The organism is Marinifilum sp. RC60d5, assembly GCF_052400665.1.
GTDB lineage: Bacteria > Bacteroidota > Bacteroidia > Bacteroidales > Marinifilaceae > JBQTGK01.
The window spans coordinates 35,391-93,061 of record NZ_JBQTGK010000004.1 but is presented as its reverse complement, the minus strand read 5'-3'; the positions used below and the strand labels follow the sequence as shown (position 1 = coordinate 93,061).

Sequence of the window (57,671 nt, the reverse complement as noted above, 5' to 3'; positions counted from 1 at the left end):
CGAAATTAATATTAGCCTAATGTGCTTTTTTCTTTTTCGAACCTTATCGGCTATTTGCGATATTTTTTTCTCGTGCAAAGCTTCCGAAATCTTAATTAACTCAGAAATATTATTTTGGGCTACATAATTATTTAAATCGCCAATATTAGAAATGTTAAGAACTTTACCCCAACGCTTAAATTCACTAAACACTTTCAGCATTTTTTCTTGCGTTACCAATTCTTCCACTTCCGAAGGCTCATTCCTTTTTGGACTCATTAATAACATTCCACGATAAAAATGCACCAAATCAAAAACCTCCAACACTCCTGTTGAAGGCACTAAGAATCCATAAAAATAATCGGCATTACCATCTAAATGATAGACTGATGTATATAAATTTCCACGAGTTCTGAACAAACTTGTTTTCTCACGAAGACCCTGACTTTCAAAAATCTTAATAGCCTCTTCTGTTTCAATTTCTTCCCGAACAAATGGCATGTCTGCAGCAATAATTTCCTGCATTCGAATTTTAATTCTGGCAACATCATCTTTGCTAAGAATAATATTTTTATCTGTTAACCGACAATACAAACCATTAGAAACAGAATGTTCCAAACGAAATCCTGCTCCTGGGTATAAATCACTTACCGCTTTATATAAAACAAAAGAAAGCGATCGAATATACATTCGTCGGCCCGCAGAATTAGTAAGATCAATAAAACGAATATTTTTGGGTTTATATATTTCGTAGGTAAGTTCTTTAAGCTTGTTATTTACCATTGCTCCCAAAACTTTACCTTTTAAGTTTGGCTTAACATCCTTTAAAATATCCTGAAGGTCCGTACCAACGGCATAAGATCTTTTTTCTTTAAGATCTTCAAAATAAATATCAACTAATTTTCCCATTAATCGCAAATTTAAGCGCTTCCCGTTAATTCGGGAGATCTTTCTAAAGATAATAATTATGCTTTATCCTTCTCCGCTTAACGGGTTAAATTTTGTTAATCAAAAATGAGCAAAAATAAAATCCCCTTACGGGAATTTTATTTTTTATTTGAGCTCTTCTTTCAAAAATTTTGCGGTAAAAGAATCTTTGCATTCAACAAGTTCTTCAGGAGTTCCCGAGAAAATAATTTCTCCACCATTCCGGCCTCCTTCTTTTCCTATATCTATAACATAATCAGCTACCTTTATCACATCCAGATTATGCTCAATTACAATAACAGTATTTCCTTTATCTACCAACCTGTTTAAAACCTCCAGGAGCACTCTTATATCTTCAAAATGCAAACCTGTTGTAGGTTCATCGAGAATATACATGGTTTTCCCTGTATCTCTTTTTGCCAATTCGGTAGCCAGTTTCACCCTCTGCGATTCTCCACCCGACAAAGTTGTAGAAGGCTGACCTAAGGTAATGTAACCCAAGCCAACATCTTGCAGAACTTTCAATTTCGTAAGGATAGAAGGTATATTTTCAAAAAAATCAACAGCTTGATTTATGGTCATTCCCAAAACATCGCCAATTGATTTTCCTTTGTAACGAACCTCAAGAGTTTCCCGGTTGTAACGCTTTCCATTGCATACATCACAAGGCACATAAACATCGGGCAAAAAATTCATTTCGATAGAACGAATTCCTGCCCCCTGACAAGTTTCACACCTACCTCCTTTTACATTAAAAGAAAATCGCCCCGCTTTATAACCTCTTATTTGCGACTCCGGTAATTTTTCGTATAATTTTCTTATGTCACCAAAAACATTGGTATAAGTAGCAGGATTCGATCTTGGTGTTTTTCCTAAAGGTGCTTGATTTACTTCAACTACCTTATCGATATTTTTTATTCCTTTTAATTTTTTATAGGGCAAAGGCTCTTTAACCGAACGATAAAAATGCTGCGACAAAATTGGCTGAAGCGTTCCATTAATAAGGCTCGACTTACCGCTTCCTGAAACTCCACTTACACAAATAAATTTCCCTAATGGAAAAGTAACATTAACATTTTTAAGATTATTACCTGTACAACCTATTAATTCTACATTTGTTCCTTTTCCTTTTCGTCTTTCTTTCGGAACTTCAATTTTTCGCTCGCCATTCAGGTATTGTGCCGTTAAGCTTTTTCCTTTTTCAATTTCTTCAGGATTTCCGGCCACAACAACTTCACCACCATGTTTTCCAGCAAAAGGCCCCATATCAACCACAAAATCGGCCGATTTAATCATATCTTTATCATGTTCAACCACAATAACCGAGTTACCTGAATCGCGAAGTTGCTGCAGTGAGTAAATTAATCGTTCATTATCACGCTGATGCAAGCCTATGCTGGGTTCATCAAGAATATAGAGAACATTAACCAACTGCGAACCAATTTGCGTTGCCAAACGAATTCGTTGAGATTCTCCTCCCGATAAAGTGACCGAACTTCTGTTTAAAGATAAATATTCTAATCCTACATCAAGCAAAAAACCAAGACGCGAACGTATCTCTTTTAAAATTTCGCTTGCAATTTTTTTCTGTTTATCATTTAAGTGCTGTTCTAAATCCTGAAACCATTCTGCCAACAAGCTTAAATCCATTGCAGCTAATTCGGCAATATTTTTATCGTGAATACGAAAAAACAGAGCTTCCTTTTTTAAACGCTGACCACCACAAATTTCACAATCCATTGTTTTAACGAATTGTTCGGCCCATTTTTTTGCTTTTTTAGAAGTCGTATTACTCTCCTGATTTGAAATGTATTTTATAACTCCATCGAAACTCAAAAAATAATTTGATGATGCTCCCAATGGAGTATTCTCTAATTTAAATGTCTCGCTTGATCCATGCAAAATAATACTTAAGGCCTCCTCTGGAATTTCATCTATTGGAGTCGTCATATCGAAATCATACTTTCTTCCGATTGCCTCTAATTGCCAAAAAATCAAACTATTTTTATGCTTTCCAAGAGGTACAATGCCACCTTCTTTAATGCTCAATTTTTGATCTGGAATAATTTTATCCATATCAATAGCACTAATTCTTCCAAGACCTTTACACTTAGGACAAGCTCCGTGCGGAGAATTAAATGAAAAACTGTGCGGTGCTGGTGTATTGTATGAAATTCCGGTACTTGGACACATCAGCAAACGACTGTAATATTTCACCTCATCAGTATCCTTATCCATAATCATGGTTATTCCCTTACCATGTTTCATTGCAGTTTGCACCGACTCTTTCAGTCGTTTATCTCCAACTTCCTCTACAACAAGTTTATCAATTAATATTTCTATATCATGATTTTTATACCTGTCTACCTTAAAGCCATGGAGAAGTTCAACAATTTCCCCATCAACACGAGCATATAAGAAACCTTTTCTTCGAATCTGTTCAAATAAATCTTTATAATGACCTTTTCGACCTTTTACAACTGGTGCAAGAATCAAAATTCTTTTTTCACTAAACTTCTCATGAATCAGACTAATGATTTGCTCATCGGTGTATTTCACCATTTTCTCACCCGTTTCGTAAGAATATGCAATACCAGCCCGAGCATATAAAAGTCGAAGAAAATCATACAATTCGGTAATGGTACCAACTGTTGAACGGGGGTTTTTGTTCGTAGTTTTTTGCTCAATAGAAATCACAGGACTTAAGCCTGTAATCTTGTCCACATCAGGACGCTCCATTCCTCCCAAAAACTGTCTTGCATAAGCAGAAAATGTTTCGATATACCTGCGTTGCCCTTCTGCATAAATTGTATCAAAAGCAAGTGATGATTTTCCACTACCACTTAATCCGGTTATAACCGATAATTGGTTTCTGGGAATACTTATATCAATATTCTTTAGGTTGTGAACACGTGCACCAAAAACTTCAATGCTTCCGTTTTCAAGCAGTTCAACTTCCTCTCTATTTTTTTTATCTATGGAACTCAAATTCTAATCTCCTTTTTGCAATTCCGACAATTTACTTCACAGAAAGAGAATCGTCAGACTTTTTATAATCAGAAAGTGCAAAATTAATATATCCTTTGGCAGGAAGTGTAATTTCATACTCTTTTTTATACTTATTCGTAAGATAAGCCTTTCTCAACCAAGGATTAAAATACTTTAAAATCTTATAATTCACGCCATTTTCTTTTGCAAACACGGCAAAATCTTTAACTGGAGTTTTTATTTTTATTTTTCGGGTAGGAATTCGCTCATACAAATCTGACTCTCTGTACTTAAATCCATATTGACTTGCATTTTCAATTATCATTTTAATTGCCACAATACGATAAACATACCTGCCCGTTTCTTCTCCTAATAATAAATCGTAATAATTTCCTGCATCCTGAAGTTTTAGCTGTTTATCTATAAATCTTCGTCCTGCATTATAGGAAGCGGCAACCAAAGTCCAACTACCATATTTTTCGTACGATTGTTTTAAATATTTACACGCCGCAACAGTCGATTTCTCTATATTGTATCTTTCATCTACCTCCGATGAAACTTCCAACTTATAATCTTTCGCCGTACCGCTCATAAATTGCCAGATACCAACAGCACCTGCCGGAGATTTAATGGTAGGAACCAATCCACTTTCGATTAATGCCAGATATTTAAAATCATCGGGAATACCATTTTCTTTTAAAATTGGTTCTATAATTGGAAAATACCGATTCGATCGCTTTAAAAACAATAATGTTTGCGACTGCCAATAGGTATTCACCAATAGCTCTCTATCGAGAGATTCCTTAACATCCCACCGTTGTAGAGGAATACTTTCTCCTCCAAACTCTATACTCTCGGGAGTTTTTAGTGCATAAACATTATAGCGACTCATGTATTCACTATTCGCAGGATCTTTTTTATGATCGGTAACTGTTGAATAATTAAACAACTGAGCCGTAAAATAAACTCCACCCAAAACAACAATTAAAACAATTAACTTTTTTAAAATATTATATATCGTCACGCTTGTATTTTTTTATGATTCTCAAAAGTATATGATTCTACTGTATTTTGGGAATAAAAGTTTTCTTTTTACATCTCTTTACGAGATAAAAATTCATCATTTTATAAATATTATCTCTGTACACTCAAAAACAATTCTAAAAACCTTATAAAAATTAGCAGTAATTCGTTATAAAATAAAGCAACAAAACCAAATGTTCTTCGTTAAATGATTATATTAAGCCTGACCAGTCTTTAACTTTAACCTATGAAAAACCGCATCCTGCTTATTCTTATAGTTGGTACATGCTTTTTTTATGCATGCGACAGTGAAACAACTGCGGATTTTCCTACACAAATAATTCAGGATTCACACATTTCGGATTCCATTTTTAACATTTTACTAGATGATGCCAAACTTATTTGTATGGATTACTATACCAATGAGGAAATGGTGGAAATACAGAATATTGAATTTAAAGAATCTCACATCGCTCCAATTTTAGCCGCCTTACAAATTGTTTATATTGATTCTGTGTCGTTTCCTGCATTGGCAATTAAAGAATATGATATTCACGCACTTTGTCATCAACAATTGTATCATTCTTCTATAGAGATAGACACCTCAAGTTTATATCTAAAAAACTGGAATCGGTATGGTTTCTCTGATCATCTGGAATTAGACCAAATAATCGATCGATTTGATTTAACATTAGATTCCATTTACAAAGAATACTATTCGGTTAATTCTCTTGATGGAATCAACCACTTAGCCCTGGCAAATCAGCTTAAAAAATTCTCATTTATTAAAAATGCAGAATCATCGAACTGTATCGGCGACGGATCGCATATTGAAATATTATTTTTCGAAGCTGATTATATTCATCTTATTTACAGCTACGGCTGGGGCGATTGCTTATCGGGATGTATAAACCGGCATTATTGGGAGCTAGGTATACATGGTACTGGTTTGGTTGAAATTATTGATGAATCGGGAAAAGATCTTCCAAAAAAAGCATCACTTTAAAATGATGCTTTATACTCTTACAATTGATTAAAATAATCGACTAAAACCTGATGTGGAACCGATACGCATATCCTCGAATATTTTGAGGCATATTCCTTTTTATCACGTGTAAAATAACTCAACGAAACACTACCTATATGTGCATTAAATAACTGTTCTTCCGATTTATTTACAATTACAAAAATACCAATCGGTGTAGATTTTTTATAAAATTCATCAGCCAAAAAACCTCTATTTTTAAGGTATTCGATATTCTTACAGATACCTTCAGCTGTTTTACTTTTAAAATCATTCATCACTTTTTGTCCTTTCTCAGAACTTAAAAGTTGAGCAACCAATAATTGTGAAAATGCATTTATTCCATTCGTTGCATACATCAAACGAATGCCTAATTCATCCATAAATTCCTGATCGCAACTGTGAATAAACCCTAATCTTTGCCCACTTAAGCCAAGCGACTTACTAAAACTTTCAACAATAATTACATTTCTAAAATCGCATATTTTATGAAAAAACTCATCTTCGGATCCGCAAAAAATTCTTCGGTAAGGACAATCAATAATAACAATTGCTCCAATATTATTAAGAACTGTAATTGTCTTTAATAATTCCTCGTCAGTTTGTTTATCGCCAATTGGATTGTTAGGATCACAAATTACAACTGCCGAATTTTTATACTTCGTACTATTTTTCTGCAGTTCACTTAAACTTGTATAGTTCTGTGATTCAACATTACGAATTTTCATAACTTGCAAATAAGATCCCCAATAAAAATCAGGCAAACAAATTTTCTCTACATTAATGGTCTGAAAAACCAAATCGAGAGCAGACATTCCACCTCCACAAATTGCAATATTCTCTTGCAAAGATTTATCTGCAAAATAATGTTTGTTAATTGCTTCTCGAAGTTCTGGTCTACCCATTGCCGGAGGATAAACCTGCATTTCGTTGGTATTAAAATCCATTTCTGAAACCACCGAATTTAAATCAATATTACAAACAGAATTAACGCCTCGGTTTAGCAATAAAAAATCCTGATTTGTTTCCTTACTTATTTTTCTAATTCGCTCGCCAATTCCAACTATAGCTGAATATTTAGCACCACTTTTATTAATTTTCATGTTTATTTTTAAGTTTTTGCTAATTAAGTTAGCTTAATTCATAATCGCAAATTTATTCCTCTGCTATAAAGACTCTACAAATTTTTTATAAATTCACTCTTTCTCAAAATATAAACAAATGAAACACAATTTCGACGAAATAATTGAACGTAAAAATACCAATTCGATAAAATACGATAAACTAACACAGTACTTTGGAAAAGAGAATCTACTTCCTTTATGGGTTGCGGATACTGATTTCAAAGTTCCAACATGTATTTCCGAGGCTATAATAAAGCGTGCAAAACACGAAATTTACGGCTATTCATACCGAAGTGAAGAATGCATAAGAAGTGTCCAAAAATGGCTAAGTAAAAGACACCATTGGGAAGTAAAAGAAGAGTGGATTACTTCTAGTCCGGGAGTGGTAACCGCTCTCACTCTAATTCTTATGAGCCTAACCGAAAAAGGAGATAAAATTGCGGTTCAAGCTCCTGTTTATCATCCATTTTTTCATGTTGTTAATGATACAGAAAGAACTCTGGTTCACAATCCATTAATTAAAACAAAAAATAGCTATGAAATGGATTTTGAGCAATTGGAACAACTTGCTAAAGAAGGATTAAAAGCTATCATAATTAGTAATCCACATAATCCCATAGGAAAAGTTTGGAAAGAAAAAGAACTACTTCGTCTTGGCGAAATTGCAAAAAAATATAATTTTCTGGTGATCTCTGATGAAATTCATCAGGATTTAATTTACAAAGCCTATAAGCACATTCCTTTAGCATCTTTATCGGAAGATTTAGCACAGCGAACAATTACCTGTATTGCACCATCTAAGACCTTTAATGTTGCAGGTCTGGCAAGTTCGGTAATTATTATTCCTAATGTAGAACTGAAAAAAAACTATGACAAACTTTTATCAGCAATGCACCTGGGTTCTGGAAATATTTTTGGACATATTGCCATGCAGGCAGGTTATGAACATGGAGAAGAATGGCTCGAACAATTAATAGATTATCTACAGAATAATGTAAATTTTGTGCGAGAATATCTAAGCAAAAATATTCCAAACATTAAATTGATTGAACCCGAAGCTACCTATCTGCTATGGTTAGATTGCAGAGAATTAGGATTATCATCGGATAAATTAAATCAGTTATTTATTGATACCGCTGAAGTTGCCTTAAACAACGGAAAAACTTTTGGTAAAGAAGGCGAGGGTTTCATGAGGTTAAACATTGGATGTCCGATATCTGTTTTAGAAAAAGGATTGAACAAAATTAAAACAGCTGTTAACTCGCTAAAAAAATAGTCTTAAAAACAACACAACAACAATTTAAACAAAACCATTTGATTTGTTCTCAAAGCTCACCATTTGAAATGGTGGGCTTTGAACCTTTTAAGTTCAAAAAGCCGGTTACTAATTCTGCTTTGTTCCCAAGTTTATTTCCTGTATTTTCACGACCTTAATAAATCACACTATGCACTGGAAAAAACCCTGGTTTCAATTCTCAATTTTACTACTTCTTGCCCTTGTATGGGGCAGTTCTTTTATTCTAATGAAAATTGGCTTAAAGAGTTTTACAAGTGAACAAGCTGCTGGCATTCGAATGCTAACGGCCTCTGCAGTTCTGTTGCCCTATTCTTTAAAAAATTTAAAATTTCTACAACGAAAAGATCTCGTAAGTCTGTTAATTGCAGGTTTTATCGGAAGCTTTATTCCTGCATTTTTATTTACCAAAGCACAAACTCAAATCGACAGTGCTTTAGCAGGAATGCTAAACTCCATGACACCTATATTTACCTTGGTAATTGGAATGATTTTCTACAAAACAAAAATGAAATGGCTACAAGTAACTGGTTTATTATTAGGGTTTTTTGGCACTATTGGCTTAATTACTTCTGGCCAAGATCTATCCTTCGGAAAAATCAATAGCTACGCCTTACTTATTGTACTGGCAACTGTTTTTTATGGAATAAATATTAATGTGGTAAAAGCTCGTTTATCGCACTTAAGTGGAGTTCAAATTACTTCGCTGGCTTTCTTTTTTACAGGACCAGCAGCATTAATTTATCTGGCTACAACCAATTTCGAACCTGTTTTACTATCAGTAAACTGGCCCATTCATTTTCTGGCACTTTCTACCTTAGGAATAATAGGAACTGCACTGGCAATGCTGCTTATGAATAGTTTAATTCGTCATTCTTCGGCGGTTTATGCCTCATCTGTGACCTATATTATTCCAGTATTTGCAATTTTTTGGGGTGTACTCGATGGGGAAAAAATAAATATTCTGCACATTACCTGTATGGTATTAATTCTTTTGGGTGTTTATCTGATTAATCGAAAAAAGAAAACTAAAAAGGCTTAATCTAAATTTAATTTCAGACTAATTCTCACTTTTGAAGATACCGCTTTGCCTCCCGATTCAGCTGGATACCAATTGCCCGACTCTAAAAGCAAACGTTCAATTTCCTTCTTTAAAATAGTATCTGGATTACCTTTAAATTTAATGTTATTTAAGACTCCATAAGCTTCCACAACAAAAGTAAATTTTATTTTATACACACCCTTTAAATGCTCAAATTTAGTAGCTTCTAGTTCTTTAACAAGATAATCTTCGAATCTGGAAATAGAAGCAAACTGATTTGGCTTTGCCTTTTCCCATGAAGTAGTACGATGCTCATTTTTACTTTCACCAATGCCATTCCCAACAACCACAAGCTCATCCATGCTTTGCTGACTGGTTTCAAGAATAACCAACAAAGAAGAATCAGCTTGTGCGTTAACTTCTTTCGACTCGAAACCAATAAAAGAAGCCACCAATTTATAATCTCGATTCGTATCTAATGCACTTAATTTAAATTGCCCATCTAAATCGGTAACACCCCCCTTCGCTGTTCCTTTCACCACTATGCTTACCCCAGGAATTGGAATCTCGTTCTCATCAACCACTTTCCCATATATTACATTTCTATCTTGTACTACACTTTTGGGAATAGCTTTTTCTGCAGATTTAAATTTTCCAGCCTCCTGAACTAGCACACCTGCAACTTGTCCCTCCAATGCTCTCTTTGCATTTTCTGCAGACAGATCATCATTTTTATCAGAAACTTTACTTGCAACAACTACCTGTTCAACAGGGGCAATAAGCTCAAGTTGTTTACTTTTGACTAAAGGACTAATTTCATCTTCCACCTCTTCATTCTCACTCACCACCATCAATTCTTCTTCCTTATTCTCATCGGCATCCGAAATTTCAATTTCCAAATCTTCAACAAGCCGATCCATTATATCAATAGATTCCGAATCTTGCTTTGTTATTTCTGGTTCAGGAATTGTTTTTTCAACTTTCGGCGCCAATTCTTCCATTTGAGCACCAATTAATTCATCTTGCATGGAATATTGGTTCAAATAATAAAGCATAGAGCCCAATCCAAGCACTATTATAAGACTAGCTGCATAAGGAAGCCAAACTAGCATTCTTGGCTTCTTTTCTTTGGTTCGCTTTTGAAGAAGCTTATCCAATTCAGCCATATCGTTTTCAAAGTCCGCAACATCCAATTTCGATAAGCCATCATAAGCTTCACTCTCAAAAGAATCTTGCATGATTTTTTTTTCAAAGGCATGCTTTTCCTTATTCCCCAACTTATTGCCAAAGTAGTCTAAAAAGTTACGATATGTCAATCGGTCTTTAAACTTCATATTCTTTTTGTAATTGCTCCAAACAAATTTTCAGGTTACGCTTTCCATTTTGAATGTAGCTTTTTACTTTTTTCTCTGCTATTTCTAATTCTTCAGCTATTTCTTTATATCCTTTTTCCTGATAATAGAATAGCTGAACGCAATCCTTTTGCTCCTGTTTTAATCGCTGAATACAATGTTTTAAATTTTCTTGTAATAAATAATCCTGATCCTCATCTATAGGATGCAACAAATCGGCAGATTCCATATTTTGCTCTACAGAAAATTTTTCAAATCTATTTTTATTTGCCTTTTCTTTTCGAATTTCCATTAAACAGAAATTCTTAGTTACCACAAACAACCATGACTTAAAGTTCAGTATCTCAAATTTAGGGATTTCAATTATCAAACGTTCAAAAATCTGCGTAACAGCATCTTTTGCTTCTTCTCTATTTTTTAAATATTTCAATGCTACACCATATACCAAATGCATATAACGTCCAAAAAGTTCTCCCAGAACATCCAGATCAGCATCTGCCAAATAATTCAACAGCAACTGTTGATCATCCTTATTTTTTAGATTTTTTTTTGATCGGAACATTTAGAAGATTCGCTTGATAAACAAAGACTTTACATCTGCTAGTTAACAAAAAAGAAAAAAAGATGAAAATTTTTTATGGAATTTGTTTTGTCCTTGCATCCTACAGGTAAATACAAACAAATTAATAAGAACTAAAACAGATATATCATGAAAACAAAAGCATTACTTTTAAGCATTGCAGGCATACTTATTGGGTATAATTTATTCGCAAACATCATCTCCGGAACTGTTTATGATGAAAGTAAAATGCCAATACCCGGTGTAAGTATTGTTGTTAAAGGAACAACGAACGGAGTTGTTACAGATTACAATGGGCAATACAGTATAGCAACCAATAAAGGAGACGAATTGGTTTACTCTTACATTGGTATGCTTCCACAAAAAATAAAAGTCAAAAATCAATCCACTATTAATGTAATTCTAAAATCAGATCAAATTGGCATGGATGAAGTTGTAGTCGTTGGATACGGAAGAAAGCATAAAAGAGTAAAAAAGAATAAATCTGTAGCCTCTCATCTTCAAGGACAAGCAGCTGGCGTTTATGCAATACAAGATTGCGACATGGAAATGGAATTTAATGAATGTATCTCTTATCCAATAAATGAAAGTTTTAACACAGAAGGATATTCCACTATCCGTGAAAATGGTTATAAAAGTGCTGTTAAAAGTCCATTGTCAACTTTCTCTATTGATGTAGATGCTGCATCCTACAGTAATGTTCGTCGTTTTTTAAGCGATGGAAAAAAACCTCCAATTGATGCTGTTCGAATTGAAGAAATGATCAACTACTTTAATTACGATTACAAACAGCCGGATGGTGATCATCCATTTTCTATCAATCATGAGGTGGCCGAATGTCCCTGGAATTCGGAAAACCTATTGCTCCACATTGGGCTTCAAGGGAAAAAGGTTTTAAATGAAAATTTACCTGCTTCGAACCTGGTTTTTCTTTTGGATGTATCCGGATCGATGGACGCCTCGAACAAATTGCCTTTACTAAAAAAAGCTTTTAAATTATTGGTAAATCAATTGCGTGCAGATGATAAAGTCGCCATAGTAGTTTATGCAGGCAACTCTGGATTGGTACTTCCATCTACATCAGGAACTAAAAAAAAGGACATTTTAGAAGCTTTAAACAGATTAAATGCCGGCGGATCTACAGCTGGGACGTCAGGATTAAAACTGGCCTATAAAGTAGCAAGAGAAAATTTTATTGATGGCGGAAACAATCGAATTATCATGGCCACCGATGGCGACTTTAATGTAGGACAATCGAGCAATGCCGAATTAGAAAGGATTATTGAAAAGGAACGCGAGCACGGTACTTTTATATCGGTACTTGGATTTGGAATGGGAAATTACAAAGACGATAAAATGGAAATTATTGCTGACAAAGGAAATGGAAACTATGCTTACATTGACAACATTCTGGAAGCGAAAAAAGTTCTTGTTAATGAATTTGGCGGTACTTTGTTTACCATAGCCAAAGATGTGAAAATTCAAATCGAATTCAATCCAGCAATAGTTGCCGAGTACCGTTTAATTGGATATGAAAACAGGATGTTGGCAAACGAAGATTTTACCGATGATAAAAAAGATGCCGGAGAATTGGGATCGGGCCATAGTGTAACGGCAATTTATGAAGTAAAACTGAACAAAGACAGTAGTAAACAAAATCAGGAATTAAAATATCAGAATACCCATTTAAATACGAAAGCCAATACTAAGGATGAAATTGCTAGTGTAAAATTTCGTTACAAGAAACCTGATGGCAACAAAAGTACACTTTTAGAAGAAGTAATTTGGAATCAATTAATAACTAAAAATGAATTGTCGAACAACTACAAGTTTTCTGCAGCAGTTGCAGGTTTTGGTCTATTACTTAGAGAATCTAAATTTAAAGGAAACTGCTCTTACGATATGCTGATTAACCTGGCACAAGAATCGAAAGGAAAAGATAAAGAAGGATACCGGAGTGAATTTATACGACTAATGAAACTAGCTAAACACTTATAATACAAACAGAACGAACACTTTTACGAGTGTTCGTTTTCTATTTAATTCATGTTTAGTTTATTGCCACAATTATTTTTAAATTTGCCACATTCAAAGTTTAAACAAATAAGACCGATGTTTTTAAAAAAATTAGATCAGCACTTACTTGAAGCCCTGGAAGAAGCCGGCTTCGAAACTCCAACAACAGTTCAAAAATCGAGCATCTCTAAAATTAAAAGTGGTGTAGATTTAATTGTTAGAGCCGATGAAAACAGTGGCCGTTCTAATACAATTATAATTAGTGTAATTCAGCAGCTTAAATCTGAATTTGAAGACGTTCCCCGAGCCATTATTGTTGTGGCCGACAGAGAGAAAGCAATTGCCATGAAAGAGCAGTTTCTGATCCTAAGCAAAAATACTGATCTACGTATTTTTAGCGAAGGCGATGCAGGTAATCTTCATGATTTACGTGATAAAGTTTATGCCGGATCGGATGTGGTAATCGCCACAGCTAAAAAGTTTAATGAGTTATATTCTAATAGTGGCATAAACCTTAACAGTCTAAAAATGTTTATTGTTGATGATGCCGAAATGATTATGAGAGATCAGATTCTTTCAGAAATCAATCGTCTGGCGCCATATATTCCTAAATCTCAAAGAATTGTTTTTTGCAGCCGCATTACAAAGCAAATGGAAAACTTTAGCGAAGATTACATGAACTTTCCAACTATTATCGACATTAAAGAATAACAAAAAAGCCTCCGAAATTTCGGAGGCTAATTTTTAATTTGTTTATTGTTATTTCTTTAAGAAGGCTTTAAACATCCAGTTCATTTTTTCCAGATAAGAAACGTAAGCTGGCAGCATATCCAGTGTTCCCTCATCATCATTTTCGTTTGCTACAGCGATTACCTCTTTCACTTTTCCGATGATAATATCATGAGCCAAAATAATTTGTTCTACCATTTCGTTACCTGAGCAATTTGAATGAGCCTCAGCAATACTCGAAATTGCCACATAATCTGAAAAATTACCTAAAGGATGCCCATCTAAAGTTAAAATACGCTCTGCAATTTCATCGACTTTCTCGCTGGCATCATTATACAACTCTTCAAATTTAGTATGCAATTGAAAAAATGCATTTCCCTGAACATTCCAATGAAAGTTTCTTAAATTTTGATAATACAATTGATAATTTGCTAATAAAATCTGCAATTGTTCAATTTCTCTTTCCTTAACTGTTAACTCTAAAGTGTCCTGATTACTTTTTACGTTTTTCATGATATTTGTTTTTTAAAATTGATTTCTTATTTCTTTCTGATACAAATATCGATAAGTAAGATATAACTTTATTTATAAGTATATAAGTTTTCCTTATACATGGAGTTTGAAACATTCCTCCTCAAAGCAAAAAAAAGAACCTCATAAATGAGATTCTTTTTATTAATATTTTTATCGAAGCAATTAGAACATATAATCCCAAACCGGTAATTCAATAGCCTTGGTTTTAAATGCCTTCTTCGCTTTTTCATCTAAATATTTCTTGTTAATAACAAGTCTAAACATATAAGCATCAAACCAATCGTCGGTAAAGGTAATATATCCATTATGTCCTGATGCACTTCCCCATGAATTTTCAAATTCCCATTTTACAGGTACTTGGTTTTCATCAACATCAACACCAATAAGAGTCATTGCATGAGAAGAACCAGACTGACGAGTCAATATTCGAGCCTTTTTATCCATATCGAATTCGACACCAAATAAAGAAGCATAATCGTATGTATTTACATCCATAACACCAGCTTTACGGTTGTGTTGTTTTCCCACATCACAAGATGCATACATTGCTTCATTATTCTTAATAGAAGCCAAAGCAAATTTCTTAATATCCTCGTTAGGTAAATTCAAATACGTCCAGTTAATTCCTTCCGAAACATTTCTATAGTTCTTAATATCATAGACTTTGTAGTATTCGCGTGTAGGATCGTTCATAATCATTACCATCTCAACATCGGCAAAGCCAGGAGCAATTTCTTCTAAAAATTGTAATGGAGTATAACTTTTGTTTTCACTGATTGTTCCTTCAGCATCTTTAAATCTCCACTCGAATTTTACAGGAGGCTCACCTAAACTTAAAGCCAACATTCTATATACCGATTTTAATGCATCAACTTTAGCAACTTCCATTTGTTTAGCAGAAGCTTTTTTAGCTGCCATTTCGCGAAGCTTGTATCCCTCGCCTCTTAATTTTACATTAAGCAAACTACCAATTTCACGTGTTTTATTACTCACCTTCGTTTCGGGCATAATTTCGGCAGGTACAACTCCATATTTCTTGGCAACATTATAAAACGAGTTCCAAACACCACCATCGTTCACTGGCGATTTGAAATAAGTTACCACTTCACGATCGTCCATATCACGATCTGCTGTAGCAATAATATTCTCCAGAAAAAGGTTCGATTTTTCGAACATATCCCAGAAATAGTTATAGTTATGAGAAAAATCAAATGCATTTAAATTAAACTTATCCATCACCTTTGGACGAATTGTATTCATGGAAGTAAACATCCAGCATCTGCCCGAGCTTTCCTGATCGGTAATTCCACTCACATCCACACGATACTTAAAGTAATGATCGATTTTACCAATTTTTTCTCTATTAAGAGATAATTCTCTGATGCTCTCGGTATTTGTAATTGCATTTTGAATCGCCTTTGTTGATGCATCTAATGTAAAACTTGAACGAATTTCGTTTAATGTCTTAGCATCAACCGATCCTGAATTTTGAGCTTTTGAAACTCCTGTTAATGCCAGCAGCATTGCAGGAACCAGTAATAACTTTCTCATCTGTATTGTTTTATTTTAGTAGGTTGTTATTTGTACACACAAACTTATAAATTATTGGCAGAAACAAAAGAGTTATTGGCGTCTTAATAATTTAAAATATCAACAAAAAAACCCGAGGTAAAACCTCGGGCTATCTAATTCCCTTTCAGGAATATTTTTTCATGTTTACAATCTACATTTTTCCTGTATGGAAAGTGCAGCTCGAAACTTACAACTTTAAATATGAATCACCTCATCGTAGGCAGCTGCGGCAGCTTCCATAACTGCCTCAGACATGGTTGGATGTGGATGGATTGCTTTTATTAACTCATGACCTGTAGTTTCCAGTTTTCGAGCTGTAACCAATTCTGCAATCATTTCGGTTACATTTGCACCAATCATGTGTGCACCAAGTAACTCGCCATATTTAGCATCGAAAATTAATTTCACGAAACCTTCGTTTGCTCCAGCAGCACTAGCTTTACCAGAAGCTGTAAACGGAAACTTACCAATCTTAACTTCATGTCCCGCTTCTTTAGCAGCTTTCTCAGTCATTCCCATAGAAGCAACCTCCGGAGTTGTATAGGTACAACCTGGTATTGTAGTATAGTCGATAGGTTCCACATTCATTCCTGCAATTTTCTCGACACAGCAAATCCCTTCGGCCGAAGCCACGTGAGCTAAAGCAGGCCCTTTTACAATATCACCAATTGCATAAACTCCTTCAACATTGGTACGATAATAATCGTCTACCACAATTCTACCATTCTCGGTAGCAACTGCCTGCTCTTCGAGTCCAATTCCCTCAGTATTAGGAGCAATACCAACCGCCGAAAGGACAATTTCACATTCGTGAACTTCCATTTCTCCTTTCTTGTTCTTGATATTTACTTTAAGATTACCTTCTTCCCCTTCTACCGATTCAACTGTAGATTGAGTCATCACTTTCACCTTACTCTTCTTAAAGGAGCGTCCCATTTGCTTAGAAACTTCCTCATCTTCTACAGGAAGGATATTAGGCATAAACTCAACCAAGGTTACTTTTGTTCCCATTGTAGAATAGAAATACGCAAACTCAGATCCAATCGCACCAGATCCTACCACAATCATCGATTTAGGTAATTTCTCAAGCGTTAAAGCTTTTCTGTAGCCAATAATTCTCTTTCCATCTTGCGGAAGATTAGGTAACTCACGAGAACGTGCACCTGTTGCAAGAATAATATGCTTTGCTTCGTAGGTAGTTTTACTTCCATCTTCAGCACTTACTTCAACCGATTTATTTCCAGCTAACTTACCAAAACCATTAATTATTTCTACTTTATTTTTTTTAAACAGATATTGAATTCCATTGCTCATTTTTTCAGCAACACCTCTGCTTCGGGCAACTACTTTTTCAAAATCAGGTTTAACCTCTCCATCAACTACAAGGCCGTAATCGCCAGCATGTTTCATGCTTTCGAAAACCTGAGCCGATTTTAGTAAAGATTTAGTTGGTATACATCCCCAGTTTAAGCAAATACCACCCAATTCTGATCGTTCAACTACTGCTACTTTCATTCCTAATTGTGAAGCACGAATGGCAGCAACATATCCACCCGGACCACTTCCAACTACTATTAAATCGTAAGTCATTTTTATTTTGTTGTTTATGTTAGTACAATTTTTATTTACTAATATATATAAATCAATGCTTTAAGAGATCATTAATTTTAATTATTCTGATATCATTTTTTGTTTTGCATACTTTTTTCTTTTTAGTACGATTGCAACAAGATGTAATAATTTTGCAATTACAAATAAAACTACAAACGAAAATATAATGGTTGCTCCCGAGGGTGCATTTATTTTGTAAGCTACTAATAAGCCCATAAATGAACCTAAAATACCAAAACCAATCGATCCAAATATCATTTTCTTGAAATTGTTAGTAAACATATTAGCAATAGTTTGCGGTATGGTTAAAAACGAAATAACCAGGATTATTCCCACAACACGAATGTTTAAAACAATTGCTAAAGCTACCAAAGCAATCATTAGATAATTTAAAAAATGAACTGGTGTATTCTGTGTTTTTGCAAATTTTTCGTCGAAAGCAACAAACAGAATTGCTTTAAATAAAAGTAAAAATATTACAATTGTAAGCACACAAAGTGCTAATAATAAATACAAATCTAAAGCTCCAACAGTAAGAATATTACCAAACAAAAAACTCATTAAATTAGGAGCATAACCCGGAGTCATAAAAATAAATATAATTCCCAATGCCATTCCAAATGCCCATAAAATTCCAATTACTGAATCTTGTCTCACATCGGTTTTTTTCGATAACCATTCAATTCCCAATGCCGACATCACACCAAAAACCACAGCTCCTAAAATCGGATTTAATCCTAAAAACCAAGCTATTCCTATTCCTCCAAAAGAAGCGTGAGTAATACCTCCACTAATAAAAACAATTCTTCGGGCAACAACATAGGAACCTATAATTCCACAGGAAATACTAGCCAATAAAGCAGCTGCAATCGCTTTTAAAAAAAACTGATAATTAAATAATTCAAACAATTCATTCATAATTAGTTGTGCTGCTTTAATACTCTGTGAGGAACTACGCCGTGTGTAAGAAGATCTAACGGACAATCATAAGCTTTTAATTGTTCTTCCGAGATAATATTTGAATCGTGATAACATAGCGTTTTGTTTACACAGGCAATTGTTTTTACATGGGAACAGATAGTTCCCACATCATGAGAAACAACAATAATAGCCATCTTATTATTCAGTTTATCTAATATCTCATATAATTCCCCCTCAAACTTACTATCCACATAAGTATCGGGCTCATCAAGTATTAATAAATCGGGATCAGAAATAATTGCTCTGCAAAGAAAAATACGTTGCAATTGCCCTCCCGACAAACCTCCTATATTTTTATTTCTTAAATGGAAAATACCCATCTGCTCCATTAACTCGTTGGCTTTCTTCTTATCGGCAGATTTATATCTTGCAAAAACACCTTTCTGCGACATAAGTCCCGATAAAACAACATCAAGAACTGAAATGGGAAATTTCTTATCGATACGATTTACTTGTGGTAAATAACCAACAGTACAGGGCGTATTTCCAGAATGAATTATACTCCCTTTGAATGGTTTCAAGGAACCTAAAATCACTTTTAACAAAGTGGTTTTACCTCCTCCGTTGGGACCAATTACGCCCAAAAAATCTTTCTCTTTTACAAGCAAATCAACATCTGTTAAAACCACATTATCGTCGTAAGCTACAGAAACGGATTTTAACTCTAAAAGTGTATTCATATTCTTATAATTATCGGATAACTAATATTTAGTTTGCCTTTAAAAGTTTTATTATTCGGTTCATTTCTTTCGCCCAATCCTCGTTCAAAGGATCTATTTGCTCTACTCTGGCTCCAATCTCTTTTGCAATTGCTCTGGCATTATCCATATTAAATTGCTTCTGAATAAATATCACTTCTATGTCCTTTTCTTCTGCATTAGTTATTAAATTTTTCATTTGTGCAGGCGATGGATCTTTTCCATCTGTTTCAATGGAAATTTGCTCTAACCCATAATCTCTTGCCAAATATGACAATGCTGGATGAAAAATCATAAATGCCTTATTACCAGCCTTTACTTTAAGCTCTGCTGCCATTTTATCAAGCTCATCTATTTCTGATAAAAAACTTTTATAATTGGCTTCATACTTAGCCTTATTCTCAGGTTTTAGCTTCACCAATTGGGCATAAATATTTTGAAGAATTATTTTTACAGATTTTGGAGAAGACCATATGTGCGGATCAATTCCCCCTTTATGAAAATGATCACCATGACGAACTTCGGGTCCACGAACCAATTCAATTCCAGTAGAAATATCAATAAGTTGAATATTTCCGGCTCCTTCCAGTAAATTATCTAGCCATGCATATTCGAAAGGAATATGACCAATTTTAAAATATACAAGCGAATTGGCAATGCCTTTCATTTGCGAAGGTATTGGTTCGTAAGTAGCAGGACTTGCTCCTGGAGGAATTAGTACATTCACTTTAAAATCATCACCAGCTACCCGCTCAATAAAATATTTCTGGGGCAATATACTTACCGATATTTGATTTATTGTTTTGTCAACTTTCCCTGATTGACATGAGAAAAGTAAAAAGGCTGACAATAATGTAATAATGTTAAGTAAACGCATTCGATTATTTATTTATTTTATTTAGATCTGATTTAAATAACAAAAGTAAATGTTTTTTTGTTTCTGCAAAGAGAAACTCGATCAAATCTGTTCTCTTTTTAACTATTTTAACAATGCATTCTTTTATTTTCCAACTGATATTATTGTTACAATGAATTTACTTAAAATTGGAGTACAAACAAAAAGCCCGGTAGATTAAAATCTACCGGGCCATTATTATTATTTTAAACTACTATTTAAGTAATTCTCCAATTTTTGTTCTTAATTCTGCACTTCTTAAGTTCTTAGCAACAATTACACCATTCTGATCAATCAGAACAGTAGCAGGAATACTGCTAACACCGTATAGTTTTGCTGCTGCCGAATTCCAATATTTTAAATCTGAAACATGATTCCAAACTAATCCATCAGCTTCAATTGCTTTCAACCATTTGTCTTTATCTTTATCTAATGATACTCCTAAAAATTCAACACCTTTTTCGTGAATATCTTTGTACAATTGAACCATGTGAGGGTTTTCGCCTCTACAAGGACCACACCACGAAGCCCAAAAATCAATCACCACAACTTTACCTTTTAAAGATGATAAGCTAAAAGGTTTTCCTTCAGGAGTATTCAATGTAAAATCAGGAGCAGCTTGTCCAATAGCAACTTTTTTCAATACATCAATTTTTTCTTTAATCATTACTCCATAGGTAGAAGATTTTGCATCTTCACCAAGAACATTAAAAGCTTCTTCCATTTCGGCAACTTCCATTCCGGAAATCATACGAACAGATAAAAATGCTGCAACAACAGAATTAGAATTAGCTGCAATAAAATCTGTTGTAACTCCCTTTTTCTCATCCTCCATTTTCATGGCAACATTACGAATAGAGTCGATAGCAACTTTATTATTATTTTTCACAGCAACTTGATACTCCTGATAAAGCGCTTTATTTTTCTCTTGAAATACTTTTTGTGATTCGTTATATGCAATCCAAACATCATTATTTGCCGAACCTGTAATTTTAGCATCCTGCAGTTTTTGAGCATCAGCTTCGATGCTAATTTCTGAATTCTCAATAAAAAACTGAATAACAGACCTATTACCTTCTAGTTCAATAAAATAACGATCAGGAGACTCAACAGAACCAACAAATTCAAAAGCTCCTTCGGTTAAAACTGCTGAATCAATTTTCACCAATTCATTATCCTGAACTTTAGATAGATAAACTTTACCTTCAACTTCTCCCGAAATATTACCTTTAAGAGTATAATTTCCACCTGTATTACAAGAAGAAAAAAACAAGCCTATCGCAGATACTGCGATTAATAATTTTTTCATGTGTATCGTATTTTGTGTTAATAATTTCAAAGCATTAAAACTAACAATAAATTATATATATACACAATTTATTCCAGCCCAATACAAGTAAGCTACTCATTATTTTTAATCTCACCAAAGTAAGTACTCAACAACTTAAAGGCTGCCACAAATGAACTCATTTCATCATTTAAAACCTTTTTTTCAAAATCAGGAATTTGTTCTTTTATTACTTTCTGATGATAAAAACCATCTTTTAATTGCTCATTTATTGTTTCATACATCCAGTACTTTGCCTGTTCGCTTCTTCTTTGCTCAAAGTATCCATTTTGCTGGGTATGACTACAATAATCCAATATTGTATCCCAAATAGCATCGATACCCGTTTTCTCAACCGAAGAACAGGTTAATACCTGAGGAGTCCATCCGGATTTAGGTTGAGGGAAAAGGTGCAATGCATTTTGAAATTGTACCCTTGCCAATTTAGCCTTGTGAACATTGTTTCCGTCGGCCTTATTTATTGAGATGGCATCGGCCATTTCCATAATACCTCGTTTTATTCCCTGCAACTCATCTCCTGCTCCTGCAATCTTTATTAAAAGGAAAAAATCGACCATTGAGTGAACTGCTGTTTCCGATTGTCCTACACCCACAGTTTCGATTAATATGGTATCGAAACCTGCAGCTTCGCATAAAATTAAACTTTCGCGGGTTTTACGTGCAACACCTCCGAGTGAACCTGCCGAAGGAGAAGGTCGGATATAAGCATTATTATCAACTGCTAATTCTTCCATTCTGGTTTTATCGCCAAGTATACTTCCTTTACTTCTTTCGCTACTAGGATCGATTGCCAGTACAGCCAATTTATGTCCCTGACTGGTAACATGTTTTCCAAAAGCCTCGATAAAAGTACTTTTTCCTGCACCAGGAACTCCAGTAATACCAATTCTTACCGATTTACCTGAATATGGAAGACACTTTTCTATAATTTCCTGAGCAATTTTCTGATGTTCAAACTTCGAACTTTCAATCAATGTAATTGCCTGACTCAAAATCCCCCGATCTCCTTTCAATATTCCATTTACAAAATCATCAATAGAGTATTGTTTTCTTTTCTTTTTTAATCGTTCTGCTATGCGTGGGTTTATTGATGGAGGTTGACTAATTCCTGAATTAACCTGTAACCCTTTATAAGTAGGGTCATTTTCTACATGACATTTATTGTGCTTTTTTTTATCCGACATGGCTCTATTTTTCAAATAATACCAAATTATTTATAAGATGTACTTTTCCAATTAATAAATAAGAACATAAATATTATTTACAAGTTGTTTTGTTTAGCTATTGGCATAAGTACTAACATTGCGAAGTTATAAAATTAAAAAAGTATGCCCCTTTAATCAAGTAAAAAAGTAGATATGTTTATGAACAACAATAGCCTAATATAAAAAGAGCTTTCCGGTATGAAAAGCTCTTTCTGTATTTATATTTTTTAGAATTTTCTAATTCAATTTTGGCATTACCACATTTCCTCGAACACGCAACTGAACTGCCGATTTTAATGGATCGTTAGTAATTACGGTTATCAGTTTATTCTGACGGCCTCGCTTACCTCTTGAATTAAATACCACTTTAAGCTCTGTTTCTTCTCCGGCTTTTATAATTTTTGCCTGAGGAGCAATAGCAGTACAACCACAAGATGCTTTTGTTTTTCTGATAATTAAATCGGATGCACCATTATTTTTCATTTTAAATGTATACTCCGCTTTTTCACCTTGAGTTAATTCACCAAAATCAAAAATATTTTCGTCAAACTCGATTTTTGGAGCTTTTGCTTTTTCAGCATCGCTAAGTTGTTCAAAATCTTCAACAATATTAGCACTTACTGTCAATCGTTGTCCTGGTTTGTGTTGCTGATTAATCAATACATCTAAATAATCTACCACAAATCCCCAATCGTTTTTCTTACTTGCATCATAAAAAGCAACAATTTTACCTTTTTGCTTAGGCTGAATTTTTTCAGGAACAAGCTTAATTTTTAAATGTGCAGGCATTCTTTTAAATGCGATACTTACCGGACTATCACTCTCGTTGTATACTTCCATCGATGCTTCTTTAACTTCGGTATTTTTAACTTTAGTAAAAGACAGGTGATTATTTTTCATTCTTAAACCCGACATCTCTCTTGGGAAAAGGTCTGCAATTGTTTTTTCACGCTCAATAACTTTTCCTCTAATTCTTAAAATTGTAATAGATGGATTGGTATTTGCCGTTACTGTAACTGATTTATTAAATGCTCCCGGACGATTTTTAGGATCAAAAGTTGCTTTTATAAATCCTTTTTTCCCTGGCGCAATTGGTTGCTTACTCCAATCGGGAGAAGTACATCCGCATGAAGAGCGAACCTGCTTAATAATTATCGGTTGTGAACCCGTATTTACAAATTCAAAAGAATAAGCTTGCTTACCTTGTTCTTCTTTAAAAGTACCAAAATCGTGATCTTTAGAATCGAATTTCATTACTGGCTTGGCATTTTGAGCATTTGCAAAGAAAAAGCTTCCACAAATAGCAGCCACTAACAAAAAAATCATTTTTCTACTCATAACTATCTAATATTTTAAAATCAGTTTTTGTTTATTACGGTAAAATAACAAAAGAGTTTACGTTTTCCCCTTAAAATTACAAACCACACAAAATTAAACATTTTTTACGGGAAAATCTCTTAAATATCGTTAAATAGTAGTTAAGAGATTTCTCATAAGCTGACTCTTTATAATGTGATTTTACATTTAAATCATGGTCAAATATCATACCATATAATGATAAAATGATTTGAATTTATTTTAATAACAATTATTAGATTTGTAGTGTTCCGATTAAAAATTAATAAGAATTTTATTTTTAAGAATAATTCCTAAAATAAATACTTGTTTTTGCCATCTTAGCTTACTTTGCCAAGGACTTAGAAAATATTTTTAATACATTCAATATAAAATTAAAAGACTACGAGATAGTCTTTAATAAAGAACCACATTATTAACCAGATATGATTGATCTAAAAAATAAAATTACAGAATATGCAAAATCTGTAAAAAAAGAAATAATAGAGATTCGTTCCCACCTGCACAAGCATCCCGAATTATCTTTCGAGGAATTTGAAACCTCAAAATACATTCAATCGAAATTAGATGATTATGGAATAGCCTATAAAAATGGATATGTAAAAACAGGAATTGTAGGCATAATTAAAGGTGTAAATCCTCAAAAAAAAGTAATTGCTTTACGTTCTGATATGGATGCTTTGCCAATTACGGAAAACCCCGAAAACAAATATTGCTCGCTTAACAAAGGTGTAATGCATGCTTGTGGTCACGATATGCATATTGCAAGTCTTTTGGGTGCTGCGAAAATCTTAAATGAATTTAAATCGGAATGGGAAGGAAGTATATTGTTAATTTTTCAGCCTGGCGAGGAATTATTACCCGGCGGAGCACGCCTAATGATGGAGGAAAATGCCTTACAACCCGAACCGGAGTGGATCTTGGGACAACATGTTTTACCGGATATGCCGACTGGAACGGTTGGTTTTCGGTCGGGAATGTATATGGCTTCAGGCGATGAAATATATCTTACCGTAAAAGGAAAAGGTGGACATGCAGCAATGCCTCACCGCTGTACTGATAATGTATTAATTGCCTCTCATATTATTGTTGCCTTACAACAAATTGTAAGCAGACATTGCGATGCAAGAATTCCAACCGTTTTATCGTTCGGAAAAATAGAAGCCAATGGAGCTACTAATATTATTCCCGATGAAGTAAAAATAGCTGGCACTTTTCGTACCATGAACGAAGAATGGCGTGCTAAGGCTAAACAACTAATTACCTCTATTGCACAATCAACAGCCAAAGGGATGGGCGCCGAGTGTGAAGTGGATATCAGGCATGGCTACCCATTTTTGGTGAATCATGAAAACTATACCGATCAGGCCAAATTAAATGCAATTGACTTATTGGGAGAAGACAAGGTTGTAAATATGGATATTCGTATGACAACGGAAGATTTTGGCTTTTATTCTCAAAAATATCCTGCTACATTTTATCGCTTCGGTGTAAAATCAGATAAAAATGGAGCTCTTCATACTTCAAATTTTGAGGCAAACGAAAATGCTTTAGAAACATCGATGAGAACAATGGCCTGGCTGGCTATTTCTTATTTAAATAAATAGCTTTTTCTTATCTAAACATTATAAATAAAGAGTGCAACTCTCTTTATTTATGAAGTTTAAATATTAAAATATGTTATATTATTATTTAATTTCTTTAAAAATAGAAAATTTACTGAAGAATTTATTTTCTCATTAAAAATATGATATTACATTTGTGATAGTATTAACATTAAAAATAAAATAAAATGGCTTACGTAATTAACGACGACTGTATTTCTTGCGGTTCTTGTGAAGGAGAATGTCCTGTTGAAGCTATCTCTATGGGTGATGAGCATTATGTAATTGACGCAGATCTTTGTACCGATTGTGGTACTTGCGTTGACGCTTGTCCGGTAGAAGCTATTCACCCTGAATAATCGCAACTAACCGATATTAAAAAAACCAGTGATCAGATCACTGGTTTTTTTATTAGTGGATAATGGTATTCATTTTAATATCATGCTCATCAATTGGAACTTGATCCAAAATCTGAAAATCAAAACATATTCCGACCTTATAAGCACTTAATGATTGTAATAAACGATCGTAATATGCTTTTCCTCGTCCCATCCTATTATTTTGCTTATCGAAAGCTACTCCAGGAATCAAAATTAAATCAATTTCATCTTCAGCCATAAATACGGGTCCGTCGGGTTCGGGAATACCATAATTTTCTCCATCAACTAAATATTCACGTCCTTTAAACTCTTTTAAATCAAGGGTTGCACCTTTTACACAGGGCAAAATTACTTTTTTCTTTTTTGCCCATTTACAAACAAAATCGTGCGAAAACACCTCATCTTTCATCGACCAGTAAAGCATTACTACTTTTGCATCGATAAACTCAGGCATTTCTTCCAGTTTTTTTAAAACGGGCTGCGACAATTCTTTTTTTTGCGCTTCGGAATATTCTAGCTTCAATAGCTTTATTTCTTTACGGATTTTTTTCTTCTCCTGGTCTATATTCGTATTTGTGTCCATCGTTTTATTTGTATATATCTCTTCTTCTATCTTTAAAAGCATCATTCATGGGAGTAATCATTTTATCTCTGGCAAGTTTAGGATCAATATCCAAAATTACGATTTCTTCTTCAGTGCCTGCTTGGGCAATAAGTTCGCCTTTAGGATTTGTAATTACAGATTGTCCCGTAAATCTTAAGTCTTCTTCTGTTCCTACTCTATTTGCTGTAGCAATAAAGATTCTATTGACTAAAGAATAAGAAGGAATGACCGATTGAGCATAAGGCAAAATCAGATTCGAGGGATGCAAAATTAAATCCACATCTTTAAGTGCCAGTCTTCTCCACACTTCAGGAAACATCCAATCGAAACAAATAAGCATTCCTATTTTAACATCGCCAATAGTAAAAATAGGTAATCCTAAATTGCCAGGCGCAAAATATTCTTTCTCTTTCATAAACAAATGAAGCTTTCGGTACTTACCAATTACGCCTGTTTGGTCTATTAAAAGAGCCGAATTAAATAATTTGCGATCTTCTCGTTCCAAAAAGCCTGTTGCCACACAAAATTGAAACTCTCTGCAATACTTTTTCAAAAAATTTATAAAAATGCTGTCTTCAATAGTTTCAGAAAATTGCTTTGCCTCCTCTATTGAACCGAAATTATAACCCGAATTTGCCAGTTCAGGTAAAACAAGTAAATCGGCATTTTTAGCCTTCACCAATAAAGGTTTTAATCTTTCTATATTCGATTTCAGATCTCCAAAAACCGGAGCAAATTGTATCAGTGCAATTTTCATTTCCACAAATTTAGTTTCTCAGGGTTGAAAAGCCGAAGCTCTCAATATCATACCATAATCATTTTCCTTCATTAATTTCTCGAGCGAATAATCCTCATTCTTTTTCATGAATTCCTTTACAATCTGTAAGCCCATCCAGATTCCTGTTCTAGAAGGCGATTCTTCTGGCATTCCCGGTGTAAAAGGTCCATCGTTAATGTATTTAATAATGGTTCGATACTCGGTATTAAACAAATGTTTTTGTTCAATAATATATCCCCAGATTAATGCTTTGTTCTCTTCACACCACGCCAATTCCTCATCGGTATATTTCATTACATCGGCAGCAGGTAAATCGGGCATTAGTTTTTCCATGAAATATCGAATCTTCCCCTGGTAAATCATATTACTAATTAAATCATCCTTTTTAGGACGAAAAGGGAACTCTGTTAATCCATAAGCAAGAATTACATCCTGAGTAATTCTTTTGGGAATCATATTTTTACGCGCATACATTGGTGTTCTTAAGCGAGAATAAAATTCACATTTTTCGCCTAAATATTTATCAAGGCTTATGCCAATAATATCTTTGGCAACAACAATCGATTGGTTAAATCCAGATATCTGAGTATAAAATTGCGGGATTCGGAGATCGGGAAAATAATACTTTAAATGCTTAAAAGCTTCGGTCAACTCTACCTCTTTTCCTGCCATATCCGGATAAACGGCAAAAACCTGCTGACTAACTTCACTAATAATCGAATCGTATAAAAACTTATTCAGATAATCGATATAATCCGGAGTATTAATATCTCCCAATCCAATTACCTTATTGCTATATAAGGATAAAAAATCTTTATATTCCATTTTAAATTTTTCAAGATCAGGATCTTTCTTTAGCTTAAATAAATCCTTATCGAAACGTTTAATCGTAAGCTTTACATCAATATCCGAAACATCGGGATTATTATTTTTAGACTTACAGGAAGAAAGATTACTTACAATTAGAATTGGAATTAAAAGTTTAAGTATCTGTTTTAATAAATTCATTCAAAAGAATTTTAAATATTTATTTTATGGATTGTTATTCTCAAAAATAAACAAAGCATAATTCAAAGAAAACAATTTCGCCACTTAATGCTCAGCTTTTTCGTTTGCAGCACATTTCATTTCTTTTTTATAACTAAATTTGTGCAATACAAATAAAAGATTTGAGAAGTAAGACCTAAGAACTTACAGTATCCATTCGTCGTTCTGCTCATTCCCTTTTGTATTTTATTTTTTAATTATAATAGATATCAGGTTAAAATCTAATATCTAATGTCTTAAATCTCATTTCTAAACAAAATGAAAATAGCATTAGCACAATTAAACTACCATATTGGCAATTTCGAAAGCAATACAGAAAAAATAATTTCATGCATCGAAAAGTCTAAAAAAGAAAATGTCGATTTGGTTATTTTTTCTGAATTGGCCATTTGTGGATATCCTCCAAAAGATTTATTAGAGCGCAAAGATTTTGTTGATCGTACTTTACTAGCCTTAGAGAAAGTTACAGAAAGTTGTACCGATATCGCGGCAGTAATTGGTGGTCCATCCATAAATCCAAATACAAAAGGTAAAAATCTTTACAATTCGGCCTATTTTATTTCCGATGGAAAAGTAGAAAGTATCCACAATAAAACCTTATTGCCAAATTACGATATTTTCGATGAGTACAGATATTTCGAACCTAACACAGAATTTTCACTGGTAGAATTTAAGGGCAAAAAAATTGCCATAACGATTTGTGAAGATTTGTGGGAAAATCAGCCAACCGATAATAATTTTTCAAAGTCGGAACTGTACACCGTTTCCCCCATGGAGGAACTAAACAAATTACAGCCCGATTTTGTAGTAAATATTGCGGCCTCACCCTTTTCATACAATCAAAAAGATTACCGAACCAACATTCTTAAATCGTGCAGCCAGAACTACCAGTTGCCGGTTTTCTATGTGAACCAAATTGGCGCACACACCGAATTAATTTTCGATGGCGATTCCATGGTGCTAAACTCGAAAGGCGAACTTGCTTGTCGATTACAATATTTCGAGGAAGATTATAAGATTGTTGATTTAAATGAAATAGAAAATTCTCAAATTGAGGAAAAGGAAGTTGATTACATCGAAAAAATTCATGATGCCCTGGTACTAGGACTAAAAGATTACTTTGGTAAAATGGGCTTTAAACAAGCCACTTTAGGCTTATCGGGAGGTATCGATTCTGCCGTTACAGTTGTTTTAGCCCAGCGGGCTCTTGGCAAAGAAAATGTGAGAGTACTGCTTTTACCATCGGAATTTTCTTCGGATCATTCCATTAAAGATGCTGTAGATTTGGCCGAAAATCTGGGAATACAATACGAAATTGTTGCAATTCAGGATATATTTAATGAATTTCAAAAATCATTAAGTCCTATTTTTGGCGACTTACCTTTTAATGTTGCCGAAGAAAACATACAAGCCCGAATTCGTGGAACTTTAATGATGGGTCTGTCCAATAAATTCGGACACATACTTCTTAATACATCTAACAAAAGTGAGGCTGCTGTTGGATACGGTACCCTTTACGGAGATATGAACGGAGGATTATCGGTATTAGGTGATGTGTACAAAACCGATGTGTTTAAAATGGCCTGGTTTATGAATAAAGATGCCGAAGTTATTCCCGAAAACACGATTGTAAAACCACCCTCAGCAGAATTGCGACCTGATCAAAAAGATTCCGATTCCTTACCCGATTATGACATTTTAGATGGTATTTTGTATCGATATATAGAAAAAAATATGTCTTTAGAAGAAATAATTAATGAAGGTTTCGAAAAAGAAACAGTAAAAAAGGCAATTCGTTTGGTAAACATGAATGAGTACAAAAGATTCCAAACTCCGCCTATATTGCGCGTTTCATCTAAGGCTTTTGGTTTCGGAAGAAAAATACCATTGGTAGCAAAACACTAAGTATTGGGTATAAACACCTACAATATAGCATGTTGTCGAACAGATAGGTAATAATGATTTTTTTCTCTATTTGTTTTCTCTTTTGATTTCATTTATATACTTTTGAAGTGTTTTAAAACATGCAAGTATATTTTTTAAACCATATTCCGCTTTTTGTATGATTGAGAATGAAAGAAAGTCGAGAGAGACTATTTGTGGGGAAATAATAAGCAATCCAAACTCTGTTTTTAATGTTCTTACTCCTGGCGAGAAAGAAGAATTAAAGTCGAATATGACTTGTTCTTTTTTTAAGAAAGGCGAATACATTTACAAAGAAGGAGAAAGACCAATTGGTCTAATCTGTTTATCAGAAGGAAAAGTAAAAATTTTTAAAGAAGGTGTTGGCGGACGAGAGCAAATAGTACGCATGGCTAAACCAATCGGTTTTATTGGCTATCGTGCACTTTTTGCCGAGGAGAATAATATTGCATCGGCAGTTGCTATCGAAGATTCTATAACCTGTACGGTAAGCTATGATTTAATACTAAAACTCCTTCGTTCGAATGCAGAACTGGCTCTTTGTATTATTCGTTCACTTTCTACGGAACTTGGTTTCTCAAATAACAGAACCATTACGCTAACACAAAAGCATATTCGCGGACGTTTGGCAGAATCATTACTATTTTTGCGTGATACTTATGGATTTGAAGACGATGAAGCCACCATTAAGGTATATTTATCGAGAGAAGATATTGCAAACTTATCGAATATGACCACATCCAATGCAATTCGCACACTCTCGACTTTTGCCAGCGAAGGTGTAATTGCTATTGATGGACGAAAAATAAAAATACTAGACAAGGTTCGCCTTGATAGAATAAGTAAGTTAGGATAACTTTTAAGAACAATATTGAATGAAGAGACGGTAGAATATCGTCTCTTTTTTTTTATCCTATCTCATTGGTCTGATATTCTCACTAAAGTAAGATTATCTATAGATTTTAACCTGCAAATGCCTTACTGACAATTACACTTTGAGTGGAAACATCAAAGAATCTAAATATTTATTATTCCTGCAAATAAACACGCTTAACCCGGCGAGAAATAGTAGTAAGAATTTCGTAAGGAATGGTATCGAGCTGCATAGCCATTTTGCTCACAGAATAATCATCACCAAAAATTATCACAGAATCGCCTTCATTTGCATCAACATTGCTAAGATCAATCATGCTCATATCCATACAAATATTACCAATAACAGGGCATATTTTTCCATTTACTAACACTTTACCCACCCCCTTACTTAGCTTACGATTAAAACCATCGGCATAACCAATAGGAATAATTCCAATACGAGTATCTTTACTTAAAATCCCCATTCGACCATAACCAATCGTATTTTCTTTTGCAATGATTTTAATCTGAGAAATAGTAGTTTTTAGCGTACTCACATTCATTAATTTATCCTGATTAGCAGGACTTACCCCATACAATCCAATGCCAAGTCGCACCATTTCGAATTGCGCATCGGTAAAGCGTTCTATTCCTGCCGAATTTAAAAGATGACGATCGATACCATAAGCAAACGCACTCCTGATTTTATCACTCCAGCGAGTAAATAAGTCGATTTGCTCGCGGGTAAACTCGTCGTGCTGAGGCTCATCGGCCCCAGCCAAATGAGAAAACACCGAACGAATATAAAACTGATCCTTATCTTTTATTTCACTAATGAGAGTATCTATATCCTGTTCCATAAATCCCATTCGATGCATTCCTGTATCTAATTTTAAATGGATTGGATATTTTTTTTCCATATTACGACGCAGCTCCTGTTCAAATTCCCTAAGAATGTTAAGATTATAAATTTCAGGTTCTAAGCGATACTCAATCATTGTTTCGAACGAGTGCGGTTCCGGATTCATTACAATTATTGGGATATTAATACCCGCATTTCGTAACTCCACCCCTTCATCGGCAATGGCAACAGCTAAATAATCAACCTGATGATATTGCAACAAATTTGCAATTTCTATTGATCCACTTCCATAGGAAAAAGCCTTTACCATAACCGTTAATTTTGTTTCGGGCTTAAGTAAAGATCTAAAATAATTTAGGTTGTGAACCATTGCTGTAAGGTTAATTTCCAGAACCGTTCTGTGGGCTTTACATTGCAATGCATTGGATATTCTCTCGAAATGAAAATCACGTGCTCCTTTAATTAGAATTACCTCGTCGCGAAACTGATTCCTATTTAAATGAGACAGAAAAAGATCTGTTGATGGATAAAAACTAGCCTCTTGTTCGAAAGAATCGGCCTGCGAAGAAATTCTTTTTCCAATGCCAATAAATCGATCTACTTTCTTTTTAACAAGCATTTTAGATAGCTTGTTATATAATTTTTCATCAGAAATTCCTGTTTGGTAGATATCTGAAAGAATTAAAGTTTTCTTTTTATCTTTTTGCTGACGATTCATTAAATCAACAGCTATTTCCAAAGAACCAAAATCGGAATTGTAATAATCATTAATAAGGGTACAATTACCAGATCCTTCTTTCGTTTCCAAACGCATGGCAATAGGTTCCAGCTTTTGTATTTTTTCCTGAATAAGCTCTTTTTTTATCTTCAAACCAAAGGCCAGAACACAACAGGTAATTGCATTATTTAACGATGCTTTATCGGTAAAAGGAACTACAATTTCCCCTTTATCATTGAGACATTGATATTTTATTCTGGTGCAGGAATCTTCGGTATTTTCCTTTAGAATCCTGAAAAAGGAGCTATTCTTCCTCGACCAGTTTAGGTAAATTTTCTGGCTTCCAAATTCATTGTGCAAAGCTGTTTCAACAATCGAATCGTCGGCACAGTAAACAATAGCTTCGCAAGAGGTGTATAACTTAATTTTCTCTTTAAGAAGATGAAGTTTGCTTTTAAAATTTTCGCGGTGAGCATCGCCCAAATGAGTAAAAACACCAAAGGTAGGCTGAATAATTTTTGCCAGTTTTTCCATTTCTTCGGGCTTGGAAATACCCGCTTCAATTATTGCCAAATTGGCATCGGTATTCATATTCCACACCGATAAAGGAACACCAACCTGAGAATTATAACTCCTCGGGCTTCGAACAATTGAAAATGACTGATTTAAAATTTGATACAACCATTCTTTCACAATTGTTTTTCCGTTGCTTCCGCTTACTCCAATAACCGGATAAGAAAATTTTCTGCGATGGTAAGCACTTAATTTTTGAAGAGCTTTTAGTGTATTGGGTACTACTATAAATCCTGCATCAGGAAAATTACTGCAATCGATCTTATCCTTACAAATAACAAAAGCACGAATGCCTTTCTGATACAAATCGGTAACATAAGCATGTCCATCGTGACGATCGCCCAGCAAAGCAAAAAACAGGATTTGTTCGTCAATCAAAAGAGATCTGCTATCAATAGCAATAGATCGAATAAAAATATCAGGATTACCCAAAAGAGTACCTTTAACAATATCTTTTAGTGCTCTTAAGCTATAAGTATTTTCAGATCTCATTTAATTAATTTACTTGGTTGTGCTGTATATTTTTGAGTAACAGGAACGACATAAAGGCTCATATTCTTCCTTTTCGCCCAGAACCACAAGCTTATCGGCTTCGGATAAACGGTGAGAATAATTGGCTAAATTACCACATCGCATACATACCGCATGAACTTTAGTAACATATTCGGCTCTTGCCATTAGGTTTGGTATCGGTCCAAAAGGGTTTCCTCTAAAATCCATATCCAAACCTGCAACAATTACCCGAACCCCCTGATTTGCAAGTTGATTACAAACTTCTGCCAATCCATCGTCGAAAAATTGTGCTTCGTCGATACCAATCACATCAACATTGCTGGCCAACAGAAGAATATTGGCCGAAGTTTCAACTGGTGTAGATCGAATAGCATTGGCATTGTGCGATACTACCTCATCTTCGGAATAGCGCACATCGATATGAGGTTTAAAAATCTCTACCTTCTGGCGAGCAATCTTAGCACGGTTCAAACGACGGATTAGTTCTTCGGTTTTCCCCGAAAACATGGATCCTACGATTACCTCGATCCACCCATTTCGACCAGCTCTGTTTATATCATTCTCAAGAAACATGTATTATAGTTTAGGCATTTTACATAGATATACAAAAATAGGAAAACAGATTTATTTCTAGCCATACAAGTCATAATTGTAAACATTTTGGATAAATCATATTTTAAATCCATTTTCCAAAGCCTATAATGGCAGTTGGAAACAATCAAATCAAAAAATTCTCGTTTCTTTGTATAGAAAATCAGTTTTAACCAACTCGCTTCGATCTTTAATATCGATAAAAAATAAAACAGATGGATAAGAAATTAATGATTCAACTGCTCTTGAATAAAACGGGAGAAATTCAAAGCTTATTAGAGCATTTCAAAAATCAGCCTTATGATTTAGAAAAAGATATGCCTTTACTTTCGGACAGAATTGAAGGATTAAGCAAAGAATTTGAATTGTTAAAGTTAAGTTTTACCCATCCTGTTAAAGAAATAGAAAAACCTGAAATTCTTATTGAAACAGTAAATGTTGAAATAAAACCTAAAGAAAAACCAGAAATTACTGTAGAAAATACTCCCGAAACTATTATTCCGGAAACAGTTAAGCTCAAAACTGCTGAACCTGAAGAAGCATCGAATTTAAACGATCAGTTGCAAAAGCCAAGCTCGGAAATTCTGGGAGAAAAATTTTTCTCTAACTCTTTAAGTGATATTCAATCGGCAATAGGAATTAATGATCGATTTTTATTCACCCGCGAGTTGTTTAATAATAGTACTGAAGAATACAATACTGAAATTAATTTTATTAATAGTGCCGATAATTTTAGCAGCATAGAAGATCATTTCAGGAAAAATAAAAATTGGGATTTTGAGGATCCAATAGTTAATCAATTTATCGAAATCACAAAGAGAAAATTTTAAAGTATGTCGAAACTTTACCTTGTTCCTACTCCTATTGGAAACCTGGAAGATATTACCCTAAGAGCAATTAACGTTTTAAAAAGTGTTGATTTAATTTTAGCTGAAGATACAAGAACCTCAGGCTTTCTTTTAAAGCATTACGAAATTAGCAAGCCTTTGCTTTCGCATCACAAGTTTAACGAGCATAAAACCTCCGAAAATATCGTTAACCGGATTTTAGCAGGTGAAACCATTGCCCTTATTTCTGATGCGGGTACTCCTGGCATTTCCGACCCAGGTTTCTTTTTGGTAAAACATTGTGCCGAACAGGGAATTAATGTAGAATGTTTACCCGGAGCAACAGCTTTTGTTCCTGCTTTGGTAAATTCGGGCTTGCCTTGTGATCGATTTTGTTTCGAAGGCTTTCTGCCTCAGAAAAAAGGTCGCCAAACCAAATTAAACGAGTTGGCCGAACAAACACATACCATGATTTTTTATGAATCGCCTCACCGATTGGTAAAAACATTACAACAATTTGCCGATGTTATGGGGGAAAACCGAAAGGCTGCTGTTTCGAGAGAATTAACAAAACTGCATGAAGAAAATGCCAGAGGCACACTTAGCGAATTAATTCAACATTTTAGCTCGAAAACGGTAAAAGGCGAAATTGTAATTATTGTTGAAGGCAAAGTAATAGAAAAAAAGAAAAAAGAATATATCAAAAAAGATAGACAGTCCTAATTACAAACAAACTTGCCAAACTTTATACTAAACAGCAAGCTCGCTATTTCTCTTTCTCAATTGAAATTTAATCTTCAGAACTTGAATCCTAATATTTCGTACTTAATACTTGAACCTTGATACTTGGATCTTGAAACTTGGAGCTTAGAGCTTGAAACCTTAATCTTCGTGAGAAAACTTAGGACAGGAGATTGCCTTATCGCCTAGTTTTTTCACTTTTTGGCGACGTTTAAGTTTACGTATTTCTCTTGGGTTAGAATAATTATAATTGTAAGTTAATGAGATCTCTAATCCCCCACGATTTGATGATGCCGTTTGTAAATCGGAGACATTAATATCGTAAGAAAGCAGAACCTTCAAGCGTTTTTTCTCATATCCAAAAACAGGAATAATATCCTGAGTAAAGCGATACCAGATACCATAATGAAAAATTGTACCTTTTTCGCCAAAAAGAGACATCCCATTAGCACCCGCAATCCATTCGCTGGCCCCTTTTTCTATGGTATGCATTATTTCCGGTTTTATATACATTCGCGGACTTACACGACTTTCAAACCCTCCGTGTATAGCAAACTTCCTTTTTAGGTTATTAATTGTTTCGCGCTCTCCATAAAAAGATTCTTCGGGCTGATTGATATGACTAATAGCACTCCCAATAAAATATTTTGTTTTCCCTCTGAAATAGGTCATCATAAGTCCACCTGAAAAATCCATATAAAACAAAGACTGAGAAGTATAATCTTCATTATTATTTCTAGTGGGATCGAAAACTCCGTTTTCCCATTGTTCTCCAAAAGTAAGTTTATTAAAATCAACCGATTTGTTTATTAGCTCTAGACCTAATCCAGCATGAATAAACAGAGTATTTCCTGCATTTAAGCTCTTATTCAAAGAGGAAGAAAACATTACCTGAGTAGTTTTTAATCCACCATCTCCAGCCTTATCGTTAAAAATCATACCACCAATACCAATCCACGAAGAGCTAAGTAATTGTGTTGATAATTTACCATCCACAAAAACAGATTGCGACACAAAAGGAGTCGTAACACTATTCCATTGGTTACGGTAATTCATTCCCCCACGAAGGTTATAATCGGAGTTTCCGGTTAAGGCTGGATTTAACAATAAAGGTATCGAGTAAAATTGAGAAGAGTGTACACGTTGTGCTGAGATCTTACTGATCCCAAAAAACAAGATACATAATACAAATAACAATTTTCTTCTCATAAATGTTTGTAAAAAGCCATTCCCAATAAGAATGGCCCTTCTTTAAATTATGAAAATGGGTATTTTTTAGCAATTACCCAAACATAAATATTATAATTAAACACATTTTTTACACGGTTTAAATATACTTAATCAATTCTAAATTATACCACCAATAAAATTCGATTAATCAAATTTATCTGATTAGAGTTACATTTCCTTGCTTTTGGAATTGACCACCATCACTAAATGTTACTTTAAGGAAGTATACATAAGCATCCATATCAAGATTTTGTCCTTTGTAAGTACCATCCCAACCAACATTATAATTAGCCTGAAATACTTTATGTCCAAGTCTGTTATAAATAATCAAACTCATCTCTTTGATTTCTTCGGTATCTCCAAAAAGTTTTAACACCTTGTTATCTTCTTTATTTGAACCTGGAGAAAATGCAGTAGGTAAATCTACCGAGAATTGACTACCACCAAATAAGATATTAATCGTATCTCTGGCAGTACAACTATACTCGTTGGTAACTTCTACACGATACTCGCCAGTTTCACTAACCTCAATAATCTGTTCGATAGCACTTGGCTTAATATCAATATCTGAATCTACAAACCACATGTAAGTAGAACCAATATTTTCTGCGTCCAGCTCAACGGTTTCCCCATTGTTGAGAACTAAATCTTCACCTAAATCTACCTCAGGAGATGGATTAACTGTTAATTCGATACAATCGCCTTCGGTATTTCCATAAGGATCGGTTACTTCTACACAATATTTACCTGTTTGCGAAACAAAAATACCTTTTTCGGTAGATTCTGAAGGTATCCAACGGTAAGTTGCTTCCGATGCAAATTCACGATCTATACCTGGCTCCAGATAAATACTATCGCCTTCACAAATAGGACTAGGATCACCACCTAAATCAACGGTGAATTTATGACCCTCTTTCTTAATTACACTTATTTCGTCGGTACTGTAACATCCAAATTCATTTGTAACTAATACAGTATAAACATTCTCTTCGCTCACTGTAATAGTCTGACTATCTTCTCCTGTATTCCACTCATAAGATCCATTCAGACCTTCTTCGCCAGCATCAAGTGTGGCTGTTTCACCATCGTATAATACAAGATCATCGCCAAGATCAACAATAGGAAGAGGATGAACAGTAATTACAAGGGTATCGGTTTGCTTATTTTCTGCCTCGTCGCGAACAGTAACCCAATAAGTTCCCGACTCGCTAACAGTTAATGTTGAAGTAGCTGCACCATTAGACCACAGGTATGTATAATTTTGTGATAAAGAAGGATTTGGATTCAATACAAATTCATCGCCTTCACAAATATCCTGATCTTCGCCTAAATTAATCGCAAATACATCACTTAAGCTGCTCACTACAATTTCGTCGCTAGCCGAACAGCCATTGGCATTAGTTACAGTAACACTATAAGTACCACTTGTATTTACCTGTATTGTTTGTGTTGTTTCTGTAGTAGACCACAGATAATCCAAACCTGCATTTTGAGCATCGAGCGTTAGTATTTCGGCATCGGCCAGTTGATAATCCGGACCTAAATCGACAACAGGAGCTTCTAATAATGTAACATTTACTGATGCAGTAGATTGCTTACCTGAAATGGCATCGGTAACCGTAACCGAGAAAGTTCCATTTTCGCTAACCGTTAATGTTGGTTCTGTAGATCCATCGGACCATAGGAAAGAATAATCTCCATCTAAGTCCATAACTGGGGTTAAAGTACGACTTTCGCCAGCACAGAAACTTAAATCATCGCCTAAGCTAACAGAGAACGACTCCACAACTTTTACATTAGCAAATACTGTATCTCCCGCACAATCGAAATTATTACGCTCTATCAGTTTAACCTGATAATCGCCAGTAGTATTCCCCCATTGTACATCGAAACTTAACAGCTTATGAAAATCATCTGATTCCAAAACCGTACTTTCATTCATTACAACAGCTCCATCAGGAACAAAAATCTCATAATTCTCCTGGAACTCCACTCGTGCCGTATAGGCCTGAAGTGTTCCGGCCTGAATAACTGGTTCGTAATCGACAAATTCGGTAGTAGGTAATGCATAAACATTCACAAAAAGTGTTTGATTATCCAAATCTTCTTCAACTGGTATTCCACTTATTGTTTTGGCTTCTACCAAAAGAATCTCAGAAGTTTTTTGCTTACCCGATTCATTACGAATCTCGATTTCGAAATCGAAGGTATTTGTATATATTTCATCGGCACCCTCCGGCATAACGGCAGGGTCTCGATCTACCGAATATTTAAAGGTCCATGGTTTAGGTCCTTCGTAATTTACAGTCACACTAAGTTTACTATTAACATCATCGCCATTGTTCTGAGAACATACATAAGGCACTTCCAGCTCTTCAAAAACAGCTGTAGGTGTTGCCTCATCAACAACCACAAGCATAGTTAAAGCTTCGCCAAAACAGTAAGTCCCCAAATCCTCAGGATACACCTTCACCTCGTAGGTACCGGCATCGTTAAACTGATAATCGCCCGATTCGAAAGTATTCGATGGCAAATAAGCAACCTCTCCCTTAGTAGTATGTGTTACCGACCAATGGTATTTGTAAGCAGCATTCTCCTCTACTTTAAAATTTAATGTTGTTCCCTTAGCTACATACTGCTGCGCCACAGCCGCCAATCCTCCCATGAGGATTAGCAGTGCGGTAAGCAGTGTTTTATGTAGTAAGGTTTTAAACATTTATATTTTATTTCAGATTAAAATTTTATACCACCTGTAATTCTTGGTTTTGGTAATACTGTAATAGTTCTAGTATTGCTGGTAACATCGCCATCAACCAATACAGAAGCTCCATCATCAGTTGTTGCACTAACAAGTACCACTTTATAATCAACCGATGTTGTTCCATCATTTATAAAATGATTATCAACAGTAATTGTTGCTGAAGCAGGAAGATCAATTAACGGAATATCAGCTCCTAATTGTGTTCCATCTGGATTTAATATTTTATAAACTAAATCGTAAGGAGCCAGACCACCAGTAAATTCAACAGAGAATGAACTACTTCCTGCACTAGAACCACCACCATCGGTATATCCATCTAAATCGGAACAGGTTGTTGCATCATCAGCTGCTGCAAATAATACCGACGACTGACCTAAAACTTCTACCGTAATAGTTTCCGTCTCGGAAATACAGGATGTAGCCGTTTCTGTAGCAAAAACAGTAATGTTATATGTTCCTGCATTCTGATTCCAATCAATACTTATAGAGTTGCCTGTAACGGCACTAAGATCGGTATCAGAACCTGCAACATCAACAGCCCAGGTATAAGTATAGCCCGTAACTGCATCAACAGAATAATTATGGCTAGTTCCCAAAGTCACCTGCTGGTCGATCTGTGCACTAGCAAAGTGCACAAGACCAAAAGTTAAAGCGATTAATAAATATATTTTTTTCATATCTATTTAATTTTAGAATTCAATATCACTAATAGTTGGAAGACCAGTTGCAATCCAAGTATGAGTAACTGGTGTTGCAGTAAAGTCATTAGTAGCACCATTACCATCTTTCAACTGATATACATTAATAGCGAAAGATTGTGTTGCTTCTGGAGTAGTACTAACAAGTTGAGCTGCAGGAATAGTAATATAGTAAGTGCCAGGTACAGATCCTTCAGCCAAACTTACATTTAACCAATCTTTTGTTCCTCCATCAACGTCATATTCAATTTGAGCTTGCTTACCAGATACATGTACCAAATTAAGTCCGCTCAATGTAACATCGAAGCTAATATCTGCACCAGAAATATTAACCGCACAATCCTCGCTTGTTGCGCTTGCTGCAAAAGCAAAAGTCATATCATCAACAGCAGTTACTACAACTTTTAAAGTTTTATAATTGTAACAACTTGTTGTTGTATTTAACTGCTTTACACGCAAATAATAAGTACCTGCAACATTCCAGGTTAATGTTAGCTCTTTGGTTAAGTTAGTGGTACCTGTAAAAGTATATGCCGCTGCATCAGCAGTTGATGTACAATCCTCATTAGAAAAAACTTCCCAACTAATATCATCATCACCCGTAACTTTATAGGTATGAGCAATTCCTGTATAAATATTATGCGTTGCCGACATTAATTCTCCTTTTTGTGCAAAAGCAGTAATGCCTGATACTGCACAAATTAAAATTGCAAATAATATTCTTTTCATAGCTATAATTATTTAAGTCTGTTTAATATTCTATATCACTAATTATTGGTAAAGGATGAACATGCACCGTATGCGATCCAAATGATCCAATTGTACCCGTAGCTCCATCACTACTTATGGTTTCGATCATGAAAACAATATTTGTTTCTGTAGTTATTCCGGTCCATCCGGGGACAATCAATTTGTAATCATCTGTATCGCCATCTGCATCTAAATCCAATAAATCCGATTGATTAACTGTTAAGCTAACAGCAGGATTACTTCCCATTTTGTAAGCCAGATTAAAAGGAGCCAAGCCTTTTAATTCCACTCCAAGGAAGATTTCTCCATCATCAGAACAATAATCAGTTTCATCAGCCAGGAATCGAGCGGTTGCCTCTGCAACTTTATTCACTCTTACACCTGTATATTTACTTTGCAATGTAATTGGTTGCTGACAACCAAAGCTAGATATTTCATACGCATAAACATATCCATTTCCTGCTCCACCATTCCATTTCACAAACAAAGTTGATTTATTCCCTACCACACCATTAACTTGAACTGTTGCTCCATCTCCAGCCATAATTGTAGCAGAAGCATCGGTATAAAGAGTTCCTCCATTTACCACCCACACAAATTCGGATGGCAAAACCATATTCTTATCTCCTGTTACGGTATAAGAATGCACAGAGTTCTCTGATACATCAACCAAAGTCCACGAATCATCAGGTAAGGTTTGAGCATAAGCCTCCCATCCTGCTCCTGAAAGAGCAAGTATCAATAGAATGATATGTTGGAAGAATTTCTTCATTTATAGAAAGCTTATGCTTTTATGTTTTTAAAAATTAGTTTTGAACCATAGTATTTGTTTGAGGCAAGTGTCTCACATTAATTTTATGACTTGGATACTTATTATTAGGGGCATCATCAACTATTACTCCAGTAGCCTTAAATGCATCCGTAACACTTTCTAAAGTAATTGTATAGAAATCATCTATTGTAACATCTGCAACTGTTAATACTCCTCTGTTAATTGTATAGAAATAACGTCCAGCTTCAGCATCCGTTCCAACTTCAACATCTGCGGTTGCAAGTGTTAAAGTAAATGGAGAACCTGTAATGGCATCACCATCTTTATCGGTTACCGAATAATTAATAGTCATTGGATAATAGTTAGCAGCTTCAGCTCCTGAATTAGCTGGCAACTCAATTCGTACAGTTCCTTCATCACCCGAACAAATATCTGCTTGTGCTGCATCAGCCAACCATATTTCAAGTTGATCTGTTACAGAAATCTGGAAACCTCTAAATGGATTTGCCGAATTGTAACAACCAAAAGCTGTTTCCTCATAAACTGCCACATAACTTGTTGCATCTGCAGTACTCCACTTTACAAATACGGAAGATTCTTTAGATGCATCACCTAATAACGTATAAGTCAACGTTCCGTCTCCGTTATCAGTTAATCCTGCAGTTGTTGCCGGATCCAAAATTGCGGCTCCATCTGCATCTGTTACAAATACACCACCCTTAATTTTCCATACAAAAGTTGATGCTGAAGCTACTGTTGCATCTCCGGGAATCGTGTATTGACGAACCGAATTCAACGTAACATTTGCAGTTTGAGTAATACTTGAAGATCGATTAAATGTATCATAAGGATCTCCTGTTAATGTCTGCGCACTCACAACATTTGCCATTCCTATGAAGGCAATGCATAAAAAAACGATTTGGTAGAATTTTGTTTTCATGATCTTAAATTTTATTTATTTGACTTATCTATTTTTTGATTTTTCTGATTTCTATTTCTATTGCTGAACCATAACTCCTGTTTGTGGCAGTTGATGTATGGTTCTTGTATGTGTTCCCTTACCGGAAACTATATTGAATGGCGTATTAAAGCCATCTTTTGCCCAATTAATACGAATTGTGTACTCTTTGGTTTTATCCAATTCCTCCACAATTCCTTCTGCAGAGAGATCTACCTCTCCGTCTGCACCTACTTCCAAGTAGGTAAATGTTTTGGTGTATGAATCAACTTCTACACCTTCCAGTAAAACTGTGTAATTTACAGTAACTTCATAATTATTTTCTGCTAATGCATTTGTTGCATTTGCCTGTAATTTAATTGGTAGTAATGTTTCATTGTTTCCATCATAACAGTCGCTTGACTCAACTTCTGCAAACTCCATTTGAAGTAGATTATCATCTACTTGAATCGCATAAGCCCTTCTCGTAGAACATCCTCCCAATCCTCCATTGAATTCCTCAACGATTAAATAATATTTCCCAGGTTTCTCCCAAGTAATATTAACATTTGCTGCATCATCAATTCCATCTTTAAATGTAAATTCATCTGCTGCTGCAAGATTTGCATCTTTTGTATCTGCAAAATCAGCTACTTTGTAAATTTTCCATTCACAAGTATTACCCGCATGCAAGGATAAACTTGCCGTATGAGTACTCCCAACCAAAAACACAGCATCCTGTGCACTCGCTGATGCAAGCACAAACACACCAAACAGGAGTGTAAGCAGAATTCTATGGATGAGAGATTTTTTCAATTATTTGTGTTTAAATTTTACTCTTTATTAGTAATTAGGCTTTTGAATACCTTCCCGGCTGCGCCGGGAAGGTATTTTTTTAGCCTTATGATACTTCACTAATTAACTGAGATATCTGTTGTTTTCGGAGAAGGTAAGATAACAATTGCATCTTTAGCCTTATTATTATCAGCTGTACCTGTTTCATTAACATCTCCAGTATTAGTATTAATAGATACTGCTGAAGCTGTCAAGTTCAAGTTAATTGAATTACTAGCAATAGGACCAGGAGTATTAGCTACCTCTACTTTTAATACAATAGATGAAGTACCTAGTGCTACGTTGACATCAGTAGCTCCAACTGTTGCATCTGTTGAAGTTACAGTTCCAGCAGTTGCAACATAATCAAATTTCCAACTTCCTTCAGTCCAAGCAACACCACCAGCAGTCATAGAAACCTTAAAGTAGCGTACAGAACTTCCAAAATCGTTCGATCCACGTGTAATAATTTTACCACTCATATCATTACAAGTTGAAAGAGGAGTTAAATCTGGTGATGCAACTGCATAATCTACTAAAGGATTACCTGCAGCATCACAAGCCTCAACCAATAGATCAACATCACCACTATTAACTTTAACACTAATTTGACGAAGAGTTGTACAAGCTCCACTTGCATTCTGCTCAGTAACCTGAACCAAGTAATCTCCTGCTACCAACCATTGAATCTCAACTTCATTTAAATTTTCTGCAGAAGAACCTGTAACAAATGAATAAGAAGTAGAAGCGGCATCAGCTGTTCCTGCTGCATTCAAAACAGTCCAAGTATACAAATTACCATCATGTTCAGTCAAATGCGAACCATCAGTTTCCAAATTTACTTTAAAAGTATGTATCGAAAATAAATTGTGCGTTGCATCCTGTGCAAAAGCACTTAAACTAACAATAGAGAAAGCCAGTGCTAATGTTAAGTTTAATAGTTTTTTCATAAGGCTTTAATTTTATAGTATTTATTATTTGTTTGATTTAGTTAACAACAACAATTGGCGTAGTAGCTGGTACAGCATTAATAGTATACGAAACAACATTACTGTCAGCAATATTTGTAGCAGATTCAGATGTGCCAGAGCCATCTTTTGCATCAGAAACTGTAAGTTCCATTACAACATTCGGGTCTTGTCCGTTATTATCTGCTTGCTTATTTGTATTGTAAGTAACTGTAATTGTTGCAACATTACTTTCCGATGCTCCTACTGCTACTCCGGCAACAGTATATACGCCAGATGCCTCTGACGCTCCTGTAACTGAAACTGAGTATCCATCAAAAGTATTCGCTCCAGTTAATCCTAACTTGAAGGTCCAGTCTTTAGTAAGGTCGCCACCTTCCATTTTTACGTTAAATACTCTACTGGTTTGTCCAAAAACATCATTACTATTAGAATTATCATTTCCTACATCAGCTACAGGATTGGATATACCTGCACAACCATTAGCATTACCAACAATTGAAGCAATAACATTAAAATTGTTAGGTTTAACAGAAACTGCAAATTGACGAACAGTAGGACAAGCATCACCTGAACTTCTCGATTCCGTTAATTTTAAAGTATAATCTCCTACTTTATTCCATGTTACGATTACAGTTTCTTCATCTGCGTCTACCAGAGTATAATCACTAGCATCAGTTGCCCCTTCAACAGTCCAGGCAAGTGTGGTTGTCAAAGTAGCACTTCTAGTCACCTTGTAAGAATGAGTAGAACCTTCAAACGGCTCCGCCCCAGTATTCTGCGCCTGCACTCCTATTCCTGCAAACACAAACATCATCATAAGTAATAATTGTAGCTTTTTCATATTATTTAAATATTTATCAGTTTATTTATTTAGTCTTTAATTATCCGGAAAAATAGAACTCGGATTTGGTCTCTCATATATTGTTATTGTTTCACTCTTTTCAGTTAAGGCCGAACACCCATTAGCATTCTCATAATTTACACTAACAGTTCCAGTCCCTGCTGTTTTCCATTTCACAGTAATTTCATTGGTTCCATCACCTGCCTCTATTGTTCCTCCAGTAACAGTCCAATTATAATTACTCATGCCTGTTTCTGTAAAATAAATTTCAGTATTTATTAAATCTGGATCTAATGGCGTTTCCGGATCTTCAGCACATACACTCAAAGCACCAGAAATTGTAGGTGTTGGCAAGTCATGAACCGTTACAATCACTTCATCACTTACTTTCTCACAAGAGTTATTATCTGTTACTTTCACTGTAATTTTATCTCCATTAACAAAAACACTTGATGTTAATTTGTTGTCATTAATTTGATAGTCTGCACCATTAGCTATAGGAGTAGTACTTCCATTTAAGTAAAACTCGTAAATATAAGCTGCAGTTCCTCCCGAACCTTTTGCTGTAATTTCTACTGGCTCTCCTTCACAAATCGTTTCATTATCAGCAGCAATACTTACATTTAATACTGTTGGTTGATTTATTGTAATATCATCCTGCGCAACACATCCATTACCATCCTTCACATACAAAGTATGAGTTCCCGCTGGCAAACTAAATAAATTAGAAGCTTGATAATTCGTTCCATCCTTACTATAGGTATATGAATCATCACCACCTCCAGCGGTAATTGTTACATCGGCATTACCTCCATTACACAAAATTGAATTTGTTTCTGATAAACTAATGGTTACAACTGGTAAAACGGTAATATCAAAACTACAAGTTGCAGTATTACCCGAACCATCTTTTGCTGTATAAGTCACAGTCGTTGTTCCAACAGGAAATACATCTCCCGGGTTATGTGTACTTTTAAGAGTTACCGAACAATTATCAGTTGCTGTTGGAGCTATCCATGTTACTGTATTAGCGCATGCACCAACTGTTATATTTGCAGGGCAATTTGAAATTACTGGGTCTTCATTATCTTGTACAGTTACTGTGGCAGTACATGTTGAAACATTGCTACTATTATCGGTTACTGTCAATGTAACTGTATTGCCTCCTACATTATCACAACTAAATGTGTTGGGACTTACACTCCTACCTTTAATACCACAATTATCAGTAGATCCATTATCTACATCGTCGGCTGTAATGCTAGCATTTCCATCTGCATCCAATTGAATTGTGATATCTTTACAAATTGCTGTCGGTGCTATATTATCTACAACAGACACATTTGCAGTACATGTAGATGTATTCCCAGAATTATCGACTACTGTCAGTTCAACGGTATTAGGTGATGATAATGATGAAGGTATCGTTTGATGAGAAATACCATTACCCTCAATTTCTATGGAAACATCAGTACAACCCAAAATCTCAGGTGTGATTGTTGCGCAATCAGCAACATCCCTATGAGGATTTGCTGTAGTCATTACAGTTCCAACTCCTTCCGTGTTCGGTAAATCAAAAAATAAAGATTTATCATCACATTTTAAAGTTCCCTGTAACGTACTCAAACTGGTGGGAATTTTTGAACCTGAGAAGCTTATATCGTACCCAAGTTCTACATTGTAATTATAACCCCAATCACAGGTAGTACTAGAAGGAACAACAGAAATAGGCCACACATTGATACTTACAGAATAATCATATTTTTTATAATTATCATGATCATCTGTTGAAGGGACAAGCAAACTCGAAGAAATATCATCACAATCAAAATCTGTCTTCGATAATGACATTGATGCTATACCACAATTATCGCTTGAGCCATTATCTATTTGTGCTGCGGTAATCCTAGCTTGGCCATTAGCGTCTAACTCAACTGTAATATTCTGACAGTTTGCAATTGGTGGTGTCGTATCAGCCTCCTCAACAATAAGCTTAGTTGTAGTAACGAAACTACCTCTTACTACATAAAGAACATTATCACTACCATCAACTACTACATAGCGAGAATCTACATTATAGGCTGTACCAGAAGCAGTAACACCAGTAAACTCATTAGAAAATTGATAATCACGAATAATATTTGTTCCTTTACGTAAACGATATTGATACCTCACAATAGTAGGGAGAGACGAAGCACTGGGAGTCATACTTACCGTAAGAATTGATTTATCAGTCGAACAAGCTGCAATTGAAGTAGAAGAGACTGAAATAGCAGGAATAGCTAACAAATGTACCTTTAATGATTTTCGTTCAGAAACACAAGAGCCCAATTTTGACGTCTCTTCTAATTGTAGCGTATATGTTTTATCCTTCACATAATTAGTAGACTCCCATTTGTAAGTAAAACTTCCAAGAACATATTCACCAGCAGTACCAGAAGGTAGGGTAATATTATCTATAGCTTCCGTTTCAGACTTCTCTTTAACATACCAATCAATTCTAGATTCATGGAAACCAAAAACAGAGTAATCCCCTATCGCATCAATACAGATATATTGATCTGTTGGTTCAGGTGTAGTTAAGGTTTGAGCCAATGCAGAATGCCCGAACAAAATGCTCAGGCTAAACAGGATTAAAAATTTACTGTGTAAAAGTATCTTCAAAAGCTCGGTTTTAATGTGTTATCCGAATTATTCACCATAAAAAAACATAAAATTTCTCGAAATATAAACAACTATACGCAGAATGTTAAAAAGTGTTTAGATATTTTTTACTTATTCTAACCCAAAATATCAAGCTCCTCTTCCAATTCGAATGGTTAATCATTACTAAACAAACCTACATCTACAATAAACGTTATTTTATCAACAATAGAATATTACCTATCTATATTTTTATATATTTAATCAAGCTGTATTTTTATAAAATATAAATAAAAAATCAGCTTTTATTTCTTTGTTTTGCAAAGATATTCATCAGAAATAAAAATGAAGCGCATTTTTACTTTTTAATGATTATATGTTTGATATATTTTACCAATACCTGTTTAATTAGTATTAAACTTTTACTAAAGCTAGTTATATAAGCCTATAATTAGTAAACACCTTTACTTATATTACACGCCTCGTTCCTATATCTATTCTGTAAAAAATATGCCTTTGGGTTTTGGCTGAGCTGTAACATTATACGTTTTAGTATCACTACAAGTCTTTGCATCCGTAACTTTAATTGTATAAGTATCCACACCTAAAGTCGTTGCATCGGGAGAATTCAAACCTGAATCATGACTCCATTCATAATTATAAAATGGAGCTTCCATATTCGGAGTACCTCCTGTTGCTTCGATATGTATTTCTCCATTGTTTCCATCAGCACAAAGATTGCTTGTTGCATCAAGCAAAGAGATGGATGGATTAGGAAAAACTTTAACACCACTAATACTTTGGCTTGCTGAACAAGAATTATCTGAAGTAACTGTAAAATTAATTGTCCGAGAGGCTAAAACAGTCGAAACAGGTTGAATTGTAGCACTCAACCCAACAGAAGAACCATTAATTTCGTTATTTGGAGTCCATTTATAAGTAGGATTAATACCATTACTAATACTAGCTGTTAGAATAATTTCTTGTCCACTACACACTTCTAATCTATTAGCATCTAAACCATTAATAACAGGAGTTGGCTTTACTGTAACCTCAACATCATCAGAAGAACTACAAAGATCAGAAACCCCATCAGACACTGTTAAAGTGTAAACATAAATATCAGCAGGTAAATCAGGTGAAATACTGGGTGTAGGAGATGTTACATCCATACCATCGAGTCCAACAGCCTTATTACAGGTCCATAAATAATCAATTCCACCAGTTCCATTTAAAGTTTTAGTATCTTTCTGACACATATCAAAATCAACACCTGCATTAGCATCCAAATCGGTAGCTTTTGGTATATCTATCGTAATATCTTCAGAACTACAAGAAAACTTATCTTTTATTGTAACTATATGCTCGCCCACAGTATAAGTTCCCTGAAACTTATTCTCTTCCTGAAAGCTTCGACCATCCAAAGAATATAAATAATTAGTCGATACCAAACCTTCTGCCAATTGAATAATTATAGTAGAAACCGGATCTCCTCCATTACACCTTACATTTGAGATTGCTTCCGCTTCTATTTGTGCAACATCTATTATATCAATATGTTTCTTGTAATAATCATCATCGTCGGCACTACAAGGACAGCCCTTTAATACCTCAAATAGAATATCTTTTGAGCCAGTAACCTCATCGCTAGCCATATAATATATCTTAATTTCTGTTTCTCCTGCAGCGAAAGTAACTTCCTCTGGGAACTTACCTAATTTTGTTCCATACTCATCTACCTCATAATAATCCACACCATTTTCAGCTGAACCACCAATTGAAACATGAAAAGAATATTCCTTATCAATTTCCTCTTTTCTGGTAAAACTAATGTAACTCTTATCGCAACCTCTATACATGATCTCTTTATCACCTTCTATTCCATCAATTTTATTCTCAACGGTTACTTCGTTGGATTTAAAACTTTTGGCTTCGAGGAATACGGCGGAATTATACTCTTTATCATTCCTGTCATAAACAATTAATTTGATATGATAGGTCTCACAGGAAGTAACATCTGCCCTAGCAGTTAAAATCTTGGTACGACCGTCAAAAGCTATTGAATGACCACCAATTTCCTCTACGTAAAACTCTGAATTATCAGGACAATCTTCACATTGATTTTTATAAACATTATTAATACTTACCTGATCACCAGATTCAGTTAAAGCGATATTCTTTCCGGAAAGTCCAGGATCATTACCTATACCCGGGCCACTCAGAATAAATGCAAATCCATCATTAAAATCAGAACATGCATAACCATTATACTCTTCAGATGCAAAAATATAATTAAACTCTAGTTTATTACCTGCTGGCACAAAATCAAACTCTAATATCTGTGCATCGTTATATTCTCTAATCCAATACTTAAGATAAAACGGCCATCCACTATTCCGCAGTTCAGTCCCTGCTAAAGCCATTAAATCAGAATCTAGATTTTTAGTATTAAAATCAAAACCACTATTATAATCACTCACCCTTCGGCTAGCTGGACCTATTGCGTTTTCAACCTTTCCTGTAGACAATATTACTCCTGAAGACAGTGGAAAATCAGAATCACCTTGCTCAAAATACCCAATTCCGTTTGTCTGGTCACCTGTATATGTAACATTATTTGCAATTAAACAACCAGTCACCAATACATTTTGCACTAAATCATTGGCAGAAGTACCAATGCTCGCATCTTGGTTATTAATATTAATGGAAGCGGTTGAAGGCAAATCATCATCAACAATTGTAATAGTTTGTTCTTGTGTTCCACTTGCTGTACCGTTAGTTACCAAACTAATTTCAACAGTCACATCTCTATCTCCATCATTTATATCATTATTTACAGCGGTAAAACCAGTATATGCTGATGTGGATCCTGCCGGAATTACAATTTGATTCGCTGCAGAATAATCGGAAGAGCTTCCTCCTGAATAAGCTAAATTAACGATAATATCATCGGTATAAGCAGAAGGAATGGATGCTGTAATATTTGTACTTCCACCATTTTCATTGATAAAATTTGAACCAACGCTTAGGCTTACAGACGGATCAGCTGACTCAACCGTAACCCCAACATTGATAGTATTAGAATTCCCACTCGCATCTTTAACTGTAAGCACTACTGTATTTTCTCCTATATCAGAGCTTGAAAAATTTGATTTACTTAGTTTTTGAGAAACCACACCACAGTTATCTATAAAGCCTGGATCTACATCGGCAGCAGCAAGTGTTGCATTACCAGAATCATCCAGTTTTAATGTTGTCTCGACAATAGTATTGTTCAAAATAGACGATTTAGAAAACACATCTTTAGCTATTCCTGCATCAGATGACTCCCATTCCAATTCAATAACAGCTCCACCTCCTTTTTCATAATATTCAAGTAGAATTGTATGTTCTCCTTTACTCAAGCCTACTGTACCTGAATCAGATTCTGGAGCATGATCGTCCCAGTTCTGAATCACATAAGAGCCATCAATAGATAAACGTACACCATCATCGGAGTTGGTATAAAATGTATAGTCTCCAGCTACAGGAACAACAAAACTACCGCTATATTTGATAGAAAATTCATCATTCCCGACAAGACCTGTATTTGGAGATCCATTTCCCCAGTTTGTATGAATCTCATCTACCGCTTCCGAATACTTTAAATCACTCATACTCATCCCATCGTGATATTCTGCATTCAGATTCAATAAAGAAGGAGCTACATTGTCTTCTACGGTAACATTCGCTGTACAAGTGGATTCATTTCCATCTTCATCTTCTACCGTAAGAGTAACTGTTTGTGATCCGAGATCATCACAATCAAAATTTGTCTTATCTATACTTAATATCAAATCAGCATCAGCAGTTTCCCCATCACTACTGCTATTGTTAATATCAGCAGCTGATACACTTGCATTTCCTGAGGCATCGAGTTGGACTGTAAGATCTTTGCAATTTGCTATTGGTGGGTTTCCAACAATTGAAATAACATTTAAGGTATAATCTTCAACTTCTCCATCAAAATCGTCTTCACACACACCTGGATAAGAATTATATTTTGCCGAAACTCTCATCCTCGTCTCTCCCAAAGAAGCTGCTGAAGGAACTGTTATAGAATATGGTGACTCGCTAGTAGCACCATCAGAAGTGTTACTCCTACCTCCCAAATCAAATTCCTCATTAGAATCTGCAAAGTCACCATCCTGATTCCAATCTATCCAAGCTCTTGCTTTTACCCGATAGTTACCATCAGTATTCACATTAACAGTTAAATTATACGAACTCCCAATAGAAACATCTGTAAAAATAGAAGTATAGTCCGTATACCCCGAGCCCATACTACTAGAGTTATTTATTGTGTTAAAATCTACCAACGTTACTCCAGTATCGAAATCGACATTTCCAGACGATTCACAATAATCACCACCACTACTCCCACTCACTACTTCAACATTAGCAGTCCAACCTGTTTTCGTTTTGTTACTATTTGAACTAAATCGAAATGTTATAGAATTACTTGATGAAGAAATCTCTCCCGGACTAGCATTATGATTATAAGTCCCAATTAGAGTAGCACTTGTATCATCTCCATCATAGATGTCTAGATAATCTCCATTCTTCCGCAATTGAAAAATAGTAAAAGTAACTCTTATTGTTGTTCCTAGTGCAGATTTTAAAGTGATAATCCCATCTTCTCCATCCTCATAATTAGAACTAGCCCCTCCACTATCATAAAAATTTTCTCCTCCTGTTACTAGTTTATTTGTGTGTCCAGAAATAGGCATATTAATCTGCCCCAAGAGAGAACCACTCAGTGAAAGAAAGAAAACGAGTAAAAAAAATTGTATGTAGAAATGTTTCGTCAATAGTTAATTTTTAGTGTATATATTGGTAACAATTGGTTAAAGTAGTTTAATTTTCTCTAAAATATAACAACTATACGCAAAGTATTAAAAAGTGTTTAGCTTTTTCTTGTTTAATTAAAAATAAGCCTATTAAAATAAGTTAATTCTCCAAGGTAAAATCACACAAAACAAGCCTTTCATCCTAGAAATAATCTGTTTCATCTAATAAAACATTCACCTTGTCGAATTTTATCGAAAGCCTACTCCTCAACTGCAATACTTTTTATCTTGCTACAACCGAACCAACAAACACAGATTGTGATAAATAGGCATAATTTCGACAAATATATCCAAGGAAATCCAAAAATGAAAGTGTTAAATATTATTAATTTGTGATTTTACATCCTTTTTATCTTGACTAGGGTAAACAGGGCAAAAATTAGGATTAAAAACTCACAAAAAGCCTGCAATTGGAAGGCTTCAAACCAAAAACAAGAACAATTACCGCTAATACAGAAGGATTAATTATGCAAAATCCTCACCGTCGGGGTAAAATATAGAGAATTTGGGGTGTGAAATAACTCGCTCGGGCAAAAACGGGCCAGGCTCGCTGTATTTTAGTCCTAATAAGGTATAAATTACCCTTCGCAAGGGATGAAAGACAGCCAATTAGGTATGTTTTATACCGACTTAGGGGTAAAAAAGGTCGAGCGAGGGGTGTTTTACCCCTAAATTGATAAAAAAAGCAATCCACAAATGGACTAAAAAAAACATCCACAAATGGACACTAATGAGACACAAATCCACTCAAAGGGGTTTGAAGTTTAATTATTCCTTTTAACCACAAAGGAGAATGAAGATCAAAAAAAGCAATCCACAAATGGACTAAAAAAAAACATCCACAAATGGACGCAAAGGAGACACAAATCCACTCAAAGGGGTTTGAAGTTTAATTATTCTTTTTAACCACAAAGGAAAACCAAGATCAAAAAAAACTATCCACAAATGGACTAAAAAAAAACATCCACAAATGGACGCAAAGGAGACACAAATCCACTCAAAGGGCTTTAAAAATTAACCACAAAGGAAAACCAAAATCAAAAAAAAAACAATCCACAAATGGACTAAAAAAAACATCCACAAATGGACGCAAAGGAGACACAAATAAACACAAAGGGCTTTAAAAATTAACCACAGAGGAAAACCAAGATCAAAAAAACTATCCACAAATGGACTAAAAAAAAACATCCACAAATGGACGCAAAGGAGACACAAATCCACTCAAAGGGCTTTAAAAATTAACCACAAAGGAAAACCAAGATCAAAAAAAGCAATCCACATATGGACTAAAAAAAAACATCCACAAATGGACGCAAAGGAGACACAAATAAACACAAAGGACTTTGAAAATTAACCACAGAGGAGAATGAAGATCAAAAAAAACAATCCACAAATGGACTCCAAAAAAAAAACATCCACAAATGGACACTAATGAGACACAAATCCACTCAAAGGGGTTTAAAAATTAACCACAGAGGAGAATGAAGATCAAGAAAAAACAATCCACAAATGGACTCCAAAAAAAACATCCACAAAGGAAAACGAAGATCAAAAAAAAACATCCACAAATGGACGCAAATAGAACACAAATGAAAACCAAAGAATATTTGTGTGTATTTGTGTTAATCTGTGGATAAAAAAATAGAAAACTTCCAGAACACAAACTGACACAAATGAATCCAGGAAAACTTTTGAGTCCATTTGTGGATACATTTATTTGCGTCTATTTGTGGATCTCGTTATTTGTGGACATTTCTTTGCGAGGATCTGCAGATAAGATTTCAAACGAAAAAATGGCGAATAACTTTGCATTATCCGCCATTCGACCTCTTCTCCCCATGTTAATAAATAATATTACTCTTCTACAGGATTAGCATCCTCTTTTTTCTTTGCGTTGGCAAAGTGATGTTTCAAATCATCGTATAGAGCCTTGGCTCCAGGCACACCATCTTTTGCAGCCTGCTTCAGATAGTTGTAGAAACTCAACATAGAAGAATATGCCTCACTACCGCTTAAAGCAACAGTATCGTTCAATAAGCTTAGCAGATATTCCAATTCTGTACTAATGTTATTCAGAAGTTTCCATGCCTGCACATCTACTTTTACCTCATCCAGCTTAAGATAAGGAGGCACCAGGTCAGGATTACCTTCCGCACTATTTACTGCCTGCTCAACAAAAGTCATTAATCGGTCACCAATCATGGCCAGATTCTTTTTCTGATCGGCAGGTAAAGCCACCAATAATGGTTCTAATTCGGTTTTTAAACCATTCAGGTTTGTTGTGATAGCCTCTTGTTTTGTACTATCAATCTCTAAATTAATTCTATTTTCTATAGTCATTCTATAAAATTTTAGTAGGATTGAAGAGGTAGTATTACTAAGATCGATTCTCCTGGAATTAATCCGTTTAAATTTAACAAAAATAATAGCAATATCTCACACAACAAATTCAGAAAACCATACAAACCAAACAAAGTCAGTAAGATAATCATCGAATTAGCTAAGTTTTTTATCGAGACATAATATTCACTGACAAATACTACTGAAAAACAACTCTCACCTCAGGAACAAGAGTCTCAAGAAAACATCTTAAAACTTTCACATCTATAAATAGTGAATTTCTCAGGAAGCATTCTATTTTTGCAATATTCGAAAAATATCATTTCTAAAACCATGAGCAACTACCAACACATCTTCTTCGATCTGGATCGTACCCTTTGGGATTTCAATGCCAATTCTGAAATTACTCTGGAGCAATTGTATCGCGATTATCAGCTGCAGGCAACATTTGGGAGTTTCGTATTTTTCAAATCCCGATTCGAATATCACAATACAAAATTATGGAATGCCTATTATCAGGACAGAATTAAAAAAGAAGATTTAATGTATAGGAGGTTTTATTTAACTCTAAAAGAATCGGGACTCGACGATCTGGAAATGGCAAAAGAATTGGGACAAGATTTTATCGAAATCAGTCCACTGCAAACCAAAACTTTTCCGCATGCACATGAAACACTGCAATATTTACAAGATAAAGGCTACCATCTGCACATTATTACCAATGGATTTAACGAAGTACAAGACAAAAAACTAAGAAATTGCAATCTTCATTCGTACTTCACAAAAATAATTACCTCGGAAGATGCCGGCGCAAATAAACCATCGCCAAAAATATTTGAATATGCATTGAAAGTGTCTGGTGCAAATAAAGAAAACAGCATTATGATTGGTGATGATTTAAAAACAGATATTGCAGGCGCGAAAAAATACAACATAAAACAAATCTATTTTAATAGTAACAAAAAGCGGCATAATGAAAATCCCACTTTCGAAGTTTCAACTTTAAAAGAAATTCAGTTTATCCTTTAAAAACCGATTTAACTACAATTCGTAAGCTCCACCGAATGTTCTACAACAGTTTGTAACATTTTTTAACACTTTTAAGATTATCTGTTAACATTCTTCCATTATTTTTGTACTGGTAATAAGATACAATTAGGTTCGCAAAGCCAATTGTATCGGTCAACATCTTTATAAGCTTGTATTAACTTTCATAAAAATTCTAAGGGGTTAGTGAAGTTACTTGGGTAAAGATCAAAAAATGGTTAATAAAATATTGAGTTAGACCATACAAGTGGTGTTGATTCGGAGGCTGCGTTTAGGGGACGCAGCCTTTTTTTTTGTCCGCAAAAAAAAGGATCCACAAATGGACGCGAATAAAAACACTTCCGCAAATTGAGAAAATAATTATCCGCAAAAAAAAAGGATCCACAAATGGACGCGAATGAGGCACAAATGATCGCAAATAAAAATACTTCCGCAAATTGAGAAAATATTTATCCGCATAAAAAAAAGAATCCACAAATGGACGCGAATGAGGCACAAATGGAACACAAATGAATCTCATTAATATTTAAATGGATCTGTGGGGAAAAAATATTTATCCACAAAAAAAAGGAATCCACAAATGGATGCGAATGAGGCACAAATGATCGCAAATAAAAATACTTCCGCAAATTGAGAAAATATTTATCCGCATAAAAAAAAGAAT

Annotated in this window: 44 protein-coding genes (1 of these 44 only partly in view); 12 read left to right on the top strand and 32 right to left on the bottom strand. The window is 34.7% G+C overall.

Annotated elements, in window-relative coordinates; all coding sequences use genetic code 11:
• The 3 genes from ACT3CE_RS10615 to ACT3CE_RS10605 all read right to left on the bottom strand — a co-directional run.
• Positions 1–888, bottom strand: partial view of a nucleoside kinase gene (locus ACT3CE_RS10615; RefSeq protein WP_444709755.1) — the 5' portion only. 780 nt of this gene lie to the left of the window's left edge; the window shows 888 of its 1,668 coding nt (coding positions 1–888); it begins with the start codon at positions 886–888; the stop codon falls past the left edge of the window.
• Positions 889–1,032: 144 nt separating this feature from the next.
• Complete coding sequence (gene uvrA, locus ACT3CE_RS10610; protein ID WP_444709754.1) at positions 1,033–3,894, bottom strand: excinuclease ABC subunit UvrA; 2,862 nt, start codon at positions 3,892–3,894, stop codon at positions 1,033–1,035.
• Between the two features lie 31 nt (positions 3,895–3,925).
• Complete coding sequence (locus tag ACT3CE_RS10605; protein WP_444709753.1) at positions 3,926–4,918, bottom strand: lytic transglycosylase domain-containing protein; 993 nt, start codon at positions 4,916–4,918, stop codon at positions 3,926–3,928.
• 246 nt (positions 4,919–5,164) lie between these two features.
• On the opposite strand from ACT3CE_RS10605, the gene ACT3CE_RS10600 reads away from it, so the two are divergent.
• Positions 5,165–5,923 carry a hypothetical protein gene (locus ACT3CE_RS10600; protein WP_444709752.1) on the top strand — a complete coding sequence of 253 codons (759 nt, stop codon included), beginning with the start codon at positions 5,165–5,167 and terminating at the stop codon, positions 5,921–5,923.
• A gap of 17 nt (positions 5,924–5,940) precedes the next feature.
• Here ACT3CE_RS10600 and ACT3CE_RS10595 read toward each other — a convergent pair whose 3' ends face one another.
• Positions 5,941–7,044 carry a pyridoxal phosphate-dependent aminotransferase gene (locus tag ACT3CE_RS10595; RefSeq protein WP_444709751.1) on the bottom strand — a complete coding sequence of 368 codons (1,104 nt, stop codon included), beginning with the start codon at positions 7,042–7,044 and terminating at the stop codon, positions 5,941–5,943.
• Positions 7,045–7,162: 118 nt separating this feature from the next.
• Between ACT3CE_RS10595 and ACT3CE_RS10590 the strand changes: the two genes are divergently transcribed.
• Positions 7,163–8,341 carry a MalY/PatB family protein gene (locus ACT3CE_RS10590; protein ID WP_444709750.1) on the top strand — a complete coding sequence of 393 codons (1,179 nt, stop codon included), beginning with the start codon at positions 7,163–7,165 and terminating at the stop codon, positions 8,339–8,341.
• A 169-nt stretch (positions 8,342–8,510) separates the two neighbouring features.
• Complete coding sequence (locus ACT3CE_RS10585) at positions 8,511–9,401, top strand: DMT family transporter (RefSeq protein WP_444709749.1); 891 nt, start codon at positions 8,511–8,513, stop codon at positions 9,399–9,401.
• On the opposite strand, the gene ACT3CE_RS10580 is transcribed toward ACT3CE_RS10585, so the two are convergent.
• Both ACT3CE_RS10580 and ACT3CE_RS10575 read right to left on the bottom strand, forming a co-directional pair.
• Positions 9,398–10,735 (bottom strand): carboxypeptidase-like regulatory domain-containing protein, encoded by a 1,338-nt coding sequence (locus ACT3CE_RS10580; protein ID WP_444709748.1) that lies wholly within the window; start codon positions 10,733–10,735, stop codon positions 9,398–9,400. The two genes, ACT3CE_RS10585 and ACT3CE_RS10580, sit on opposite strands and share 4 nt — an antisense overlap.
• Positions 10,725–11,315: an RNA polymerase sigma factor gene (locus ACT3CE_RS10575; protein WP_444709747.1), complete on the bottom strand. Its 591-nt coding sequence runs from the start codon at positions 11,313–11,315 to the stop codon at positions 10,725–10,727. The genes ACT3CE_RS10580 and ACT3CE_RS10575 overlap by 11 nt, the downstream gene beginning before the upstream one ends.
• Before the next feature lie 147 nt (positions 11,316–11,462).
• Here ACT3CE_RS10575 and ACT3CE_RS10570 point away from each other — a divergent pair, with 147 nt between their 5' ends.
• Positions 11,463–13,331 carry a YfbK domain-containing protein gene (locus ACT3CE_RS10570; RefSeq protein WP_444709746.1) on the top strand — a complete coding sequence of 623 codons (1,869 nt, stop codon included), beginning with the start codon at positions 11,463–11,465 and terminating at the stop codon, positions 13,329–13,331.
• Positions 13,332–13,445: 114 nt separating this feature from the next.
• Positions 13,446–14,060 (top strand): DEAD/DEAH box helicase, encoded by a 615-nt coding sequence (locus tag ACT3CE_RS10565; protein WP_444709745.1) that lies wholly within the window; start codon positions 13,446–13,448, stop codon positions 14,058–14,060.
• A gap of 48 nt (positions 14,061–14,108) precedes the next feature.
• Here the strand turns inward: ACT3CE_RS10565 and ACT3CE_RS10560 are convergent, their stop codons facing one another.
• The 9 genes from ACT3CE_RS10560 to ACT3CE_RS10520 form a co-directional block, all read right to left on the bottom strand.
• Positions 14,109–14,591, bottom strand: a complete 483-nt coding sequence (locus ACT3CE_RS10560; RefSeq protein ID WP_444709744.1) for a Dps family protein — start codon at positions 14,589–14,591, stop codon at positions 14,109–14,111.
• 183 nt (positions 14,592–14,774) lie between these two features.
• Positions 14,775–16,163, bottom strand: coding sequence for an aminopeptidase C (locus tag ACT3CE_RS10555; RefSeq protein WP_444709743.1), 1,389 nt, complete (start codon positions 16,161–16,163; stop codon positions 14,775–14,777).
• 216 nt (positions 16,164–16,379) lie between these two features.
• Positions 16,380–17,774 carry a dihydrolipoyl dehydrogenase gene (gene lpdA / locus ACT3CE_RS10550; protein WP_444709742.1) on the bottom strand — a complete coding sequence of 465 codons (1,395 nt, stop codon included), beginning with the start codon at positions 17,772–17,774 and terminating at the stop codon, positions 16,380–16,382.
• An 81-nt stretch (positions 17,775–17,855) separates the two neighbouring features.
• Positions 17,856–18,713: a metal ABC transporter permease gene (locus ACT3CE_RS10545; protein ID WP_444709741.1), complete on the bottom strand. Its 858-nt coding sequence runs from the start codon at positions 18,711–18,713 to the stop codon at positions 17,856–17,858.
• A gap of 2 nt (positions 18,714–18,715) precedes the next feature.
• Positions 18,716–19,456: a metal ABC transporter ATP-binding protein gene (locus tag ACT3CE_RS10540; protein WP_444709740.1), complete on the bottom strand. Its 741-nt coding sequence runs from the start codon at positions 19,454–19,456 to the stop codon at positions 18,716–18,718.
• A 28-nt stretch (positions 19,457–19,484) separates the two neighbouring features.
• Entirely contained in the window at positions 19,485–20,351 is an 867-nt protein-coding gene (locus ACT3CE_RS10535; protein WP_444709739.1) for a metal ABC transporter solute-binding protein, Zn/Mn family, read from the bottom strand.
• Positions 20,352–20,583: 232 nt separating this feature from the next.
• Positions 20,584–21,678, bottom strand: a complete 1,095-nt coding sequence (locus tag ACT3CE_RS10530) for a redoxin domain-containing protein (protein ID WP_444709738.1) — start codon at positions 21,676–21,678, stop codon at positions 20,584–20,586.
• Between the two features lie 92 nt (positions 21,679–21,770).
• Positions 21,771–22,901 carry a methylmalonyl Co-A mutase-associated GTPase MeaB gene (gene meaB, locus ACT3CE_RS10525; RefSeq protein ID WP_444709737.1) on the bottom strand — a complete coding sequence of 377 codons (1,131 nt, stop codon included), beginning with the start codon at positions 22,899–22,901 and terminating at the stop codon, positions 21,771–21,773.
• Positions 22,902–23,159: 258 nt separating this feature from the next.
• A complete protein-coding gene (locus ACT3CE_RS10520) occupies positions 23,160–24,260 on the bottom strand; it encodes a DUF1573 domain-containing protein (RefSeq protein WP_444709736.1) in 1,101 nt (366 codons plus the stop codon).
• A gap of 443 nt (positions 24,261–24,703) precedes the next feature.
• Between ACT3CE_RS10520 and ACT3CE_RS10515 the strand changes: the two genes are divergently transcribed.
• The gene (locus ACT3CE_RS10515; RefSeq protein ID WP_444709735.1) at positions 24,704–25,885 is read left to right on the top strand and encodes a M20 metallopeptidase family protein; all 1,182 of its coding nucleotides are present in this window, start codon (positions 24,704–24,706) and stop codon (positions 25,883–25,885) included.
• Positions 25,886–26,070: 185 nt separating this feature from the next.
• Entirely contained in the window at positions 26,071–26,241 is a 171-nt protein-coding gene (locus ACT3CE_RS10510; RefSeq protein WP_320117163.1) for a DUF362 domain-containing protein, read from the top strand.
• Between the two features lie 52 nt (positions 26,242–26,293).
• Here the strand turns inward: ACT3CE_RS10510 and ACT3CE_RS10505 are convergent, their stop codons facing one another.
• Genes ACT3CE_RS10505 through gldB form a run of 3 tightly spaced genes read right to left on the bottom strand, consistent with a single transcriptional unit; the run spans position 26,294 to position 28,652 of the window.
• Positions 26,294–26,845: a 5-formyltetrahydrofolate cyclo-ligase gene (locus tag ACT3CE_RS10505; RefSeq protein WP_444709734.1), complete on the bottom strand. Its 552-nt coding sequence runs from the start codon at positions 26,843–26,845 to the stop codon at positions 26,294–26,296.
• 4 nt (positions 26,846–26,849) lie between these two features.
• Positions 26,850–27,623 carry a nitrilase-related carbon-nitrogen hydrolase gene (locus ACT3CE_RS10500; RefSeq protein ID WP_444709733.1) on the bottom strand — a complete coding sequence of 258 codons (774 nt, stop codon included), beginning with the start codon at positions 27,621–27,623 and terminating at the stop codon, positions 26,850–26,852.
• 18 nt (positions 27,624–27,641) lie between these two features.
• Positions 27,642–28,652 carry a gliding motility lipoprotein GldB gene (gene gldB / locus ACT3CE_RS10495; protein WP_444709732.1) on the bottom strand — a complete coding sequence of 337 codons (1,011 nt, stop codon included), beginning with the start codon at positions 28,650–28,652 and terminating at the stop codon, positions 27,642–27,644.
• 297 nt (positions 28,653–28,949) lie between these two features.
• Here gldB and ACT3CE_RS10490 point away from each other — a divergent pair, with 297 nt between their 5' ends.
• Together ACT3CE_RS10490 and ACT3CE_RS10485 are read left to right on the top strand one after the other, a co-directional pair.
• A complete protein-coding gene (locus tag ACT3CE_RS10490) occupies positions 28,950–30,596 on the top strand; it encodes an NAD+ synthase (protein ID WP_444709731.1) in 1,647 nt (548 codons plus the stop codon).
• Between the two features lie 157 nt (positions 30,597–30,753).
• Positions 30,754–31,470, top strand: a complete 717-nt coding sequence (locus ACT3CE_RS10485; protein WP_320117168.1) for a Crp/Fnr family transcriptional regulator — start codon at positions 30,754–30,756, stop codon at positions 31,468–31,470.
• Positions 31,471–31,642: 172 nt separating this feature from the next.
• On the opposite strand, the gene ACT3CE_RS10480 is transcribed toward ACT3CE_RS10485, so the two are convergent.
• The gene (locus ACT3CE_RS10480) at positions 31,643–34,114 is read right to left on the bottom strand and encodes a bifunctional UDP-N-acetylmuramoyl-tripeptide:D-alanyl-D-alanine ligase/alanine racemase (protein ID WP_444709730.1); all 2,472 of its coding nucleotides are present in this window, start codon (positions 34,112–34,114) and stop codon (positions 31,643–31,645) included.
• A 9-nt stretch (positions 34,115–34,123) separates the two neighbouring features.
• Positions 34,124–34,708 carry a thymidine kinase gene (locus ACT3CE_RS10475; protein ID WP_444709729.1) on the bottom strand — a complete coding sequence of 195 codons (585 nt, stop codon included), beginning with the start codon at positions 34,706–34,708 and terminating at the stop codon, positions 34,124–34,126.
• A 233-nt stretch (positions 34,709–34,941) separates the two neighbouring features.
• Here ACT3CE_RS10475 and ACT3CE_RS10470 point away from each other — a divergent pair, with 233 nt between their 5' ends.
• Both ACT3CE_RS10470 and rsmI read left to right on the top strand, forming a co-directional pair.
• Positions 34,942–35,556 (top strand): hypothetical protein, encoded by a 615-nt coding sequence (locus ACT3CE_RS10470; protein ID WP_444709728.1) that lies wholly within the window; start codon positions 34,942–34,944, stop codon positions 35,554–35,556.
• Positions 35,557–35,559: 3 nt separating this feature from the next.
• Positions 35,560–36,276, top strand: coding sequence for a 16S rRNA (cytidine(1402)-2'-O)-methyltransferase (gene rsmI / locus ACT3CE_RS10465; protein ID WP_444709727.1), 717 nt, complete (start codon positions 35,560–35,562; stop codon positions 36,274–36,276).
• Positions 36,277–36,435: 159 nt separating this feature from the next.
• On the opposite strand, the gene ACT3CE_RS10460 is transcribed toward rsmI, so the two are convergent.
• The 12 genes from ACT3CE_RS10460 to ACT3CE_RS10405 all read right to left on the bottom strand — a co-directional run bounded on the left by ACT3CE_RS10460 (position 36,436) and on the right by ACT3CE_RS10405 (position 55,960).
• A complete protein-coding gene (locus tag ACT3CE_RS10460) occupies positions 36,436–37,503 on the bottom strand; it encodes a PorP/SprF family type IX secretion system membrane protein (RefSeq protein ID WP_444709726.1) in 1,068 nt (355 codons plus the stop codon).
• Between the two features lie 175 nt (positions 37,504–37,678).
• Positions 37,679–40,240 (bottom strand): T9SS type B sorting domain-containing protein, encoded by a 2,562-nt coding sequence (locus tag ACT3CE_RS10455; RefSeq protein ID WP_444709725.1) that lies wholly within the window; start codon positions 40,238–40,240, stop codon positions 37,679–37,681.
• A 17-nt stretch (positions 40,241–40,257) separates the two neighbouring features.
• Positions 40,258–40,962, bottom strand: a complete 705-nt coding sequence (locus ACT3CE_RS10450) for a hypothetical protein (RefSeq protein ID WP_444709724.1) — start codon at positions 40,960–40,962, stop codon at positions 40,258–40,260.
• 12 nt (positions 40,963–40,974) lie between these two features.
• A complete protein-coding gene (locus ACT3CE_RS10445) occupies positions 40,975–41,712 on the bottom strand; it encodes a hypothetical protein (protein ID WP_444709723.1) in 738 nt (245 codons plus the stop codon).
• 22 nt (positions 41,713–41,734) lie between these two features.
• Positions 41,735–42,505, bottom strand: coding sequence for a hypothetical protein (locus ACT3CE_RS10440; RefSeq protein WP_444709722.1), 771 nt, complete (start codon positions 42,503–42,505; stop codon positions 41,735–41,737).
• Between the two features lie 34 nt (positions 42,506–42,539).
• A complete protein-coding gene (locus tag ACT3CE_RS10435) occupies positions 42,540–43,445 on the bottom strand; it encodes a hypothetical protein (RefSeq protein ID WP_444709721.1) in 906 nt (301 codons plus the stop codon).
• Positions 43,446–43,502: 57 nt separating this feature from the next.
• Positions 43,503–44,258: a hypothetical protein gene (locus tag ACT3CE_RS10430; RefSeq protein ID WP_444709720.1), complete on the bottom strand. Its 756-nt coding sequence runs from the start codon at positions 44,256–44,258 to the stop codon at positions 43,503–43,505.
• A gap of 98 nt (positions 44,259–44,356) precedes the next feature.
• A complete protein-coding gene (locus ACT3CE_RS10425; RefSeq protein WP_444709719.1) occupies positions 44,357–45,226 on the bottom strand; it encodes a hypothetical protein in 870 nt (289 codons plus the stop codon).
• A gap of 37 nt (positions 45,227–45,263) precedes the next feature.
• Positions 45,264–46,088, bottom strand: a complete 825-nt coding sequence (locus tag ACT3CE_RS10420; protein WP_444709718.1) for a hypothetical protein — start codon at positions 46,086–46,088, stop codon at positions 45,264–45,266.
• Between the two features lie 36 nt (positions 46,089–46,124).
• Positions 46,125–48,752 carry an HYR domain-containing protein gene (locus ACT3CE_RS10415; RefSeq protein ID WP_444709717.1) on the bottom strand — a complete coding sequence of 876 codons (2,628 nt, stop codon included), beginning with the start codon at positions 48,750–48,752 and terminating at the stop codon, positions 46,125–46,127.
• A gap of 473 nt (positions 48,753–49,225) precedes the next feature.
• The gene (locus ACT3CE_RS10410; RefSeq protein ID WP_444709716.1) at positions 49,226–53,500 is read right to left on the bottom strand and encodes a choice-of-anchor L domain-containing protein; all 4,275 of its coding nucleotides are present in this window, start codon (positions 53,498–53,500) and stop codon (positions 49,226–49,228) included.
• A gap of 1,974 nt (positions 53,501–55,474) precedes the next feature.
• Complete coding sequence (locus ACT3CE_RS10405) at positions 55,475–55,960, bottom strand: hypothetical protein (RefSeq protein WP_444709715.1); 486 nt, start codon at positions 55,958–55,960, stop codon at positions 55,475–55,477.
• 333 nt (positions 55,961–56,293) lie between these two features.
• Here ACT3CE_RS10405 and ACT3CE_RS10400 point away from each other — a divergent pair, with 333 nt between their 5' ends.
• On the top strand, positions 56,294–56,989 hold the full coding sequence (locus ACT3CE_RS10400) for a YjjG family noncanonical pyrimidine nucleotidase (protein ID WP_444709714.1): 696 nt from the start codon (positions 56,294–56,296) through the stop codon (positions 56,987–56,989).
• The last annotated feature ends 682 nt before the right edge of the window (positions 56,990–57,671 follow it).

Coding starts and splice junctions, on each gene's coding strand:
- ACT3CE_RS10600 (WP_444709752.1), top strand. CDS start 5,165: ATGAAAAACCGCATCCTGCTTATTCTTATAGTTGGTACATGCTTTTTT.
- ACT3CE_RS10595 (WP_444709751.1), bottom strand. CDS start 7,044: ATGAAAATTAATAAAAGTGGTGCTAAATATTCAGCTATAGTTGGAATT.
- ACT3CE_RS10590 (WP_444709750.1), top strand. CDS start 7,163: ATGAAACACAATTTCGACGAAATAATTGAACGTAAAAATACCAATTCG.
- ACT3CE_RS10585 (WP_444709749.1), top strand. CDS start 8,511: ATGCACTGGAAAAAACCCTGGTTTCAATTCTCAATTTTACTACTTCTT.
- ACT3CE_RS10580 (WP_444709748.1), bottom strand. CDS start 10,735: ATGAAGTTTAAAGACCGATTGACATATCGTAACTTTTTAGACTACTTT.
- ACT3CE_RS10575 (WP_444709747.1), bottom strand. CDS start 11,315: ATGTTCCGATCAAAAAAAAATCTAAAAAATAAGGATGATCAACAGTTG.
- ACT3CE_RS10570 (WP_444709746.1), top strand. CDS start 11,463: ATGAAAACAAAAGCATTACTTTTAAGCATTGCAGGCATACTTATTGGG.
- ACT3CE_RS10565 (WP_444709745.1), top strand. CDS start 13,446: ATGTTTTTAAAAAAATTAGATCAGCACTTACTTGAAGCCCTGGAAGAA.
- ACT3CE_RS10560 (WP_444709744.1), bottom strand. CDS start 14,591: ATGAAAAACGTAAAAAGTAATCAGGACACTTTAGAGTTAACAGTTAAG.
- ACT3CE_RS10555 (WP_444709743.1), bottom strand. CDS start 16,163: ATGAGAAAGTTATTACTGGTTCCTGCAATGCTGCTGGCATTAACAGGA.
- lpdA (WP_444709742.1), bottom strand. CDS start 17,774: ATGACTTACGATTTAATAGTAGTTGGAAGTGGTCCGGGTGGATATGTT.
- ACT3CE_RS10545 (WP_444709741.1), bottom strand. CDS start 18,713: ATGAATGAATTGTTTGAATTATTTAATTATCAGTTTTTTTTAAAAGCG.
- ACT3CE_RS10540 (WP_444709740.1), bottom strand. CDS start 19,456: ATGAATACACTTTTAGAGTTAAAATCCGTTTCTGTAGCTTACGACGAT.
- ACT3CE_RS10535 (WP_444709739.1), bottom strand. CDS start 20,351: ATGCGTTTACTTAACATTATTACATTATTGTCAGCCTTTTTACTTTTC.
- ACT3CE_RS10530 (WP_444709738.1), bottom strand. CDS start 21,678: ATGAAAAAATTATTAATCGCAGTATCTGCGATAGGCTTGTTTTTTTCT.
- meaB (WP_444709737.1), bottom strand. CDS start 22,901: ATGTCGGATAAAAAAAAGCACAATAAATGTCATGTAGAAAATGACCCT.
- ACT3CE_RS10520 (WP_444709736.1), bottom strand. CDS start 24,260: ATGAGTAGAAAAATGATTTTTTTGTTAGTGGCTGCTATTTGTGGAAGC.
- ACT3CE_RS10515 (WP_444709735.1), top strand. CDS start 24,704: ATGATTGATCTAAAAAATAAAATTACAGAATATGCAAAATCTGTAAAA.
- ACT3CE_RS10510 (WP_320117163.1), top strand. CDS start 26,071: ATGGCTTACGTAATTAACGACGACTGTATTTCTTGCGGTTCTTGTGAA.
- ACT3CE_RS10505 (WP_444709734.1), bottom strand. CDS start 26,845: ATGGACACAAATACGAATATAGACCAGGAGAAGAAAAAAATCCGTAAA.
- ACT3CE_RS10500 (WP_444709733.1), bottom strand. CDS start 27,623: ATGAAAATTGCACTGATACAATTTGCTCCGGTTTTTGGAGATCTGAAA.
- gldB (WP_444709732.1), bottom strand. CDS start 28,652: ATGAATTTATTAAAACAGATACTTAAACTTTTAATTCCAATTCTAATT.
- ACT3CE_RS10490 (WP_444709731.1), top strand. CDS start 28,950: ATGAAAATAGCATTAGCACAATTAAACTACCATATTGGCAATTTCGAA.
- ACT3CE_RS10485 (WP_320117168.1), top strand. CDS start 30,754: ATGATTGAGAATGAAAGAAAGTCGAGAGAGACTATTTGTGGGGAAATA.
- ACT3CE_RS10480 (WP_444709730.1), bottom strand. CDS start 34,114: ATGAGATCTGAAAATACTTATAGCTTAAGAGCACTAAAAGATATTGTT.
- ACT3CE_RS10475 (WP_444709729.1), bottom strand. CDS start 34,708: ATGTTTCTTGAGAATGATATAAACAGAGCTGGTCGAAATGGGTGGATC.
- ACT3CE_RS10470 (WP_444709728.1), top strand. CDS start 34,942: ATGGATAAGAAATTAATGATTCAACTGCTCTTGAATAAAACGGGAGAA.
- rsmI (WP_444709727.1), top strand. CDS start 35,560: ATGTCGAAACTTTACCTTGTTCCTACTCCTATTGGAAACCTGGAAGAT.
- ACT3CE_RS10460 (WP_444709726.1), bottom strand. CDS start 37,503: ATGAGAAGAAAATTGTTATTTGTATTATGTATCTTGTTTTTTGGGATC.
- ACT3CE_RS10455 (WP_444709725.1), bottom strand. CDS start 40,240: ATGTTTAAAACCTTACTACATAAAACACTGCTTACCGCACTGCTAATC.
- ACT3CE_RS10450 (WP_444709724.1), bottom strand. CDS start 40,962: ATGAAAAAAATATATTTATTAATCGCTTTAACTTTTGGTCTTGTGCAC.
- ACT3CE_RS10445 (WP_444709723.1), bottom strand. CDS start 41,712: ATGAAAAGAATATTATTTGCAATTTTAATTTGTGCAGTATCAGGCATT.
- ACT3CE_RS10440 (WP_444709722.1), bottom strand. CDS start 42,505: ATGAAGAAATTCTTCCAACATATCATTCTATTGATACTTGCTCTTTCA.
- ACT3CE_RS10435 (WP_444709721.1), bottom strand. CDS start 43,445: ATGAAAACAAAATTCTACCAAATCGTTTTTTTATGCATTGCCTTCATA.
- ACT3CE_RS10425 (WP_444709719.1), bottom strand. CDS start 45,226: ATGAAAAAACTATTAAACTTAACATTAGCACTGGCTTTCTCTATTGTT.
- ACT3CE_RS10420 (WP_444709718.1), bottom strand. CDS start 46,088: ATGAAAAAGCTACAATTATTACTTATGATGATGTTTGTGTTTGCAGGA.
- ACT3CE_RS10410 (WP_444709716.1), bottom strand. CDS start 53,500: ATGCCTATTTCTGGACACACAAATAAACTAGTAACAGGAGGAGAAAAT.
- ACT3CE_RS10405 (WP_444709715.1), bottom strand. CDS start 55,960: ATGACTATAGAAAATAGAATTAATTTAGAGATTGATAGTACAAAACAA.
- ACT3CE_RS10400 (WP_444709714.1), top strand. CDS start 56,294: ATGAGCAACTACCAACACATCTTCTTCGATCTGGATCGTACCCTTTGG.